Annotated in this window: 46 protein-coding genes (2 of these 46 only partly in view); 29 read left to right on the top strand and 17 right to left on the bottom strand. The window is 29.8% G+C overall.

Annotation, left to right across the window (positions count from 1 at the left end):
• Positions 1–663, bottom strand: partial view of a DUF4856 domain-containing protein gene (locus I0K12_RS03310; protein ID WP_196885462.1) — the 5' portion only. It extends 549 nt beyond the left edge of the window; only the first 663 of its 1,212 coding nucleotides appear in the window; it begins with the start codon at positions 661–663; its stop codon lies off the left edge, out of view.
• 186 nt (positions 664–849) lie between these two features.
• On the opposite strand from I0K12_RS03310, the gene I0K12_RS03315 reads away from it, so the two are divergent.
• Together I0K12_RS03315 and I0K12_RS03320 are read left to right on the top strand one after the other, a co-directional pair.
• Positions 850–2,385 carry a YifB family Mg chelatase-like AAA ATPase gene (locus I0K12_RS03315; RefSeq protein WP_196885463.1) on the top strand — a complete coding sequence of 512 codons (1,536 nt, stop codon included), beginning with the start codon at positions 850–852 and terminating at the stop codon, positions 2,383–2,385.
• Between the two features lie 195 nt (positions 2,386–2,580).
• Entirely contained in the window at positions 2,581–3,795 is a 1,215-nt protein-coding gene (locus tag I0K12_RS03320) for an aminotransferase class I/II-fold pyridoxal phosphate-dependent enzyme (RefSeq protein WP_196885464.1), read from the top strand.
• A 201-nt stretch (positions 3,796–3,996) separates the two neighbouring features.
• Here the strand turns inward: I0K12_RS03320 and lipB are convergent, their stop codons facing one another.
• Positions 3,997–4,695, bottom strand: coding sequence for a lipoyl(octanoyl) transferase LipB (gene lipB / locus I0K12_RS03325; RefSeq protein ID WP_196885465.1), 699 nt, complete (start codon positions 4,693–4,695; stop codon positions 3,997–3,999).
• Positions 4,696–4,833: 138 nt separating this feature from the next.
• On the opposite strand from lipB, the gene gldA reads away from it, so the two are divergent.
• Complete coding sequence (gldA, locus tag I0K12_RS03330; protein ID WP_196885466.1) at positions 4,834–5,727, top strand: gliding motility-associated ABC transporter ATP-binding subunit GldA; 894 nt, start codon at positions 4,834–4,836, stop codon at positions 5,725–5,727.
• Between the two features lie 294 nt (positions 5,728–6,021).
• On the top strand, positions 6,022–6,873 hold the full coding sequence (locus I0K12_RS03335) for an AraC family transcriptional regulator (RefSeq protein ID WP_196885467.1): 852 nt from the start codon (positions 6,022–6,024) through the stop codon (positions 6,871–6,873).
• On the opposite strand, the gene I0K12_RS03340 is transcribed toward I0K12_RS03335, so the two are convergent.
• Complete coding sequence (locus tag I0K12_RS03340) at positions 6,864–7,220, bottom strand: MmcQ/YjbR family DNA-binding protein (protein WP_196885468.1); 357 nt, start codon at positions 7,218–7,220, stop codon at positions 6,864–6,866. The two genes, I0K12_RS03335 and I0K12_RS03340, sit on opposite strands and share 10 nt — an antisense overlap.
• The gene (locus I0K12_RS03345; RefSeq protein ID WP_196885469.1) at positions 7,217–7,963 is read right to left on the bottom strand and encodes a cyclase family protein; all 747 of its coding nucleotides are present in this window, start codon (positions 7,961–7,963) and stop codon (positions 7,217–7,219) included. Before I0K12_RS03345 ends, I0K12_RS03340 begins: the two co-directional genes overlap by 4 nt.
• 446 nt (positions 7,964–8,409) lie before the next feature.
• On the opposite strand from I0K12_RS03345, the gene I0K12_RS03350 reads away from it, so the two are divergent.
• Entirely contained in the window at positions 8,410–9,486 is a 1,077-nt protein-coding gene (locus I0K12_RS03350) for a bifunctional 3-deoxy-7-phosphoheptulonate synthase/chorismate mutase type II (RefSeq protein WP_196885470.1), read from the top strand.
• A gap of 70 nt (positions 9,487–9,556) precedes the next feature.
• Here I0K12_RS03350 and I0K12_RS03355 read toward each other — a convergent pair whose 3' ends face one another.
• Together I0K12_RS03355 and nhaC are read right to left on the bottom strand one after the other, a co-directional pair.
• On the bottom strand, positions 9,557–11,482 hold the full coding sequence (locus I0K12_RS03355) for a T9SS type A sorting domain-containing protein (RefSeq protein WP_196885471.1): 1,926 nt from the start codon (positions 11,480–11,482) through the stop codon (positions 9,557–9,559).
• Positions 11,483–11,588: 106 nt separating this feature from the next.
• On the bottom strand, positions 11,589–13,070 hold the full coding sequence (gene nhaC / locus I0K12_RS03360) for a Na+/H+ antiporter NhaC (protein ID WP_196885472.1): 1,482 nt from the start codon (positions 13,068–13,070) through the stop codon (positions 11,589–11,591).
• A gap of 343 nt (positions 13,071–13,413) precedes the next feature.
• Between nhaC and I0K12_RS03365 the strand changes: the two genes are divergently transcribed.
• The 11 genes from I0K12_RS03365 to I0K12_RS03415 all read left to right on the top strand — a co-directional run bounded on the left by I0K12_RS03365 (position 13,414) and on the right by I0K12_RS03415 (position 25,966).
• Entirely contained in the window at positions 13,414–14,322 is a 909-nt protein-coding gene (locus tag I0K12_RS03365) for a pseudouridine synthase (RefSeq protein ID WP_196885473.1), read from the top strand.
• Between the two features lie 172 nt (positions 14,323–14,494).
• Positions 14,495–16,429, top strand: a complete 1,935-nt coding sequence (locus tag I0K12_RS03370; protein ID WP_196885474.1) for a putative porin — start codon at positions 14,495–14,497, stop codon at positions 16,427–16,429.
• A gap of 507 nt (positions 16,430–16,936) precedes the next feature.
• Positions 16,937–17,962: a Holliday junction branch migration DNA helicase RuvB gene (gene ruvB, locus I0K12_RS03375; protein WP_196885475.1), complete on the top strand. Its 1,026-nt coding sequence runs from the start codon at positions 16,937–16,939 to the stop codon at positions 17,960–17,962.
• 3 nt (positions 17,963–17,965) lie between these two features.
• Positions 17,966–19,693, top strand: a complete 1,728-nt coding sequence (locus I0K12_RS03380; protein WP_196885476.1) for a SulP family inorganic anion transporter — start codon at positions 17,966–17,968, stop codon at positions 19,691–19,693.
• A 101-nt stretch (positions 19,694–19,794) separates the two neighbouring features.
• Entirely contained in the window at positions 19,795–21,207 is a 1,413-nt protein-coding gene (locus I0K12_RS03385) for an MBL fold metallo-hydrolase (RefSeq protein ID WP_196885477.1), read from the top strand.
• Between the two features lie 27 nt (positions 21,208–21,234).
• Entirely contained in the window at positions 21,235–21,645 is a 411-nt protein-coding gene (locus I0K12_RS03390) for a rhodanese-like domain-containing protein (protein WP_196885478.1), read from the top strand.
• Between the two features lies 1 nt (position 21,646).
• Positions 21,647–21,916, top strand: a complete 270-nt coding sequence (locus I0K12_RS03395; RefSeq protein WP_196885479.1) for a heavy-metal-associated domain-containing protein — start codon at positions 21,647–21,649, stop codon at positions 21,914–21,916.
• 165 nt (positions 21,917–22,081) lie between these two features.
• Entirely contained in the window at positions 22,082–23,416 is a 1,335-nt protein-coding gene (locus tag I0K12_RS03400) for a cytochrome ubiquinol oxidase subunit I (protein ID WP_196885480.1), read from the top strand.
• Between the two features lie 126 nt (positions 23,417–23,542).
• The gene (gene cydB, locus I0K12_RS03405; RefSeq protein ID WP_196885481.1) at positions 23,543–24,619 is read left to right on the top strand and encodes a cytochrome d ubiquinol oxidase subunit II; all 1,077 of its coding nucleotides are present in this window, start codon (positions 23,543–23,545) and stop codon (positions 24,617–24,619) included.
• 150 nt (positions 24,620–24,769) lie between these two features.
• Positions 24,770–25,363, top strand: coding sequence for a LysE family translocator (locus I0K12_RS03410; RefSeq protein WP_196885482.1), 594 nt, complete (start codon positions 24,770–24,772; stop codon positions 25,361–25,363).
• Between the two features lie 3 nt (positions 25,364–25,366).
• On the top strand, positions 25,367–25,966 hold the full coding sequence (locus tag I0K12_RS03415; RefSeq protein ID WP_196885483.1) for a LysE family transporter: 600 nt from the start codon (positions 25,367–25,369) through the stop codon (positions 25,964–25,966).
• On the opposite strand, the gene I0K12_RS03420 is transcribed toward I0K12_RS03415, so the two are convergent.
• Entirely contained in the window at positions 25,963–27,069 is a 1,107-nt protein-coding gene (locus I0K12_RS03420; protein ID WP_196885484.1) for a DUF4407 domain-containing protein, read from the bottom strand. The two genes, I0K12_RS03415 and I0K12_RS03420, sit on opposite strands and share 4 nt — an antisense overlap.
• A 372-nt stretch (positions 27,070–27,441) precedes the next feature.
• Here I0K12_RS03420 and I0K12_RS03425 point away from each other — a divergent pair, with 372 nt between their 5' ends.
• The 4 genes from I0K12_RS03425 (at position 27,442) to I0K12_RS03440 (ending at position 34,084) form a co-directional block, all read left to right on the top strand.
• Positions 27,442–31,584 carry a T9SS type A sorting domain-containing protein gene (locus tag I0K12_RS03425; RefSeq protein ID WP_196885485.1) on the top strand — a complete coding sequence of 1,381 codons (4,143 nt, stop codon included), beginning with the start codon at positions 27,442–27,444 and terminating at the stop codon, positions 31,582–31,584.
• 2 nt (positions 31,585–31,586) lie between these two features.
• Positions 31,587–31,763, top strand: coding sequence for a hypothetical protein (locus I0K12_RS03430; RefSeq protein WP_196885486.1), 177 nt, complete (start codon positions 31,587–31,589; stop codon positions 31,761–31,763).
• 67 nt (positions 31,764–31,830) lie between these two features.
• The gene (locus I0K12_RS03435; protein WP_196885487.1) at positions 31,831–32,979 is read left to right on the top strand and encodes a hypothetical protein; all 1,149 of its coding nucleotides are present in this window, start codon (positions 31,831–31,833) and stop codon (positions 32,977–32,979) included.
• The gene (locus tag I0K12_RS03440) at positions 32,972–34,084 is read left to right on the top strand and encodes a nucleotidyltransferase family protein (RefSeq protein ID WP_196885488.1); all 1,113 of its coding nucleotides are present in this window, start codon (positions 32,972–32,974) and stop codon (positions 34,082–34,084) included. The genes I0K12_RS03435 and I0K12_RS03440 overlap by 8 nt, the downstream gene beginning before the upstream one ends.
• Here I0K12_RS03440 and I0K12_RS03445 read toward each other — a convergent pair whose 3' ends face one another.
• The 4 genes from I0K12_RS03445 to prmA all read right to left on the bottom strand — a co-directional run bounded on the left by I0K12_RS03445 (position 34,085) and on the right by prmA (position 36,325).
• Entirely contained in the window at positions 34,085–34,669 is a 585-nt protein-coding gene (locus I0K12_RS03445) for a hypothetical protein (RefSeq protein WP_196885489.1), read from the bottom strand. It abuts the gene before it with no gap.
• 155 nt (positions 34,670–34,824) lie between these two features.
• Complete coding sequence (locus tag I0K12_RS03450) at positions 34,825–35,100, bottom strand: hypothetical protein (protein ID WP_196885490.1); 276 nt, start codon at positions 35,098–35,100, stop codon at positions 34,825–34,827.
• Positions 35,101–35,181: 81 nt separating this feature from the next.
• The gene (locus I0K12_RS03455; protein WP_196885491.1) at positions 35,182–35,457 is read right to left on the bottom strand and encodes an ATP-dependent Clp protease adaptor ClpS; all 276 of its coding nucleotides are present in this window, start codon (positions 35,455–35,457) and stop codon (positions 35,182–35,184) included.
• Between the two features lie 34 nt (positions 35,458–35,491).
• The gene (prmA, locus tag I0K12_RS03460; protein ID WP_196885492.1) at positions 35,492–36,325 is read right to left on the bottom strand and encodes a 50S ribosomal protein L11 methyltransferase; all 834 of its coding nucleotides are present in this window, start codon (positions 36,323–36,325) and stop codon (positions 35,492–35,494) included.
• A gap of 162 nt (positions 36,326–36,487) precedes the next feature.
• On the opposite strand from prmA, the gene I0K12_RS03465 reads away from it, so the two are divergent.
• A complete protein-coding gene (locus I0K12_RS03465) occupies positions 36,488–37,201 on the top strand; it encodes a class I SAM-dependent methyltransferase (protein ID WP_196885493.1) in 714 nt (237 codons plus the stop codon).
• A gap of 429 nt (positions 37,202–37,630) precedes the next feature.
• Here I0K12_RS03465 and I0K12_RS22085 read toward each other — a convergent pair whose 3' ends face one another.
• Positions 37,631–37,762 carry a hypothetical protein gene (locus I0K12_RS22085; RefSeq protein ID WP_255552855.1) on the bottom strand — a complete coding sequence of 44 codons (132 nt, stop codon included), beginning with the start codon at positions 37,760–37,762 and terminating at the stop codon, positions 37,631–37,633.
• A gap of 72 nt (positions 37,763–37,834) precedes the next feature.
• Between I0K12_RS22085 and I0K12_RS03470 the strand changes: the two genes are divergently transcribed.
• Together I0K12_RS03470 and I0K12_RS03475 are read left to right on the top strand one after the other, a co-directional pair.
• Positions 37,835–38,914 (top strand): diphosphomevalonate/mevalonate 3,5-bisphosphate decarboxylase family protein, encoded by a 1,080-nt coding sequence (locus tag I0K12_RS03470; protein WP_196885494.1) that lies wholly within the window; start codon positions 37,835–37,837, stop codon positions 38,912–38,914.
• Between the two features lie 71 nt (positions 38,915–38,985).
• Positions 38,986–39,582 (top strand): thiamine phosphate synthase, encoded by a 597-nt coding sequence (locus I0K12_RS03475; protein WP_196885495.1) that lies wholly within the window; start codon positions 38,986–38,988, stop codon positions 39,580–39,582.
• Positions 39,583–39,643: 61 nt separating this feature from the next.
• On the opposite strand, the gene I0K12_RS03480 is transcribed toward I0K12_RS03475, so the two are convergent.
• Complete coding sequence (locus tag I0K12_RS03480) at positions 39,644–40,216, bottom strand: outer membrane beta-barrel protein (RefSeq protein ID WP_196885496.1); 573 nt, start codon at positions 40,214–40,216, stop codon at positions 39,644–39,646.
• A 322-nt stretch (positions 40,217–40,538) separates the two neighbouring features.
• Between I0K12_RS03480 and I0K12_RS03485 the strand changes: the two genes are divergently transcribed.
• The gene (locus tag I0K12_RS03485; RefSeq protein WP_196885497.1) at positions 40,539–41,558 is read left to right on the top strand and encodes a hypothetical protein; all 1,020 of its coding nucleotides are present in this window, start codon (positions 40,539–40,541) and stop codon (positions 41,556–41,558) included.
• 32 nt (positions 41,559–41,590) lie between these two features.
• On the opposite strand, the gene I0K12_RS03490 is transcribed toward I0K12_RS03485, so the two are convergent.
• Genes I0K12_RS03490 through ruvC form a run of 3 tightly spaced genes read right to left on the bottom strand, consistent with a single transcriptional unit; the run spans position 41,591 to position 43,940 of the window.
• Positions 41,591–42,193: a ribonuclease HII gene (locus I0K12_RS03490; protein WP_196885498.1), complete on the bottom strand. Its 603-nt coding sequence runs from the start codon at positions 42,191–42,193 to the stop codon at positions 41,591–41,593.
• Between the two features lie 11 nt (positions 42,194–42,204).
• The gene (gene hemW / locus I0K12_RS03495) at positions 42,205–43,332 is read right to left on the bottom strand and encodes a radical SAM family heme chaperone HemW (RefSeq protein WP_196885499.1); all 1,128 of its coding nucleotides are present in this window, start codon (positions 43,330–43,332) and stop codon (positions 42,205–42,207) included.
• A 53-nt stretch (positions 43,333–43,385) separates the two neighbouring features.
• Positions 43,386–43,940, bottom strand: a complete 555-nt coding sequence (gene ruvC / locus I0K12_RS03500) for a crossover junction endodeoxyribonuclease RuvC (protein WP_196885500.1) — start codon at positions 43,938–43,940, stop codon at positions 43,386–43,388.
• Positions 43,941–44,107: 167 nt separating this feature from the next.
• Between ruvC and I0K12_RS03505 the strand changes: the two genes are divergently transcribed.
• The 4 genes from I0K12_RS03505 (at position 44,108) to I0K12_RS03520 (ending at position 50,651) form a co-directional block, all read left to right on the top strand.
• On the top strand, positions 44,108–45,052 hold the full coding sequence (locus I0K12_RS03505; RefSeq protein WP_196885501.1) for a lysylphosphatidylglycerol synthase domain-containing protein: 945 nt from the start codon (positions 44,108–44,110) through the stop codon (positions 45,050–45,052).
• Positions 45,049–46,170: a glycosyltransferase family 2 protein gene (locus tag I0K12_RS03510; protein WP_196885502.1), complete on the top strand. Its 1,122-nt coding sequence runs from the start codon at positions 45,049–45,051 to the stop codon at positions 46,168–46,170. The genes I0K12_RS03505 and I0K12_RS03510 overlap by 4 nt, the downstream gene beginning before the upstream one ends.
• A 74-nt stretch (positions 46,171–46,244) precedes the next feature.
• Positions 46,245–46,859 (top strand): DUF1684 domain-containing protein, encoded by a 615-nt coding sequence (locus I0K12_RS03515; RefSeq protein WP_196885503.1) that lies wholly within the window; start codon positions 46,245–46,247, stop codon positions 46,857–46,859.
• Between the two features lie 204 nt (positions 46,860–47,063).
• Positions 47,064–50,651 carry a choice-of-anchor I family protein gene (locus tag I0K12_RS03520; RefSeq protein WP_196885504.1) on the top strand — a complete coding sequence of 1,196 codons (3,588 nt, stop codon included), beginning with the start codon at positions 47,064–47,066 and terminating at the stop codon, positions 50,649–50,651.
• Positions 50,652–50,855: 204 nt separating this feature from the next.
• On the opposite strand, the gene I0K12_RS03525 is transcribed toward I0K12_RS03520, so the two are convergent.
• Positions 50,856–54,125, bottom strand: a complete 3,270-nt coding sequence (locus tag I0K12_RS03525) for a hypothetical protein (RefSeq protein ID WP_196885505.1) — start codon at positions 54,123–54,125, stop codon at positions 50,856–50,858.
• 583 nt (positions 54,126–54,708) lie between these two features.
• Between I0K12_RS03525 and I0K12_RS21940 the strand changes: the two genes are divergently transcribed.
• On the top strand, positions 54,709–57,671 hold the 5' portion of the coding sequence (locus tag I0K12_RS21940) for a thrombospondin type 3 repeat-containing protein (RefSeq protein ID WP_231372691.1). It continues 1,543 nt past the right edge of the window; the window shows 2,963 of its 4,506 coding nt (coding positions 1–2,963); it begins with the start codon at positions 54,709–54,711; the stop codon falls past the right edge of the window.

The following is a 57,671-nucleotide window of genomic DNA, read 5'->3' on the forward strand; positions in this document are numbered from 1 at the left end:
CATTGTTGTATAAGTCTTTCCTTCTGCAACAGTTCCGTTATTGTTTTCCTCAACATTTGTTCCTGCATCTAAAACACCATCACTTAAATAGTTATTTAAAGCTTGGTCAGCCATTAAAGCTCCAATTAAAGATTTTCCAAATAATTGGTTAAACTCTAATCCATTTGCATTTACATAACGAGTACTAGTTCCGTCAGCAATTTGTCCTGCAGATCCAGCAGCAGCTAATTCATTCCAGTTAGGGAATACATCATCCACTTGCTTTGCAATCCACATATCAAACATTTCTTTGATAGCAGTTGCATCAGATTGGTTATTTGAAAAGAAATCAAAAGAAGCAGCTGTTTTACTTCTTACATTTTTACTTGAAGCATTTAAATCTGCATCAGAAAAATCATTACCTCCTTCTTCGTGTGCAAACATTCCGTCTAATTGCGCTTCTGTATAAGAGTTATCTTTTAATTTAGAGATAATCTCTTCTGCCATTGCAATTCTTGTAGTTTGTCCTCCAAAACTTACAGTTGAACTTCCTTCTCTTGTAAATTTATACGTTGCTGGTACCTCAATTCCTGTTGAAGGATTATCATTGTTATCGTCATCAGATGAACAAGATGCGAAAAATAATGTAGATAGTGCTACCGTAGATAATAAGATTTTTTTCATTATATAAGACTTTAAAAGAATTTTTAATTTTAGAATATTTCGGGACAAATATATAGACTAATTCTAAATTAAGGAAATTTATTTAGAATAAATTAAAATAATATGATTTTTATCAGACAACTGATTATCAGAGTCTTATTATGAAATTCGGAAAATTTTAGTACTTTTACAAGAAACCTTTGAAAAATGTTAACAAAAGTTTATGGAAGTGCCGTCTTCGGAATTGAAGCAACAACAATTACAGTAGAAGTAAATATTGCAAAAGGAATTGGCTATCATCTTGTTGGATTACCAGACAATGCTATTAAAGAAAGTAGTTATAGAATTACTGCTGCTTTGCAGAATAATGGTTATAAATTACCTGGAAAGAAAATCACCATAAATATGGCTCCTGCAGATCTTCGAAAAGAAGGTTCTGCTTATGATTTGACTTTGGCTATTGGAATTTTGGAAGCTTCTAACCAAATTGAAACTAAAAAAACTTCAGACTATATTATAATGGGAGAACTTTCTTTAGATGGAAGTTTACAACCTATTAAAGGAGCATTGCCAATTGCTATTAAAGCAAAAGAAGAAGGCTTTAAAGGATTTATTTTACCAAAACAAAATGCAGAAGAAGCTGCTGTTGTAGAAGGTTTAGACATTCTAGGTGCAGAAAACATTTTGGAAGTAATTCATTTTTTTGAAGAGAAAATAGAAATCGAACCTACTACTTTTAATATTGAAGAATCTATCGAGAATTGTTTGGAAAGTTTAGAAACAGATTTTTCGGATGTAAAAGGTCAAGAATCTATAAAACGTTGTATGGAAATTGCAGCAGCTGGTGGACATAATATCATATTAATAGGTCCTCCAGGTTCTGGAAAAACGATGTTAGCAAAAAGGCTTCCTTCTATTTTACCACCTATGACGATGAATGAAGCTTTGGAAACAACCAAAATTCATAGTGTTGTTGGAAAAACTTCAAATATAGGATTGATGAAAAATCGTCCTTTTAGAAATCCACATCATACTATTTCAGATGTTGCTCTTGTTGGTGGAGGACAATATCCGCAACCTGGAGAAATTTCACTTTCACATAATGGTGTTTTATTTTTAGATGAATTACCAGAATTTAAACGTTCTGTATTAGAAGTAATGCGCCAACCATTGGAAGATCGAGAAGTTACTATTTCTAGAGCGAAATTTACAATTACTTATCCAAGTAGTTTTATGTTAGTTGCGAGTATGAATCCAAGTCCAAGTGGATTTTTTAATGATGGAAATAGTAATATGACTTCTTCTCCTGCAGAAATGCAAAGATATTTGAGTAAAATTTCCGGTCCTTTATTAGATCGAATAGATATACATATAGAAGTAACACCTGTTCCTTTTGAAAAATTAGCAGATCAACGAAAAGGAGAACCGAGTTCTGAAATTCGAAAAAGAGTTATTAAATCTAGATCACTACAAACAGAAAGGTTTAATACTTATAAAAATATACACTATAATGCACAAATGAATACAAGATTGATTCGAAAGTTTTGTAAACTAAGCGATGAAAGTAGTAATCTACTTAAAAATGCAATGGAGAAATTGAATCTTTCTGCGAGAGCTTATGATAGAATTTTGAAAGTAAGCAGAACTATAGCAGATCTTGATAGCTCTTCAGAAATAAAATCTTCACATATTACAGAAGCAATCCAGTATAGAAGCTTAGATAGAGATGGATGGTTAGGATAATTATTGTGTTTATTTCAAAATTTTGAAAAGTCTTTATTTTAAAAGCAATTTTATTTTATTCAATATTTAAAGTATTAATCATAATTTTTTAGCTTATTAAAAAAATTATTCATAAAAATAATATTTTTACCTACCTAAACATGTAATATATTTGGAATTTTTATAAATTGCGTTAAAAATAAAAAAAGAGAATATATGAGTACTAAATCTGCAAATAGCATACAAGACTTACAGTTTTTTGGTGAATTTGGTGGAGTAAATCCATCTATTTCTGATTCAGCAACTTTTACTTTCATGGCTGCAAAAACAATGCAGGATACTTTTGAAGGTGAAACAGAAGGTTGTTATTTATATTCTCGTCACACAAGTCCAAGTAACTTATATCTTTCTCAAGCTTTAGCAGCAATGGAAGGTACAGAGTCTGCAAATGTTGCAAGTTCAGGAATGGGAGCTATTACTTCTACGATTATGCAACTTTGTAAAACTGGAGATCATATTGTTTCTAGTAGAACTATCTACGGAGGAACTTATGCATTCATGAAAAACTTTTTACCAAGATTAGATATTCAAACATCTTTTGTTGATATTACTGATTTAGAAAGTGTAGAAAATTCAATTAATGAAAATACAAAAGTAATCTATTGTGAAACTGTTAGTAATCCACTTTTAGAGATTGCTGATATTTCTGAGCTTTCCAAAATAGCAAAAAGACACAACTTACCTTTAGTAGTAGATAATACTTTCTCTCCTTTAATTGTAAATCCACAAGATCTTGGTGCAACTATAACAATTCATAGTTTAACAAAATTCATCAACGGAACAAATGATGCAGTTGGTGGAGTTGTTTGTGCTTCAAATGATTTTATCAATTCTTTAAAAGATGTAAATGATGGAGCAGCTATGTTATACGGACCTGTAATGGATAGTTTACGTGCTTCTAGTATTTTAAAAAATATGAGAACGCTTCCTATTCGTATCAAACAACACAGTAGAAATGCACTTTTCTTAGCTGAAAACTTTGAAAAAGATGGATTAAAAGTTGTTTATCCAGGATTGAAGAGTCATAAAGATCACGAATTATATAACTCTATGAGAAATGAAGAATTCGGATTTGGAGGATTACTTACAATCGATGTTGGGTCTTTAGAAAAAGCAAACCAATTAATGGAGCTAATGCAAGATAGAAACTTAGGATACTTAGCAGTAAGTTTAGGATTCTACAAAACATTATTTAGCGCTCCTGGTTCTAGTACATCATCGGAAATTCCAGAAGAAGAACAAAATAAAATGGGGTTATCAGATGGTATCATCCGTTTTTCAATCGGACTAGACCACGATATTGAAAGAACTTATAACGAAATGAAAAAATGCATGGAAGAACTGGAGATTCTTTCAGCAACCGTATGTTAGCAAGTAATTGTTAACTGTTTTATCTATCATGTTTTAAGAAATTGTCTAAGAAATTAGGCAATTTCTTTTTTTATAACTTTCCTAACCTGATACGTTTCAGATACTATTATTAAATTCTCAGTTTTAATTAATTCAAGACACTTTAAAATTAATTATAATGAAAACAAAGATACTTTTGAAAAAACAAAAATATTGAACGGTCTATTCAATGATTTCAGCTTCAAAAAGTGTTTTAAAGTGTATAAGTATTTTATTTTGAACTTCCTCCATCGGAATTTTCCTGTTTAATTCAGCCTCCATAGAAGTGACAGCTTTATCCTTAATACCACATGGCACGATATTATCAAAATATCCCAAGTTAGCATTCACGTTTAAAGCAAAACCATGCATCGTCACCCATCTACTACTTTTCACTCCCATGGCGCATATTTTTCTAGCAAAAGGTGTACCAACATCTAGCCAAACTCCGGTTTCTCCTTCACTTCTCTCACTCTTTATTCCGTATTCAGCTAATGTTAAGATAATTGCCTCTTCTAAAAATCTTAAATATTTATGGATATCTGTAAAAAAATTATCTAAATCCAATATTGGATATCCAACAATTTGTCCTGGTCCATGATATGTAATATCCCCTCCTCTATTAATTTTATAGAATTTAGCTCCTTTTTCTTCTAACTGTTTTTCAGATAAAAGAAGATTTGAGATATCACCGCTTTTCCCTAAAGTATATACATGTGGATGTTCCACGAAAAGTAAATAATTTGGAGTAGGATTATTTTCATCGTTTCTTCTGTTAGAAATTTTAGTATCTATAATTCCTTGAAACAACTCCGTTTGGTAATCCCATGTATCTTTATAATCTTTTTCTCCAAGATTTATATACTTTATTTGCTTATTCATTGTTTATACTTTAGAGTGAGCTTTATTGAAGCTTAAAATTGAGAGGTGCAAATTTCAGAAAAAAAAATAACATAACTGGAAGCTTTCTCACTTTAACATTAATTTATAAAATGTATTTTTGCTAAAAACACGAAAAATATGGCAATTGAAGTATCAAATCTTACAAAACAATATGGAACACAAACTGCATTAGATGCTATTAATTTTTCCATAGGAAAAGGAGAAATCGTTGGTTTTTTGGGTCCAAATGGAGCTGGAAAATCTACAACTATGAAAATTATTACTGGCTTTGTCAAAGCAACAGGTGGAAATGTTTCTGTTAATAATGTTTCTGTTACAGATGATATTTTAAATGTTCAAAAAAATATTGGATATCTTCCAGAACACAATCCATTGTATTTGGATATGTATGTGAAAGAATATTTAAGTTTTCATGCTAAAATTCATAAAATCAATAAAAATAGAGTTTCCGAAATCATAAAAGAAGTAGGTTTAACACCTGAAGCTCACAAAAAAATCAATCAACTTTCTAAAGGATATCGTCAAAGAGTTGGATTGGCAGCTGCTATGTTACATAATCCAGATATTTTAATTCTGGATGAACCAACTACAGGTTTAGATCCAAATCAGTTAATTGAAATTCGTGATTTGATTCGTAACTACGGTAAAAATAGAACCATTTTATTTTCTACGCACATTATGCAAGAAGTAGAGGCTGTTTGTGATCGTGTTATTATCATTAATAAAGGAAAAATTGTTTTGGATAAAAGCATGGAAGAGCTAAAAAAGAATCAAGACCAAAGAATCGAAGTGGAATTTGACTACCAAATTGAAAGAAAATTCTTACAAGATATTCCTAATTTAAAGTCTTTTGACAATATTTTTGATACAACTTGGGAGTTTATTTTTGATACTCAAGATGATATGCGATCGGAAATTTTTGACTTTGCACAGAAAAATGGATTGAAAATTTTAAAGATGAATACAAAAAATCAAAATCTAGAAAGTTTATTCACAGAATTGACAAACTAGTACATTTTTAACAAAAAAAGAGAGGTTGTAAATATTTACAACCTCTTATGAAAATCACTTTTACTAATTTTTATTTTTAAAAAGAATCCTACAACTTTTAATATAATTTAAAATATGACTTTCAATTTATAATTAATTTTATTTATTTCTTAACAATTAACTCTACAAATATAACTTATTATTTTAGTAAATCTACAATAAATAATTAACATATTTAAATACTATTTTAACCTTAACACTTGCATATCTACTTATTTTTAACAATTTTTGTAGAAACAATATAAATTATTATCTATGAAAATTATCCCCTTTAAAGTCTCCAAAGCTATAACGGAAACCATTGTAGTGCAGCGGGACTTCGGAAAACAATTCTACAACCATCTTCATCAACATTCTGAAATTCAATTAACATTAATATTAAACGGAGAGGGAACTTACATTATAGGCGATTCAATCGGTAATTTTAAACCTTTAGATTTTTTTGTTATTGGTGAAAAGCTTCCTCATGTTTTTAAAAATGATAATGTTGAAACTAAATGTGAAATGATTTCTATTTATTTTTCACCAGAATCTTTTGGAACTAACTTTTTTGAATTACCAGAAATGATTCATTTGACTCCTTTCTTCAATGATTCACTTAGAGGTATAAAAATGACAAATATCGATAAGTCTATCATTCGAAAGATTAAGCAAATTGAATTTTTAAACAATTTTCAAAAATTTATTTCTTTCCTAAATATTATTAGTGACTTGTCTGCTTATGAAGATAATAAAGAAATACTTTCATCTCTTATTGTAGATAAAAAATACTCGGAAGAAGAAGAGTTAAGAATGGATGAAATTATCCAGTTTGCTTTAAGAGAATTTCATCGAAATATCTTATTAGAAGAAGTAGCAAATATCGCAAATATGACCCCTAATGCCTTTTGCAGATATTTTAAACAACGAACAAACAAAACCTTTGTCAATTTTCTTACAGAACTCAGAATCGGAAATGCTTGTAAGCTTCTCTCCAAACGGAACGAGTTGAATATTATGGATATTTGCTATAAATCTGGTTTCAATAATTTAGCTAATTTTAATCGGAAATTTAAAGATATCAAAGGAATGACTCCTTCAAAATACAGACAAACACATTATAAATAGCCTAATTCTTGCTTTTCTTTTTTAGTCAACCCCAAGATTACAGAATCGTAAGAATGATCTATTAAATGCTTCAAAAACTCATTGGAAAGTTTCCCTTCAAAATCTATTGTATTCCAATGCTTTTTATTCATATGATAGCCTGAAGTTATCTCATCATAAGTTTCTCTATATTCTATAGCTTTTTCAGGATCACATTTTAAATTTACTTTCATCGGATATTCATCCAAAGTTGTTATCGCAAAAACTTTTCCTGCTACTTTAAAAACTAATGTTTTTTCGTCAAAAGGAAAACCCTCTGACACATTAGGTTTTCCAATACAATACTCTCTTAACGCTTCAATATTCATGATTTTATCTGGTATAAAATTGGTTTGCTTGGCGAAGCATCATTTTCAAACGATGCTATTTGTAAATTCATAAAAAACAAACCATCTTCTATCGCATCAGGAACATATACAAATTCTGTAATTGTAGCATCATATCTTCGCTCTCCTTCATAATTCCAAAAAGCCTTATGTGCTACCAACTTCCCTTCATCTCTCTCTTTATCTACAGATGGTAAGTCAATTAATAAATGCTTAATTTGTTTTTCTCTCAAAAACAAAGCAGCTTCTTCTGTTAGGTAAGCGGGGTTGGTATTCGAATATTGTTTACTTAATTTTTCATCTTCATTCGGAAGTGTTCTAATAATAATTGCATCTTTAAAATACCTCATCTTCTCTTCTATCAATTCTTTTGTAATCACCAAATCTTCTCCTATTTTTTCAGGATTTATCGTAATTAACTCTGCTAAAAAGTGAAATTCTTTTAAGTATTCGTTGATACTATGAAATTCTTCCGTAATATGTCCAATACACTCTGTATGTGTTCCGTGTGCATGTGGATTAAAATGGATATTAAAAAAATTTGTTGAAGATCCTTCTGTTACTTTTCCTACAAAATCTCCCATTACTACTGGCTCAATCTTCGGATGTGAGACATACCATGCATTCGGGTTTTTTTCATGACCAAAAATGGTTGTCGAAATATCGATTGGTTTTGCTAAGTCTACAGTGTATTCTACTTCATCAACATTGATTTTTATTTCCATACTCTTAAATATATAAAATTTTAACCTTAATTTTTTATCTTTTGGGTAAAACAACTTTAATTCGAAACCTTTTTATTCAAAAACATTTTAACCATTAATTAAATAAAATTCCTTTCTTTATAATTGTTTACTTCTCAGCCAAAAATAATCGCTTATTTAGACATTTCTACACTTATTTAAAGAAAAGTATCTAAAACATTAACAGAAGCTTATTTTTCAAAAAAACATGTTAAAAAAAAAATCTATTCTTGTAATTAATTAATTTATAATTAATTTTGCTACAAATTAAACAGTAATGACAAATAATAACACTTGGTGGAGCAACTCTAAATTTTATCTCAAAAGATAAGAGAGGCTATGCTATGGTGTATTATAAAATAAACTAAAGTCTCGATTTATCGGGACTTTTTTTGTATAATAGAATATCTAAACGTAAGTAAATTATAATGGAGAATACAGCAACTTTTAAAACATGGTTAGAGGATATGCAACTAGAACACCCTTTAGTGATTGCAGGTCCTTGTAGTGCTGAAACCGAAGAACAGGTATTAGAAACTGCACACCAATTAAAAAATACGGACACCAATGTTTTTAGAGCTGGAATTTGGAAACCTAGAACTAGACCTGGACAATTTGAAGGAGTTGGAGAAAAAGGTTTGAAATGGTTGCAAAAAGTTAAGGAAGAAACTGGGCTTTTGGTAACAACAGAAGTTGGTACTGCTGATCATGTAGAGAAAGCCTTACAACATGATATTGATATTTTATGGGTTGGAGCAAGAACTACAGTAAATCCTTTTGCAGTACAAGAAATTGCAGATGCGCTAAAAGGTGTTGATAAAACTGTTTTGGTTAAAAACCCTGTAAATCCAGATTTATCTCTATGGTTAGGAGCTGTAGAAAGAATCAAAAATGCTGGAATCAGTCAGCTTGGAGTAATTCATAGAGGATTTTCTACATATCAAAAAACAGAATATCGAAACAATCCAAAATGGCAGATTGCAATCGAGCTAAAGAAAGAATTTCCTGATTTGCCAATGATTTTAGATCCATCGCATATTTGTGGTCGTCGAGATACTATTTTCGATACTTGTCAAATGGCTTTAGATTTAAGATATGAAGGTTTAATGATCGAAACACACATCGATCCTGACAATGCTTGGAGTGATGCGATGCAGCAAATTACTCCTGAAAGATTATCAGAAATCACTAGAGATTTAAAAATCCGAATTGATAATACTAACGAAAAAGATTATCAACATAAGATCAAAGCTTTCAGAAAAGATTTGGATGTTTTAGATAAAAACCTTCTAGATTTATTGGCACACAGAATGGGTGTAGCTAGTAAAATTGGAAAATTAAAACATGAGAAAAACGTTGCAATTCTTCAGAGCGATCGTTGGGCACATGTTTTAGAAAAAATGATCATCAATGGAGAGAAGAATGGATTGAGTCAAGAATTTATAGAGAAAATTTTCAAAGCAATTCATATCGAATCTATCAGTGTACAACAAAAAAGTAAATAAATTATATAAAAAAAGGCTGTCAATAGACAGCCTTTTTTCGAATTATGAATTAAATCAAATACTTAATAAACTATTTTTTCAAAACTTTTTGGATAAATAAATTTCCTTTTTCATCCTTTACCTTTACGATATAAAACCCTTTTGAATAGTTTTCAAAACTTACTTTTCCATCCTTAGTATTCATTTCAGATTTTAATAAAGTCCCATTTAAATCATAAACAGAAATCTCTGAAATTTTATTTTTATGCTGAATATTAATACTATTTTCTGTTGGGTTTGGATATATTTTTACCATTTCTAAAACGTTTTGGTCTATTGATAATTCTCCATCTGTTTTAGCTTCTTTTGTTACAAATAAATCATCCAAAGCAACTCCTTCACCTTTCATTTCAATTTCAATCGTCACTCCTTCTTGGATAAAAGTATTTGGCAAAGCAACTTCTAAATCTGTCCAAGCGTCTTCCTCTGAAAACTCCGAAGTAATTTCATGAACTAAAGCATCTTTTTTAAACGTAACTTTAATTGCAGTTTCTCCCCAGTCTAAAGGAGAAGTCATAAAATAACGACATTGGAAAAACAATTCATCTACTCCTGATAAATCTACATTTTCTACTTTTACTTTCGTATCATAAATTCCTCCACAAGGTTCTTCTGTATTGATTCCTAAGAAAACAGAATCATTTTCATCGTTTTTAAAATCTAAACTTGTAGAATTAAAATAAGTTGTAGTTCCTACTGAAGCTTTTCCACATTCTAAATTTTCATTTGGAACTGCTGCATTATCATAAGAGTGCACAAAAGTTGTTAATGGGAAAGTTTCAAAATCTTCTTGGAATAAAATAGAATCGTCTGTTTCTTCCTCCTCTTCCTCCTCTTCTTCTTCAATTTCATCTACAATCGAAATATTGTCAATTGCTACTCCTTCTCCTCCTATTTTAATTTCAATCGTTACTCCTTCTTGAATTAAAGTATTTGGTAAAGCTAATTCTAAATCTGTCCAAGCGTCTTCTACTGTGAATTCTGAAGAAATTTCATGAACCAAAGCATCTTTTTTGAAAGTAACTGTCAAAATATTACTTCCCCAATCCAGAGGAGAAGTCATAAAATAGCGACATTGAAAATACAATTCATCTACTCCTGATAAGTCTACATTTTCTACTTTCACATCTGTATTATAATATCCTCCACAAGGTTCTTCTGTATTTACTCCTAAAAAAATAGAATTATTTTCTTCTGGTTTAAAATCTAAGTTTGTAGAATTAAAATAAGTTGCTGTTCCTACAGAAGCTTTTCCACAAGCCAATCCTTCGTTTGGAATTTCAGAATTATCATAAGAGTGCACAAAAGTTGTTAATGGAAATGTTTCAAAATCTTCCTGAAAAAGAACAGAATCATCAGTTTCTTCTTCCTCTTCTTCGACTGTAAGAATTTCATCTGCAATCGAAATATTATCAATCGCTACTCCTTCTCCTCCTATATTTATTTCAATAGAAACTCCTTCTTGAATAAAAGTATTTGGTAAAGCAAGCGCCACATCTGTCCAAGCATCTTCTACAGTAAATTCTGTAGAAATCTCATGAATCAAAGCATCTTTTTTAAGCGTAATTTTTAAAACATTACTTCCCCAATCTAAAGGAGAAGTCATAAAATAGCGACATTGAAAATATAATTCATCTACTCCAGATAAATCTACATTTTCTACTTTTACGTCTGTATTATAGTAACCTCCACAAGGCTCTTCTGCGTTTACTCCTAAGAAAACAGTATTATTTTCTTCTTCTTTAAAATTCATATTTGTCGAATTGAAAAAAGAAGCTGTTCCTACAGAAGTTTTACCACATTCTAAACTTTCGTTTGGAATTGCAGCATTATCATAAGAATGTACAAAAGTTGTTAGTGGATGTGACTCAAAATTTTCCTGAAAAAGGATGGTTTGTGCATTTATTCCTAGAGTAGCTACTAGGAAAAATGTAAAAAAAGATAGTTGTTTTTTCATTTTTATTGGGGTTTTGTAAAATGAAAACAACTCAAATAAAAAACACCCTACACTTTTTTTGAAAAAAATTTAGGGTGTTTTTATTAGTTTTATTTAATCTGTTGATTTAGAAATTACTATCCTCAATTCCTGAAGGCACCGTAGTTTTCTTGATTAATTTTTTAATTTTAATACCAAAAGCAGCAAAAACTAATGTCATTATCGGACTTAAATAATTAAAGAACGCAAATGGTAAATATGTCAATGTTGGTACTCCTAAAACTCCAGCTTGAAAAGCTCCACAAGTATTCCAAGGAATCAACACTGAAGTTACAGTTCCTGAATCTTCTAAAGTTCTACTTAAGTTTTCTGGTGCCAAATTCTTATCTTGATATGCTTTTGAAAACATTCTTCCTGGAACTACAATTGCTAAATATTGATCTGAAGCTGTAACGTTTAATAACACACAAGATCCAACTGTATTTGCAAATAATCCGAAAGTGCTTTTTGCAATACTTAAAAGTGCATTACTCAATCTTTCTAGAGCTCCAATTGCTTCCATAATTCCACCAAAAACCATTGCACAAAGAATTAACCAAATAGTTCCTAACATTCCTTGCATTCCTTTGGCGCTAAATAATTTCTCCGCATCAAACACTTCATTTCCAGAAGCGATATATGTTTTATCTACGATTGCATTCATGATACCTTTATAGATTGTTGAGAAAGAATAATCTCCTTCTACTCCAGCTATTTTTTGTACAATTTCTGGTTGAAAAAATGCTGCGAAAACTGCTGCTAATAAAGTTCCTGCTAAAAGCGCAACTAAAGGCGAGGCTTTTTTCAAAATCATTAAGATTACTGCAACTGGAACCAAAAATAACACTGGACTGATATAAAATGTATTTTCAATACTTTCCAATAAAGCTGTATGATCCATCATATTTCCAGACTCGTATGTAAATCCTAAAATGATGAAAACAATCAAAGTAATAATAATAGATGGAACTGTAGTAAATGCCATATATTTTATATGATCAAAAAGTGTAGCTCCTGCCATTGCTGGTGCTAAGTTTGTCGTATCTGAAAGTGGTGACATTTTATCTCCAAAATAGGCTCCTGAAATTACGGCTCCAGCTACCATTCCTTCTGGTAAACCAAGCGTTCTTCCAATTCCTACAAGTGCAATACCAATCGTTGCTGAAGTTGTCCAAGAACTTCCGGTTGCTAAAGAAATAATTGCAGTAATGATAACGGTTGCAGCTAAAAACCAAGTCGGATTTAAGATTTGTAAACCATAATAAACCATTGCTGGAATTACTCCACTAATCAGCCAAGTTCCCGCCAAAGCTCCTACCATCAAAAGAATCAAAATTGCTGAACTTGTAGATTTGATATTTTTGGAAACAAACTCCATCATTCTTTCATAGCTAAAACGGTTTTTAAAACCAACTCCTGCAGCTACGGCAGCTCCTAAAATTAAAGCAAATTGGTTTGGTCCTCCTGTCGCTCCATCTCCAAATATATATACATTAAACGCCAAGATCATCACCAAAATAAGTACAGGTAACAATGCCTCGAATATAGAAATCTGTTTATTGTTTGTCATTTTGTAGTTAAAATTTTTTTGAGAGGTGTAATTATACAGCTTTTTGCAAGAGTACACAAGTAAAAGAAGTTAAAGAAATAAGCGAGTTTTCTTCGTTTTTAACAGAAATATACTGTTAGATATAACACTTTTCATTAATTTAAGTTAAAAATAACACAAAAAACGTATTTATGTTTTTTAGCATTTTAATAAAAAAAACCTATTTAATTTTAACATATAGTAAAAACGGAAGTTCTAAAACTCTAAAAATTACCATTCTGAGATTTTATTTATAAAAATATTAGATATTTATATGGTTTATATTCAGAAGATTTAATGTAATTTTGCAAAAATTTTTTAAACAATGAATGCAAATAGAAACTCGTCGAGAGGACGACACAAAGCAGGAGGAAGAAATTCGAACGATTCAAGAAACTCAAATTCTCGTGGAAGAGGAGGAAATTTTGGTTCTAGAAATCAATCTGGAGGAAGAAAATTTTCTGGTAACAACGAAAGAAAATTTGAAAAAGATGTAAAAAAGACGGTTAAAATCGAAAAGAAAGATGATGGAATCCGTTTAAATAAATACATTTCAAATTCTGGAATTTGTTCTCGTCGTGATGCTGATAAATATATCAATGCTGGAAGTGCAACTGTAAACGGAAAAGTTATTACAGAAATGGGATATAAAGTAAAACCGACGGATGAAGTTCGTTTTGACGGAACTTTATTGAATCCTGAAACAAAACGTTATGTTTTGTTAAACAAGCCTAAGAATTACATCACAAACATGGAGGATGAAAAAGGTAGAAAAACTGTGATGGATTTGGTTAGAAATGCAGCAAAAGAGCGCATTTACCCAGTTGGAAGATTGGACAGAAACACTACAGGTCTTTTACTTTTCACAAATGATGGTGAAATGGCTAGAAAACTTACACATCCAAAACACAAAGTGCGTAAAATCTACCATGTTACTTTGGACAAAAAATTAGCTTTAAAAGATTTGGAAAAAATCGCAGCTGGTATTGATGTTGAAGGTAGAAAAGTACTTGTTGATGAAATTTCTTTCGTTGAAGGACAAAAGAAAAACGAAATTGGTCTAGAGATTCACTCTGGAAGAAATAAAATTGTTCGTAAGATTTTTGAACAATTAGGTTACACAGTAACGAAACTTGATCGTGTATCTTTTGCCGGACTTACGAAAAAAGACATCGCGAGAGGTAAATGGAGGCATTTATCACAACAAGAATTGAATTATTTAAAAATGATTTAATTCAAAAAATTTAAAGCAAATATCCTTTTATAAAGCCAATCCACATTATTCTGTAATGTGGATTTTTTTATTTATCTATTTAAACTTTCACTAAAAATTTATTTTGAAAACTTTAAAACTTGTTTTTCTACTTATATTCTAATTTCATTATTTTTGTGAGATAATTTAGATTATGAAAAAACACTTATTAATTATATTTTTTATTCTACTTTCAATGAAAGGATTTTCTCAATTTACAGGAGGAAACGATTTAAATAGTAGAAATGTTAAAGATAATGTACGAAAGGGAGAGCTTACGGTAGATTATAGCGGTAAAACTACTTTTAAGGATTATAAAATAATTTCTTATGCAAATGATACTACTTATATCGATACTACGCTTACCATTCAAAAAGAATATAAATTCAATCCAAGAAGAAAAGATAATTTCGAATTACTGCCATTTAACAATGTTGGACAAACATATACAAAGCTAGGTTATGATTTTCGTGATGAAGGATTATTTCCACAAATGGGAGCTACAGCAAAAACTTATGAATATTTCAATATAAAAGATATCCATTATTATTACGTTCCTACTCCTACTTCTGAATTGTTTTATAAATCAACTTTTACACAAGGGCAAGTACTAAATGCTTTTGTGACGATGAATACTTCAAGACAGTTCAATTTTTCGGTACAATATAACGGGCTGCGTTCTTTAGGAAAATATAGACACCAGTTAAGTAGTCATGGAAATTTCATTGCTACTTTTAATTATCATACTAAAAACAAAAAATATTACATTCGAGGACATTATACTTCTCAAGATTTTAGTAATGATGAAAATGGAGGTTTGACTGCAGAGTCATTAGCGAATTTCAAATCTGGAGATTCGGAGTTTAACAACAGAGAGCGTTTGGATGTAAATTATACAGATGCAAATAGTTTTTATATTGGAAAAAGATATTATTTCGATCAAAAATATAATTTCTTAAGAGTCAAAGATTCTGTTCCAAATCAAAATCAAATTAGTATCGGACATAGATTTGCTTATGAATCTAAACACTATGATTTCTCGCAAGAAAAAGCAAATGAAATTTATGGCGAATCTTTTAAAACTACTGTTTATAATAGACTTTCAAACAAAACATTTTTTAATCAAGCTTATTTAGATTTTGACTCTCCATATCTTTTAGGGGAATTAAAAGGAAAGATTGAATATTACACTTATAAACATCAATATGAAAGTCTTGTTTTTATTGATGATCAAAGAATTCCTTCACAAATTGACGGAAATTCTGTTTCTGCTGGAGCCGAATGGCATGCAAAAATCAAAAAATTTAATTTGAATGCTGATGTTACTCAAATTGTTTCTGGTGATTTAACAGGGCATCGATATTATGCAGATGCAAGTATTGGAGAAAAAGACAAATTCTTTTTCAAAGTTGGAGTTTCAGAAACATCAAAATCACCTAATTTCAATTTTATTTTAAATCAAAGTCCATATAAATCTTATAATTGGTACAATGATTTTAAAAATGAAATCTACAGAAATGCAAATGCTACTTTAGATACAAAATGGATCGATATTTCTGCAGATTATACTTCTATTGATAATTATGCATATTTCAATAGTGCAGAACAAACACAGGCAGCTCAACATTCAGGAACTGTAAATTATCTAAAACTAAAAGCCGAAAATACTTTTAAACTTGGGAAATTTGCATTGACAAATACTTTGATGTATCAAAAAGTTATCGATGGAGAATCTGTTTTCAGAGCACCTGAGTTCACAACAAGAAACTCATTATATTTTACAGATCATCTATTCAAAGGAGATCCTTTATTGTTAAAAACTGGGGTTACTTTTAAATATTTTACAGAATATTATGCTAATGCTTACAATCCTGTTTTAAATGAATTTTCTATTCAAAATTCGGACAAAATCGGAAATTTCCCAATTTTTGATTTATTCGTAAGTGGACAAATTAGAAGAACTAGAATTTACTTCATTTTAGAAAATTTCACTGCAAGTTTTACAGGAAGAGATTACTTCAATGCTCCAAACTACCCATATAGAGATTTAAGCTTTAGATTTGGATTAGTGTGGAATTTCTTTATCTAAAATTATAATTCTTCAAAAAAAGGAAAGTTTTACTGAAAATATAAAAAATTAAGAATCACATAATTTATTCATTATTTATGTGATTCTTTTTTTTATTACAAAATCTTTAAAATGTTAATTTTTTATTAATTATTCAATATTAAACTATTTTATTTATAAATAATAATTATTAAAAGTTAAAAACAAACACCTAATATAACCAACTGAAAAACAATCCCTCAAAATCTTTTGTATCAAATAAATTTCATCAAAATTTAATTCCATTTATTATTTCATCTGTTTTTAATTTTTATGGAAAAACAAATTATTTGAAAAACCTTTACTATCTTCACGACGCAAGTAGATTTTCTTGTAAAAAAATTAATACTTAAAACTTATTTTATGATTTTTTTTTACTTAAACGGGGAAAGTTAATTGCACATTGAAAAAGAGTATGGAGGTTGTTTGTCAACCTCTTTTTTTTCACTATAATTCTTAAAATATTCCTATTCTCACTATCTTTGCTCTATGAATGAGAATTTGAATCCGAATAAAGACCATTTTTCTAACGAAGAAATGGATGTCGAGAAAAAATTGAGACCTCTTTCGTTCAGTGATTTTACTGGACAAGAACAAGCTCTTGAAAACCTAAAAATTTTCGTACAAGCTGCAAATCTACGAGGTGAAGCATTAGATCATACTTTATTTCATGGACCTCCAGGACTAGGAAAAACTACATTGGCTAATATTTTAGCAAACGAACTTGGTGTTGGAATTAAAATTACTTCAGGTCCAGTTTTGGATAAACCAGGAGATTTAGCTGGTTTATTGACAAATTTAGATAGTCGTGATGTTTTATTTATTGATGAAATCCATCGATTGAGTCCTGTTGTAGAAGAATATTTATATTCTGCAATGGAAGATTTCAAGATTGACATCATGATTGAATCGGGACCAAATGCTCGTACAGTTCAAATCTTTTTAGAACCTTTTACTTTAGTTGGTGCCACTACTCGTTCAGGATTATTAACAGCACCGATGCGTGCTCGTTTTGGAATTAGTAGTAGACTTCAATATTATAGCACAGAACTTCTTGCAACAATTCTTCAAAGAAGTGCTATGATTTTAGATACAAAAATTTCATTAGAAGCAGCAATCGAAATTGCTGGAAGAAGTCGTGGAACACCTCGTATTGCAAATGCTTTACTTAGAAGAGTAAGAGATTTTGCACAAATTAAAGGAAATGGAGCAATCGATATTGAAATTGCAAAATTTGCCTTAGAAGCATTACATGTGGATGCACACGGATTAGACGAAATGGATAATCGAATTTTGACAACTGTAATTGAAAAATTTGGAGGAGGCCCTGTTGGAATTTCTACCATTGCAACTGCAGTTGGAGAAAGTGCAGAAACGATCGAAGAGGTTTACGAACCGTTTTTGATTCAAAAAGGATTTATTGTTAGAACACCAAGAGGAAGGGAGATTACGGCTGCTGCTTATAAGCATTTAGGAAAGACGAAGGAAGGAAGACAAGGTGAATTATTATTCTAAAAAATGAACTTTAAAAAATACATTCCAATTTTAGAATGGCTACCTAAATATTCCTTGGATATTTTCAAAGGAGATTTAACAGCTGGATTAACCGTAGGAATTATCATGATTCCTCAAGGAATTGCTTATGCTTTAATTGCAGGAATTCCACCAATTTATGGACTTTATACTGCTTTAGTACCACAATTAGTTTATGCAATTTTCGGATCTTCAAGACAAGTTTCTACAGGGCCTGTTGCGATGGATTCTTTAATTGTTGCTGCTGGAGTTTCTACAATTGCTGTTGTTGGAACAGAAAATTATCTCGCCATCACGATTTTAATCGCATTATTGACTGGAGCTGTTCAGTTTTTAATGGGAGTTTTCAAAATGGGATTCATTGTTAATTTCCTTTCCAAACCCGTGATTACTGGTTTTACTTCTGCTGCGGCTTTAATTATTGGTTTTAATCAGTTTAAAAATCTCTTGGGAATTGATGTACAAAGAAGTAATCAGTTTCATAAACTTACTTTTGATATTTGGACAGAATTAGATTCCATTAATTGGTATGCTTTTCTGATTGGAGGAATTGCTATTCTGATTATCAAATTTTTGAAAAAAGTAAATAAACGAATTCCGAGTGCAATTTTGGTTGTGATTATCGGAATTTTGATCATGAAATTCGGAGCTTCTTATTTTTCTACTGTAGAAATTGTAGGAGATATTCCGAAAGGATTGCCAACTTTTTCAGTTCCAGATTTGAAATTGGATATGTTAGGTGAATTACTTCCCATTGCTTTCACATTAGCAATGATTGGTTTTTTAGAAATGATTTCTATTGGAAAATCTTTGGAATGTAAACAAAATGAATATCGAATTTATCCGAATCAAGAATTAATCGCACTTGGACTTGGAAATATGTTAGGTTCATTATTTAATTCATATCCTTCTACAGCAAGTTTTTCTAGATCTGCTGTAAATCAAGAAATGGGAGCAAGAACAGGAGTTGCCGCATTAATTTCTGCTGGAGTTGTATTAATCACACTTCTTTTTCTGACACCTCTTTTTTATTATTTACCAAAAACTGTACTTGCTGCAATTATTATCGTAGCGGTTTTTAACTTAATTAAAGTAAGCGAGTTTAAACATCTTTGGAAAAGTGATAAAATTGATTTTGTCATGTTAATCGTAACATTTTTAATGACACTTTTTGTGGGAATTAAAGAAGGAATTGGAGTTGGAGTTACACTATCTTTATTAGTTGTAATTTATCGTTCTTCAAGGCCACATATGGCAATTTTAGGTCAAGTAGAAAACACGCAATTTTATCGAAATATTCATCGATTCAAAAACTTAAAAGTAGATCCTAGAATTCTAATTGTTCGATTTGATGCAGAATTATATTTTGCAAACACCACTTATTTCAAAGAGAAATTGAAGAAAATGGTAAGAGAAAAAGGAGATCAATTAGAAGTAATTATTCTAAATGCAGAAACAATTAGTGCTGTAGATAGTTCTGCAATTGAGATGCTTGGAGAAAGCGTAAAATTCTACGCTGCCAAAAATATCAAGCTATATTTTACAAATCTGAAAGGTCCTGTACGTGATGCTTTACACCGAAGTGGAATTTTGGATGTTATTGGTAAAGAGAACTGTTTTTTATCCATTCATAATGCTGTAGAATATTTTGGTAAAAAGAATTCAGATTACCATGAAAAATATGACATATATTTAAATCAATCAAATACTTAGCATATTTTTTATAGCTTAAAAAAATGACAAATATTAGTTTTTTAAAGAAAACAATCTCATAACTTTGTAAACAAACGCGTATCAATCAAAATTAAAATTACATGAAAGTTCAACAAATATTTACAGGATGCCTTGCTGAAATGGCATACTATATAGAATCGAATGGAGAAGCTGCTATTATCGATCCGTTAAGAGAGACGCAACCATATTTGGAAATGGCGGAGAAAGATGGAGCAAAAATTAAATATATCTTTTTAACGCATTTTCACGCAGACTTTGTTTCAGGACAAGTTGATTTAGCGAAGAAAACTGGTGCGACTATTGTTTTTGGGCCAAATGCGAATCCTAATTATGAAATTCACCAAGGAAAAGACAATGAAGAATTTTCTATTGGTAATGGAAAAATAAAATTATTACACACTCCAGGGCACACGATGGAATCATCATCTTATTTATTAATAGATGAAGAAGGAAAAACTCCATGTGTATTTACAGGAGATTGTTTATTTATCGGAGATGTAGGAAGACCTGATTTAGCTGTAAAATCTGATTTGACAGAAGCTGATTTGGCTGGTCATTTATATGATTCTTTAAGAAACAGAATTATGACACTTCCAGATGATATTATCGTTTATCCAAATCATGGAGCTGGTTCTGCTTGTGGAAAAAACATGAGTAAAGAAACTTTTGATACTTTAGGAAATCAAAAGAAAACAAACTACGCACTTCGTGAAGATATGTCAAAAGAGGAATTCGTGAAAGAAGTAACAGAAGGATTGACTACTCCACCACAATATTTCCCAAACAATGTAAAAATGAACAAGCAAGTAAATACAGAGTTTGACGAAATTGTAAACAAGGGAACTACACCTCTTTCTGCAGAAGAATTTGCAAAATTAGCAGAGCAAGAAGATGTTTTAGTTATCGACACTCGTTCTAAAAGTGCTTATGCTGAGCAAGGAACTGTTCCAGGTGCTTGGTATTTTGGAATTGATGGAGGTTTCGCTCCATGGATTGGTGCTTTGATTCAAGATATCGATCAAAAAATTATTTTCTTAGCAGAAGAAGGAAGAGAAAAAGAAGTTGTAACAAGACTTTCAAGAGTTGGTTATGATAATTCTTTAGGATATTTAAAAGGAGGATTACAAGCTTGGATTGATGCAGGATATGAAGTAGATAAAATTGGTTCTATTTCTGCGGAAGAATTCAAAGCAAATTTAGAGAATGAATCTATGGAAGTTCCTATGGATGTTAGAAAACCAAATGAATATAATTCAGAGCATATCATTGGTGTTTCTAGTTTCCCATTAGATTTTATTCATACAAATATTGATGATTTAGACAAACACAGAAATTATTTTGTTCACTGCCAAAGTGGATATCGTTCGTTGATTGCTTCTTCTATCATGAAATCTAAAGGATTTACGAATGTAACAGATGTTCGTGGAGGATTTAAAGCAATTAAAGAAAGTGGAGCGAAAACTTCGGATTTTGTTTGTCCATCAACTTTATAATTTTCAAAATTACTAATACTGACTAAGATGAAAGCCTTAAAATTTATTTGGATTTTTGTAATTAGTATTGCTCTTTTTAGCTGTAATTCTAATGGAACAAAAGACGAAAACGGTAATGTAATCATTACGGAAATCAGTCCGGAACAATTGAAAAAAGCTCAGGGTGAAAAAGCAGAAATTATAGATGTTCGTACACCTGAAGAATATAAAGAAGGACACGTAGCTGGAGCAAAAAACATCAATGTTTTTGATGCTAATTTTGTAAAAAAAATGGAAGCTTCTTATAAAAAAGATCAGCCAATTTATCTTTATTGTAAAGCTGGCTCTAGAAGTATGAAAGCTTCAAAAATGTTGAAGGAAGCTGGTTATACAAAAATCTATAATGTTGATGGAGGTTTTCTAGCTTGGAAGAGTAAAAATTACCAAATAGAAAAGTAAAATGACAGAATCAATAAAAATAAATAATTTAAAATGTGGTGGATGTGCCAATTCTATCACGAAGAAAATTAGCGAATTAGAAGGTGTTCAAAAAGTAGAAGTAAATGTAGAAACTTCAGAGGTTTCTGTAGATATTTCTAATGAAGATGTTCTAAATGCTGTAAAAGAGAAATTAGCACAAATCGGATATCCTGCAGAAGGAATGGATAATACTTTGATGCATAAAACAAAATCATTTGTGAGTTGTGCTGTTGGAAAAGTAAGCAGCTAATTTCCAGATAAATATTTTCAATTATAAAATACTATTACTTATCTTAGTGATAGTATTTTTTTATGCGCTTAATTTTGAATTGATTAAGTTTTTCTTTATCAATTTTCCTCTCTCATTTCTCTCTAAACGAAAGCCATAAAAACTTTTATTTAAAACTTTTTCGTTATGGAGGATATGCTTTTTTACGATCGTATGCAATTTGCTTTTACGATTACTTTCCATTATTTGTTTCCGCAGCTGACAATGGGTTTGTCGCTAATTATCGTGTTTTTTAAGGGGAAATATTTGTTGGCCAAAAAAGAAAATTACAATAAAGCAGCACATTTTTGGATGAAAATTTTCGCTTTGAATTTCGTGATAGGAGTAATCACCGGAATTCCGATGGAGTTTCAGTTTGGAACAAATTGGGCGAGATTTTCAGAATTGACAGGGAGTGTCATAGGGCAAACTTTGGCGATGGAAGGAATGTTTTCCTTCTTTTTGGAATCTTCTTTTCTTGGTTTATTTCTTTTTGGTGAAAAATTGCTCGGACAGAAATTACATTTTTTAACTGGATTTTTGGTTTTTCTAGGTTCTTGGTTGAGCGGTTGGTTTATCATTGCTACAAATGCTTGGATGCAACATCCGGTTGGCTATGAAATTTTGGAAAATGGAAAGTTTGTTTTGAATAATTTTTCTGCGCTTTTTACAAATCCTTGGCTGTTGCCGGCATATCTTCATAATCAAATGGCTTCTTTGGTAACTTCAGCTTTTGTGGTTGCTGGAATTGGTGCTTTTTATGTTTTGCAGAATAAAAATCATTCTTTGGGACGAATGTTTTTGAGAATGGGAGTTCAGTTTGGAATTGTTGCGACCATTTTGGTGGCAGTGCCTACTGGAGATTTGGTAGCGAAAAATGTGGTAAAATATCAACCTGTAACTTTTGCTGCAATGGAAGGACTTTTTGAGACGGAACAAAGTGCTTCTATTGTGTTGATTGGACAGCCAAATATGCAAGAGAAAAAGTTGGATAATGTGATTAAAGTTCCAGGAATTCTGAGTTTTTTGACTTATAAAAGTTTTGAAAAAGAAGTTATTGGTCTAAATGAGTTTGATGAAAAACTTTGGCCGACAAATGTTCCTGGTTTGTATTATGCTTATCATATTATGGTTGGTCTTGGAACTATTTTTATTCTAATTATGTTTCTTTCTTTTTTAAATCTTTGGAAGCGAAAATTACCAAATCGAAAATGGTTGCTTTGGATTTTGATTCTCGCAATGCCGTTTCCATATATCGCAAATACTGCAGGTTGGTACACAGCAGAATTAGGAAGACAACCTTGGTTGGTTTATAATCTGATGGAAACACAACACGGAACTTCACCGACAGTTTCTTCTGGAAATACACTTTTTACACTTCTTGGCTTTATTGGTCTTTATCTTTTGCTAGGAATGTTGTTTTTAGTTTTGGTTGGGAAAATTGTTTATAAAGAGATGAAAGAAAAGGAAATTAGTAATTAATCTATTGAATTTGTACAACACATTTCTAATTCTTTGACCTAATATTTTTTTTGAAGTGTGTTTCTCAATATCTATGTGGACACGAGTTACAAACTCGCGCCAGCAAAAAAATTAAATCGAATCATTATGGAGTTATTTTGGTACATTGTTTTGCTTAGTATGTTAGCTATTTATGTTGTTTTAGATGGTTATGATTTTGGTGTTGGAATTATTCATTTGTTTTTTGCAAAAAAGGAAAAAGACAAGAAAATATTAAAAAATGCAATTGGTCCTTTTTGGGATGCAAATGAAGTTTGGCTAATTGCTTCAGGAGGTGTTCTATTTTTTGCATTTCCGCTAGTTTATGCTTCTTCTTTCAGTGGATTTTATTTACCATTAATAATGATTCTTTGGCTGTTAATTTTTAGAGCAATTGGTTTAGAGTTTCGAGGACAATTAAATAATCAACTTTGGTTTAAAATATGGGATACTGCTTTTGGAGTTTCTAGTTTTTTATTGGCTTTGTTTTTTGGTTTAGCATTAGGAAATGTTGTTCGTGGTGTAAATTTAGGCGGTGTTGAAAATGGAATTGCGAAATATGATGAAAGTTATTTTTTCCTTCCGCTTTGGAATAGTTCTTTAAATCCACATGCCGAATCTCTTGGAATTATTGATTGGTTTACACTTTTACTTGGTTTGATTTCTCTTTTGATAATTACAATTCATGGAGCGAATTGGTTAATTTTTAAAACAAATTGTTCTTTTAAAGAAAAGCTTAAAAATTATATTCTTTATTGGAATTCTGGATTAGTTCTTTTGACAATTATTGGAATAATTACTTGGCATTATGTTCGAGAATTTCCTTTTGATAATTTCAATAAAAATCCGATTCTTTGGATTGTTCCTTTGATTAGTATTTTTAGTATGCTGATGCTTTTTAGAATTAAAAAATTTAAGAAAGAAAGTACAGGTTTTATTTACTCTTCTTTATTCATTATTGCTTCCTTTTTTTCTACTGCAATAGCAATGTTTCCAGATATTTTACCTTCTTCTAATAATATGCATGAACCTTTAACTGTTTATAATAGTGCAGCTCCGCATTATGGTTTGATGATTGGAAGTTATTGGTGGATTTTTGCAATTATTTTGGTGATGGTTTATGTTTTTGTTCAGTATAAAATTTTTAGAGGAAAACTGGATGGAATCAATTATGGAGAGCATTAGGTTGAACTTGATTTCGACTTCACTCAGTCACCAGTTAATTCAATTTTCATCGAATTATTAAAATATTTATAATATTTCAAACTAATTAATAATCAAAAAGATAATTCTTTAACTTTAAGAAAAGAGATCAACTTTAAACTTTGAAGAATTATGATAAAGGCTTTTATTTTTGCTTTTATGGTTTCTATTGTTGTTGGACCAACTGCGATTTTGATTATAAATTATGGTTTGAATGGCGGTGTAAAAAAAGCATTAAAAGGATGTATTGGTGTTTGGTTTGCAAATTTCACAATGACTTTTGCGGCTTATTCTATTAATTTGGTTTTTGAAGATTCTCTTACTTTTGACGAAGATATTTTAGATATTTCTAGCTCTATAATTCTAATTGTTTTTGGTTGTATGATTGCATACAAAGCGATAAAAACAAACATTTTAAGTTCAGATGTAAAATGCAAGAAAAGAACTATGAATCCTATTTTGGGAGCATATCTTTTGGCTGTGATCAATCCACTTAGTTTTGTTGCTTATATTTCTTTTGCTAAAGATTTAGATGTTATGTCTTACCAACAATCTTTTCAACTTGGTTTAGCTTCTTCTATTGCTGCATTAATTGCCATGACAGCTTATGCTGTTTTTAGTGGCCATTATCTTAGTAAAATTAAAAATCCTGCAATTTTAAAATTTATAAATATAGGAAGTGGAGTTCTAATTATTGGATTTGGAGTTTTTAATTATCTCTATTAAAGTATGGATATTTTAAAGGTTTTTATTTTTTCATTTTCTATTTCAATTATTATTGGTCCGATTGCAATTATTGTTATCAATAATGGATTGAAAGGAGGTTTGAAATCTGCTAGTATTGGAGCTTTTGGAGTTTTGATTGGAAGTTTTTTCTTAACTCTAATAGCTTTTTTTACAGATTTCTATTTGATGAATCCAATTTCATTAGAAAATAAATACATTAATATTTCGGCTTCAGTTGTTCTTATTTTATTTGGAATTTGGATAATCTACCAAGCTCTAACTACAAATATTTTAAAATCCGATCTAAAAAAAACAAAACCAAAACGAAGTCGCACCTTTTTAACTCCATTTTTATTAGCACTTTTAAATCCATTTAATTTTGTTGCTTTTCTTACTTTTTCAAGTAAAATAGAAATGAAAACTAAACCTAGTATTTTTCTATTAGCAATGGTTGCAGCTATCGCAAATTTTATCGCAATAGAATTTTATGCAATTTTAAGTGGTTTTTTGTTTAAATTAAAAAATCCTTGTATTCTGAAATATATCAATGTTGGAAGTGGTATTCTTCTAATTGTTTTTGGAATTTTAAACTTTTTCAATTAAATCTTAAAAATACTTCCTTGTTTATGTAAATAAGCTTCTGTTTGCGTTTTCTGAACTTCTATTTCTTTCTCAGTTTTATACTTAATTAAATTTTCATTTTTTCGAACATTTTCATGAACTACTTTATTGATATGATCCGCTGATTTTAGCATTTGATCTAATTTAGTTTCTTCTTGTTTTGCCCAATTTTTCACATGAGATTCTTCATTCTGAAAATGATAATCATAAATTCCTTTTGGAGTTAGAAATTTTGTGATAATTGGAGCGGTTTCAATGATAATAAAAAGTAACATAATGAAAAATTGAGGTAAAAAATCCAATTTCCCCATTGCTTTTATTCTTCTTAAAAGTCCATCTGAATTTTTCAAAACAACGAGAGCAGCGGCTTCTTTTTCAATTTGTAATTGCTTTAAATCTTTATTAGCTTCTTCTAATTCCAAGATCTTATCATGATTTGTTGTTTGAAGTAATTGAAGTTCATTAAAAGCAAAATCATGTTTTTCTCTTTTTTCTTTATAAACTGGACCTTTTCCAAGTTTTCTTGTTCCAGTTTTTCCTTCTGCTTCTGTAATATAAGTTGTATAAAGTGAATCTACCTCAGCTTTTTTTAGTGCAATTTCATCTTTTAGTAAATCAATTTTAGTATTATTAGCTTTAATATCTTCTGCAAACTGCTGCCCTATGACTTCTTTGGATTGTAATACTTTTTGATTTTCTTCCTCCTGTAAAACTTGATTTATTTCTTTCTCAAATAATTTTAATTCCAAAGGTTTCGCAATTACAACTGCTATGACGATTGCTAAAATAATTCTTGGCAAAATTTGCGTAAACTCTTTAAATTTAGAATTCTGTTTTTTTAAAGTTGAAACAATAAATCGATCTAAATTAAAAATCAACAATCCCCAAAGAAAACCAAAACCTATAGCTACATAAAGATTTTTAAAAACAGTAAAAAGAGCAAAACCTCCTGAAATACTTGCCATAATAGCAGTAAACAAGACTGTTCCACCAATTCCAAAGTATTTAATTTTCTCTGACTTCGGACATTTTTCTAGCAATTCTGTATCTACTCCAGAACACCACAAGAAGAATTTATTTAGCATAACATAGTAGTTTGTTATACAAAGTAACGAAAAATTTTAAGAAGTAGTATCTATAAGCGTTAGTTTTTAATTCAAGTTTTTCTTTTAGTACTTTTTATAAAGCAAAAATACAAAATCTATAAAAACATCTAAAAATGCGTTTTATTTACATTAATTATATTTTTTTAACGTATAAATAACGCAATATTCAAAATATCACTGGTAATCGTGATATTATTTTAACAAAAACAATATTATAAAATACTATATTTGAATGTATTAGAAAATACAATTTAAATTTCTTAATAATAAGTTAACATCTACTGATAATTTATAATTTTTATTTGCAAACTGTTAATTTTTAAAATTAACCATAATTAATTCAAAGACAATATGAAACAAAAATTACATTATCTATTATTTTTTTTCTTTCTAATATCTGTAAATTTAAAAGGATATTCTACAGAAAAAAATAATGTCAAAACAACTTCATTTTATACTGTAAATAGTGAAACCACAATTCATTATAATGGATTTCCTTCAGGTACTGGATCCATAACAAATGGTTGGACTAAAAGCTCAAAAGTATATAATGCAGATCCTGGATCTATAGGACAAGGAATTAGATTAGGTAAAAGTAGTACTACTGGATATATAATCTCTCCAACTCTTGATTGTTCTGCAAATGGTGGAAATTTTACAGTTAGGTTTGATGCTTTAAGATGGAGTAGCTCTGAAAATAGAATTATTATATCTCATGCTGCCGATGGAAGTAATTTTGATGACTCTATAACACAAGATTTAAATAGTATCTCTTGGGAAACTTTATCATTTGATTTCACAAATGGTACAGCAAATTCAAAAATTAAAATTGAAACTTTTAGTAGCTCTAAGGAACGTGCAAAAATTGATGAATTCTATGTAATTCAATCTGACCCAAATGCTCCAAACCTAACAATAAATGAAGATTTAATTGACTTTACATATTTTTTAGGGAATGGACCATCTGCTGAACAATCTTTTACTTTAACAGGTGCTAATATCACATCTGAAAATGTAAGTATCAGTTTAGAAAATTCTTCTGCTTTTGAAATTTCGACTACTTCAAATGGAACATTTTCTAATTCATTATCTATTGAGGAAAACATAATTAATGGTCAAACGATTACTATTTATGTAAGACTGAAAAGTAGTTTAACAGCAAACTCATTTAATGAAACATTAACAATAAACTATGAAGGAGGAAATAGTAAAACTATTACTTTAAATGGGGATGTAGAAGCTCCAAGTATTTCAGTTGATAATGATTATATCTCTGGTTATGATTTTGAATATACTTTTGGAAAAGGACCTTCAGAAGGGAAATATTTTGAAATAGATAATTTTAATATCTCAGAAAACATTACAGTAACAGGGTCAAATAGTTTTGAAGTTTCTCTTGATGGAACATCTTACTCTACTTCTGTTGAAATTTTAGCTAGTTCTGTAAATTCATCTACTACTGTAGATATATATGCTCGTCTAAAAGCTGGAATTGCTGTCGGTGATTATGATGAAAACCTTTCAATTAATTCCTCTGAACTTACCGAAAGTTTTGTGAATTTAAATGGAACTGTAAATACTCCAAGTATCAATTTAAATAAATATACTTTAGATGAATTTTCATATACTATCCAGCAAGGCCCTTCAGGTTCAAAATACTTTGAAATCAATAATTTTGATGTAAATGAAGATATTATTGTTACTGCTCCTGCTAACTTTGAAGTTTCTTTAGGAACTACAAATTTTACTGATCAAATTACGGTTGTATTAGCTGATGTTGTAAATGGTAAAGAAAGAGTTTATATTCGTCTAAAAGAAGGATTAACACAAGGAAACTATTCAGGAAATGTAATTTTAAACTCTTCAGAATTGGCAAATGTTTCGGTTAGTGTTACTGGAGTTGTAAATGCTCCTAGTATTTCTATAGATTCATCTAATCTTGATGCTTTATCATATGAAATTAATAATGGCCCTTCTGATTCAGAATATTTTGAAATCGAAAACATCAGTATTAATACAGATTTAACTGTTACTGCACCTACTAATTATGAAATTTCTTTTGATTCAAATACTAATTATACTAACATATTAATAATAGATACTTCTGAATCTTACAAAAAAGTTTATGTTAGATTAAAAGCTGGATTAGAAACTGGAAGTTATAATGAGACAATCTCTGTAAACTCATCAGAAATTTCAGAAGAAACGATTTCTTTATTAGGTTCTGTTAATTGTCCTGCTATTTCTACACCAAGTTCATTAAATACATCTGCTGTTGCTTCAAATAGTTTTACAGCAAACTGGGATTCTGTGAATGGGGCTGATGATTTCTCTTTAACAGTTACAAAAATAATTTCAGAAAATACAATTCTTGAAGAAGGGTTCCCTAATGGAGTTTCTCCATTTCCAGGTAACTGGTCAAAAAATTCTAGAATTTACACTACTACAAGTGGAAGTTCAGGTAAAGCTATTAGACTTGGGTCTGGTAGCGGATCTGGAATTATCACTTCACCAACAATTGATTGTTCTACAAACGGTGGTGTTTTCAAGGTAATTTTTGATGCGAAAGCATATGATGGAGATGAATTAAATATGGGTATTGCTCATGCAGCAGATGGAAGCAACTTTTCGGATGCAAAAATTATAGATGTTAATCTATCTTGGAATACAATTGAAGTTACTTTTACAGGAGGAACAGTGAATAGTAAAATTCAATTTGAAAGTCATCAAAGTGGAGGAAAAAGATTTTATTTAGATGAAATCAAAATTATCCAAGAAGAATCTGAAACAATTCATAATGACTTAAATATTGGGAACGTTACAACATATGAAGTAACAGGTTTAGATGCTGAAACTACTTACCAATATTATGTAAAAGCAAATACTTCATGTGGAGGAGGAACTACTTCTGAAGCTTCAAGTACAGTTACAGTTACTACTTTAGTGGATCCAACTTTTATTTGGACGACATCTGGAGATAATAAATGGAACAATGGAGCAAACTGGAATAAAGGAACAGTTCCTACAGAAAATGATGATGTTAAAATTCCTTTAGCAACTCTAATTGATCCAGTAATAGAAAACTCTGAATCATTCTCTTGTAATAATATTGAAATTGAAGATGGAATGAAAATTATTTTAAATTCGGATGCTTCTAATAGTGCTTCATTAATCATTAAAGGAAACATTACTGGAACTGGAAAAATCAAATATGAAAGACATATCAGCGCTACAGGATGGCATTATATTTCTTCACCTATTTCGGATTTAAATATTCTTGATTTAGTTACAAGTTCGACACCTATTTTAAATAAAGCTGTTGGATCAGATACTAAATATGCTTTTGGTCCTTATAATAATAATGCAGCTTCTTATAATCAGAAATGGGAATACTTTACAGCAGATGGAATTTCAGGTACTGAAATCATGGAAGCAGCAAAAGGTTATCAAATGAAATTAACTGCTGATGATAAAATTACTTTTGAAGGAAAACCAATGTCATCTGCTTCAATTAATGTAAATACAGGAAATTTAAACAACTGGAATTTCTTAGGAAATCCTTTTACTTCTGCTATTTCTGTTTCTACTTTCTTGTCTGAAAATGATTCAAAATTCTTTGATGGATTTAAAGCTTTATATCTATGGAATGGAGCTAATGGAGAATATGATATTGTAAACTTAGCTTCTAGTCAATCTACAATTGCTATCGGACAAGGATTTTTTATCAAAGTTTCTTCAACTAGTCCAGAAGTAATCAACTTTACAAATACTTTAAAAGTTCATGCAAATGACAACTTCTTAAGAACTTCGAATCAAGAAGAAATAACTCTAAAACTGATTCAAGATTCTAAAGAAAAAACAACAATTGTAAAATTTATCGAAGAAACAACAAATGGTTTTGATGATGGTTATGATGCTTTAACTTTTGAAGGATTAAATACAGAGTTTGGTATATATACTATGCTTCCTGAAGAAGGAAACACAGATACTTTAGGGCTACAGTGTTTACCTCCAAATGATTCTGAAACTATTGCAATTCCTGTAGGAATTATAGCAGAAACAAATACTACTTTCTCTATCAAATTAGATGCTGAAAATTTTGAATCTGGTAAATATATTTACCTTGAAGATACTTCATTAAATAAATTTGAATTGATGGAAGAGAATACAGAATACATTGTAATTCTTAACTCAGAAATCGAAAAAACAGAAAGATTTAAATTACATATTATGAATTCTACTTTAAATGTAGAAGATAATATCTTAAATAATATTTCTGTATATTTCGTTGATAATTCATTACAAGTTTCAGGAAATATAACTGAAAAAATGAATATTAATATTTATAACACAATCGGTCAAAAAATCACTGGAAAAACAATCCAAACTGAAAGTAGAATTGATTTACCTTCAAACACATCTGAAGGAATCTACATTATTCAATTAGAAGGAGAAAAATCTAGTAAAACAATCAAATTATTTTTAAACAAATAATAATGTCAAAAAAGAATATAAAATCAACAGAAAACGAAATCTCAAGAAAAGAGGCTTTAAAGAAAATTGGAAATTTTGGAAAATTTGCAGCTCTTACTGCTATTGGTGGAGCAATCTTATTAAATCCTAAAAAAGCACAAGCAACTAGTGACCCAGGTGGAGCTGGTGAAGATTTTTAAAATAAATTTTTAATTTGAAAAAATCCTCTAAATTAATTTTTAGAGGATTTTTACTATTTTGCCCTCAATGAAAACTACTCCAAAGAATACAGAATTAATCTTCACAGAAATTGATAATCAAATTTTAGTTTGGTTTCAAAACTCGAATCGTTATGTCATTTTAGAAAAAAATGTTTTTAAAGTAATTCATAAAATTAAAAAGCAAATTTCAAAAGAAGCTATTATTTTATGGATTTCTGAGACTTTTACTGTTGAAAAATTGGATGCTAAAGAAATATTAAAACATTGTACTGATTTACTTCAAGAGATTGAAAGGAAAGAAGCTTCTGATATTGAAAAAAAAGAAATAATTCCTTCTTTAGAAAGTCAAACATTCTACAGTGAAAAACAGTATAAGATCAATGATAATTTCTTTAAAATTCAATATGATTCAGAAAAATCTGAAAATCTGATTCACTCAAAATTAGAACATTTAAATACTGAAAAAAATAAGAAAATCGATTACCATCATTTTCAAATCATTCAACACCAGAATCGAGTTTATTTATTTGAAAACAAACATTTAATTGACTCATGGAAAAATGGCGATTATCATTATTTTCACGGGAAACTCTCGATGCTAATTATCAATCAAATTCATCATAAAAAAGAATCTGATTGGTTAGGTATTTTTCATGCTTCTGCAATTTCTGATGGTGAAAATTCTATGCTATTCATGGGAGATTCAGGAAATGGAAAAAGTACACTTTCTGCACTTCTAATGACAGAAAAACTTTATTCGTTTGCAGATGATTTTGTTCCAATTCTTAGAGAAAATCTTCACGTTTATAATTTTCCTGTAGGAATTTCTATCAAAGAAAAAAGCATTCCTGTTTTAGAAAACTTCTTTCCAAAATTAGCTACTAAAAAAGCATTTTATATCAATTCTAAAAAAACGGTTCGTTATCAAGAGCCTTCTATTTTAACTTCAAAAAATTATCCTTGCAAAGCTTTTGTTTTTGTAAAATATGATGCTAATATCGAAGAGAATACTTTGGAAGAAATGTCTAAAATTGAAGCTTTTCAAAAAATAGTTCCAGAATCTTGGTTGTATGATTCTGAAGAAAATGCTGAAGTATTTCTAGATTTTTTTAAAAACACACCTTGTTATAATTTAGTATATTCGGATAATTCTAAAATGATTTCTATCGTAAAAAATTTGTTTCAAAATGCGTAATTACGAAGCTTTAAAATTTATCAGTCTTTGTTTAAGTTTAAAATTTGAAAAGAAAAATATTTCAAGAGTTAAAGAGAAATTACAATCTCTTGAATGGGAAAAGATTATTTGTATTAGTGACGCTCATTATGTTTTTCCGAATTTATATATTCAACTTAAAAATACGAATTTATTAGATCTTGTTCCTGATGATTTGGTTGCATATATGGAGTTTTTGACCGAAAAAAACAGAGAAAGAAATCAGACTATTTTAGCTCAAATTGAACGAATCACGAAAACTTTAAACCAAGAAAATATTATTCCGATTTTCACCAAAGGAACTTCTTATTTAGTAGATAATTTATATGAAGATTTAGGCGAAAGAATTATTGGAGACATCGATTTTTTATTACCTGAAAAAGATATTGAGAAAGCTGCTAAACTTTTATCTGATTTTGGCTATAAAGAACTTTATGATGAAAAAACGGATTTAAGCTTTCATCCTGAAGATCATCGTCATTTGCCTAGATTGATTCATAATGATGAGATTGCAGCAATAGAAATTCATCGAGAAATGTTGGTAGAAAATCATGCGAAGAATTTTAATTATGAAACTATAAAAGATTCGCTAAAAGAAATAAACTTTAGAGGAAATAAACTTTTTGTTCTTTCTACAGAAAATCAATTAATTTTAAATGGATGCTCTTTACAATTAAACGATTCTGGTTATTCTTCTGGAAGGATTATTCTCAGAAATTTATATGATGCTTTACTTCTTTCAGAAAAAGTAAATTCATTAGAAACTATAGAAAAACATCCGAAATTATTTAAGTATTTGAATTGTTATTTAGCTTTGACTAAAAATATTTTCTATGATATTTCTATAATTCGTTATAAAAAAAATATAGCATCAAGATTTTATGTTTCAAGATGCTTATTGTTCTTTAAAAATCGAAAACTGACTTTAGTAAAAAATAATTTAGAAATATTCTTTAAGATTATTCATAATTCTGTTTTACACCTTACTTGTCCGAAGCTAAGAGCAAAACTAATTCAAAAATTAACCAGTAAAGAATGGCGAAAAAAGAAAGTGATTATGCTGAAAAATTCTAGTACACGAATCTAATTATTCAAATTTTAGATTTACATATAAAACTCCTTTGTCTCCGAAATAATCTGTTTCACGAATCCAATCGATGTGATCTAAATGCATCACAATTGTTTTGTCTTTTATAGAAAATCTATTCTCTGCTCCTTCATTTGATTTATAAAAATCGAAAACATTTTTACCTGATGAATTAGAAGTTTCTCCATAATAAACATAATCTGGCAATGGATTATCATCATATGGATATTTCAAAGCATTTCCAATCAAAACTTTTGGAGTAATGAAATCTGTATTATCAAGAGTAATCAGAATTTCTCCTCCATTTTCCATATTTTCTCCCCAAGCATCCAGCGTTTGTGCCAAAAGTCCTTTGACTTTATAAGTAGCTATCAAGGTATCTTTTGTTTGATTATTTATGGTATAATCATACAATTCAAATTCTAAATTTGTAGGATAAGTTGGCAAAGAGCTATTTTGCAATCTTAAAGTTTCATTTCCGGTTGGTTTCCCAACAAAATCGTGTGGTCTAAAGACATTTTTCTTATCATCACAAGACACAAATAGAAAACAAAAGCCAACTAATAACATCATCATTCTTTTCATAATCACAGACTTTTTAATATTTAACTAATAACAATCATATCATAAAGATATTATATATAATTGATTACTTCAACTTACTGTATCGAATAATTTGTTAAAAATCAAGATTTTATGTGTTAAAATTTAATTTTTTATTAACAACAATTGCTTTGAGTTTAATCTACATCTAAAATATTTTGTAAATATTCTCTGTGTTCTTTTTCTCCTTTAAGAAATGGTGAAACTAAAAGTTTTGTTTCCTCTGGTGCTTTTTTCCCTATTACGTTAGATTTTGGATAGCTTGCATAAAATAGTTTGTAGTTTTCCTCTACTCTTTCGAAAATTAAAAAATGATTTCCTCCAATTCTTACATAAGAAATTTCTCCTTCAAAAGTATTCGAGGCATCTTTCATAAAATCGCTAAATCCGTAGTATAATAATAGTGTTTCCATGGTCTAAATTTTGGCAAAATTAAAAAAACCTTTGCGATAAGTTCACAAAGGTTTTCATTTATATTTTCGAAAAGTTTTTGTTTAAACTATTTCTGCTGATAATCCAAGAGTTAACAACATAGAACAACGAGGCTCTAAGTCTTTATATTCTCCTGTTTTCACAGTACATTTTCCTTTATAATGTACTAACATAGCACATTGTTCTGCTTGTTCCCAAGTATGATCACAAACACTTACAAGAGATTCTATTACATGATCAAATGTATTGACATCATCGTTAAATAATACAATCTCATGATCTTTTACAACTTGTTCTAAAACAGATACGTCCTCTTGTGTTTTTTCTATTGTACTCATTCTTTTTTCTTTTTGACGCTGCAAATTTACGAAATTATTTTGTATACTTTAAAGAAACCCAATTATTTAACTCTAAAGTCTTGTCTAATTTCAGTCCTAAACTTGAAGCTTTTTCATCCATAATTGGAATATCTTCTGTATAGAATCCGCTCAATAGTAAAACTCCTCCTTCGTTTAAACAATTATTATAAGTTTCGATATCGTTTAAAAGAATATTTCTGTTAATGTTCGCAATAATCAAATCATATGATTTCCCATCTAAAAGCGAAGCTTCTCCTTCGTAAACAGAAATATGCTTACAATTATTTCTGTCTACATTTTCAACTGAATTTACAAAACACCAATTATCAATATCAATCGCATCAATTGGTTGTGCTCCTTTCATTTCGGCAAAAATTGCTAAAATTCCTGTTCCACATCCCATATCCAAAACTTTTTTGTTTTCTAAATCTAAATCGATTAATTGCTGAATCATCAAATTTGTTGTTTGGTGATGTCCTGTTCCAAAACTCATTTTTGGTTCAATAACAATATCGTATTTCAAATTTGGATTTTCATGAAATGGCGCACGAATACTTACTAAATCTGCAACCTGAATTGGCTCGAAATTTTTCTCCCATTCTTCATTCCAGTTTACTTGCTCAATTTCTTTTACTTCATATGAAATTGTAAACATTTCAGAATTTAAAATCGAGATTTCTTCTAAAATATTTTCATTCCACTCTCTCTTTTGAATATAAGCTTTGAATCCTTCTTCGTTTTCTACAAAACTCTCAAAACCTACCATTCCAAGTTCAGCAATCAAAATTTCATTTCCAGGAATTATCGGGTTTACTTTAAAATCGTATTCTATATAAATTTCGTTCATCGGTCTTAATTTTATATCACTCCAAGAGCAACATTTTGTTCCAGTTAAATTAGTCTTTTTACTATTTTATTGATATTAAATATATGTTATAAAAGACTTTGCAATATTAGTGTTTTTATTGCTATTAGTATTTCGTAAATTCGCATTTTTAATCCAATTTTTATGTCAAAAGATCCATTTGGAAAAGCTGTTTTAGATTTTCAGAGCAATAACGAACCAAAAAACATCATTACGCATTCTTCACTTGCTGGCGAAGATGAAATTCCTGTTGATTATCTTTTTAGAAATTACAAGGAAATGCCTTCTATAGAGCAAAAAGCTTTGGATTTGTCTAAAGGAAAAATCTTAGATGTTGGTTGTGGAGCTGGAAGTCATGCGCTTTACCTTCAGAATAAAGGGAAAAATGTAACGGCAATCGATATTTCGGAAGGTGCTGTAGAAGTTTGTAAACTTCGTGGTATCGAAAATGCTTCTGTTGAAAATATTTGGGATTATTCTGGTGAAAAATTTGATACAATTCTGATTTTAATGAATGGAACCGGAATTTGTGGAAAACTAAATAAATTGGATGCTTTTCTGAAACATTTAAAATCGCTTCTGAAACCTAATGGACAAATTCTGATTGATTCTTCGGATATTATCTACATGTTTGAAGATGAAAATGGCGAATATTGGATTGATGCTTCACAAGGTTATTATGGTGAAGTTGTTTTTTCTATGGAATATAAAGATCAAAAATCAGATGAATTTAATTGGTTATATGTAGACTTTAATACTTTTCAGAATTGTGCGAACTACAACGGTTTTCTTTGTGAATTGATTGAAGAAGGTGAGCATTATGATTATTTGGCGAGATTAACTGTTTTGGAGGATTAATGTGTGTGAAGTGAAGAACTTCATCCTTCCTTGATATATGTCGTCCTTTCAGGACTTTTAATTTTTATTTGAAAACCTAGCGCACTTTTGTAAAGTGTGTCCATTATTTTTAATATTTCTGTGGACACGAGTTACAAACTCGCGCCAGCAATCGATTTCTGTATGAGAATAGAAGGACTTCACCCTTCCTTAATATATGTCGTCCTTTCAGGACTTTTGGATTTTTGTCTTTTGCGAAAGGGATTGTAGTGGATAGCTTTTCTTTTTTGCAAAAATTAGTTTTTTCTTTGAAAACGGAGGCGACCTTAGAAGCCCACGTATTTCTTAGAAAAACTTTTTTGGAAAAAGAAAACTAGGAACGAAAAGCCCGACCTTTTTCTGCGTTTTTTGGAAACGAAGAAAAATGGTTTCGCCCTAAAAATAATAAAACTATTTTTCTTCCTCTTTCTTTTCTTCCTTCTTCCCTACTCTGTTTGCATTTACTTTTGCTTCGATGTTCACACGTTTTTTCTTTGGTATGTTTGCTTCTTTTTGTTTTTGAATTAAATTTTTGATCGACATTTTTCAAACTTTTAAAATTCTTTACAAAGGTAGTGAAGTTTATCTTTAATATATTTGTACAAAACTTAAGATATGACGGAATTTATACCAAACGCTATTGATAAAGTAGAAATAAACGAAGGAAATGTAACGTGGAGAACGCCAAGTAATATTGCTTTGGTGAAATATTGGGGAAAAGAAGGAGTGCAGATTCCGAAAAATCCTTCGATTAGTTTTACGCTTCATAATTGTGCTACGATTACTACTTTGGAATATCAGAAAAAAGAGACTGCTTCTGATGCTTTTGAGTTTGAATTTTATTTTGAAGGAAAAATCAAAGATAGTTTTAAACCAAAAATCGAAAGTTTTTTTAAGAGAATCGAAGAGTTTTGTCCATATTTGAAAGCATACAAATTTGTGATTAAAAGCGAAAATACTTTCCCACATAGTAGCGGAATTGCTTCTTCTGCAAGTGGAATGGGAGCTTTGGCAATGTGTGTGATGCATTTGGAAAAAGAGATTTATCCTGAAATTTCGGAGGATTATTTTTATAAAAAAGCTTCTTTCTTGGCAAGGTTAGGTTCTGGAAGTGCTTCTAGAAGTATCAAAGGAAAATTGGTTGTTTGGGGAGAAAGTGATGCTATTCCTGAAAGTTCGAATTTATACGGAATTCCTTTCCCATTTGAGGTTCATGATAATTTTAAAGAATATTGTGATACGATTCTTTTGGTGGATAAAGGGCAAAAGCAAGTGAGTAGCACGGTTGGACATAATTTAATGATTGATCATCCGTATGCGGAAAGAAGATTTCAGCAAGCGAACGAAAACTTGGCAAAAATCTCTGAAATTCTTCAAAATGGAGATTTAAAATCTTTTATTAAATTGGTAGAAGAAGAGGCTTTGGCACTACATGCTATGATGCTTACAAGTACACCTACTTTTATTTTGATGAAGCCAAATACGCTAGAAATTATCAATAGAATTTGGAATTATAGAAATGAAACGGATTCGTCTATTTGTTTTACTTTGGATGCTGGAGCAAATGTGCATGTTTTATATCCGAAATCTGAAGAAGCTTCTGTACAAGCTTTTATTCAGAATGAATTGGCTGCCTTTTGTGAAAAAGAACAATACATTCATGATTTTGTAGGAAATGGTTCTGAGAAATTATAATTTTAGATAAAGAATATTAAAAATAAAAGGAATTAGATATCTACTAATTCCTTTTTTTAATTTTAAAAATTATGTTTGTCGTAATAGCTACTGAAAAAAATAACGCAAAAGAAATTGATATTATTATACAGCTTTTTGAATTGGGCTTGGAAACTTTCCATCTACGAAAGCCTAATTTCACTAAAGAAATGCTGATTTCTTATCTAAATAAAGTTCCTGAAAAATATCATAAACACATTGTAATCGACTCACATATAGAACTTCTTGAAGATTTTCATCTTAAAGGTTTTCATCTTAAAGAATCAAACAGATTAAAGCTTGGAAATGACTTGAAAAATATTCGAAAAAAACTCTTTGATAAGCAACAAACGTTGAGTTCTTCTTTTCATTCTTTAGAAGCTATTGAAAATAATAATATCGAATTTGATTATGTTTTTCTGAGTCCTGTTTTTCATTCTATTTCTAAAGAAAATTATGCTGGAAAAGGTTTTGATGTAAATCACTTGAAACAAAAAACACTTGCTCTTGGCGGGATTAAGCAAGAAAATATTGCAAAAACGAAAGAATTAGGTTTTCAAGGAATTGCAGTTTTGGGTGCTATTTGGGAAAGTGAAGATCCTATTTTGGAGTTTCAGAGATTGAAAGAAGTTTATGATGGTTGTTTTTGAAATAAAAAAAGGGAAACAATTAAATTGCCTCCCTCTATATTTTTTATAATTCTTTTCTAAATTATAGATCTAATGGAATTCTTAATCCAGCATTAACTGAGAAAGAAAATGGGAAAGTAACTTCTGATTCTTCTCTACTATTATAAGTTTTAGCAGGGATAAGTCCTTTTGCATCTAAGAAAACATATCCAAAACCGATATTCTTTTCTGCTCCAATTCCTAAGTTTATTGTAATTCCACTAGTACTATCTTCTTCTACTTCATATCCAACAGCATCTTCTGAAGCTTCAATATTACCAACTATGATTCCTGCTCCAATAATTGGATATAAACCAAAATCAGCTTCATAATCTCCAACAACATAGTATTTTGCTTCTAAAAACAAATTTAAATAAGAAACTTTGTCTTTATTTTCTAATTCACTAGGTAAGAAATAACTTACTCCTCCCGTAAATGCCATTTTTTCTGATTTTGCGTATTCTCCTTTAATACCAATACCAATATTTGATGTTTTTACATCTCCTAAAACATTTAGATAAGAAACTTGACCTCCAAGACTAACTTGAGAATGCATTTTTGATGTAGAAAATGCGATAAACATTAATAAAAATAAAAGTTTAGTAATTTTTTTCATTTTTAAATTTTTTAGTTTTAATTAAATTGTCTTTTTCAAAAAAAACAACTGTCAGACCTATGCTCCGGATACATAAAACTATGGCTATTTTTTTGGCAAATGTAAATATTTTATCTTAAAATCCTAATAGTTTTTACATTTTATACGTTTTTTTGTTAATTAATTTAAATATCTTTCAATTAAATCTGATTTTAAAATAAAGAATATCAGATAAATAACAATATCATTAAAGTATCTGATTTTCAAAAAACATTCTATGATTTATATATATTTTTTATAAAAATGGCTGGTATTAATTAAAACATTATTTTTACTCAAAAAAATGAAAAAGTATCTTAAGTCTATAATTTTATTGGGAATTTTAATCTTCATTATATCTTGCCAAGAAAAAACAAATTTCAGCCAAAAAGAAATTAAATATAAAAATTTAGACAACTCTTCTGTACAACATTTTAGCTTAGAAAAACAAAAAGATACTATTGATTTTATTGTTGTAGATAGCATATTGACAAAAAAGAAACCTGTTTTACTTTACCTTCAAGGTAGTTTACCAAGACCTTTATTTATTAATTTTAAAGATTATGGTAATTGGTTTTTTGGTGGAGGAATTTCAAATTTTGATTTAGAAAAAATTCAAAAAGAATATCACTTAGTGATTATTTCTATGCCAAAAACTCCTGTTCTTGTTGAAGAAGAAAATCTGAATAACCAATATTCTTATGTTCCAAATCCCGAAAATAAAAATAAACTTTCTGAAGCTTATTTAAAAAATGATTATCTAGAAAATTATGTAAATAGAGCAAATTCAGTCTTGAAGTTTTTAGAAAAACAAGATTGGGTAGATTCTTCTAAACTTGTAGTTGTCGGGCATTCGCAAGGAACAAAAGTTGGAACTAAATTGGCTTTAAAAAATAATAAAATCACACATCTTGGTTTGCTTTCTCCAAATCCTTTTGGAAGAGAAGATCAATTTATTCGAGAATATAGAAAACAAGCTGAAAATGGAGAAATATCTTGGAAAAAAGCGGATGAAGAAATCAAGAAGATTTACGAAATAAGTCAAAATCCTGAATTAAAAAATCGACTTTCTTTCACTCAAAATTATCTGAATGATTGGTTAGAATTAAATATCCCAATTTATATTGCTTATGGAACAAATGATATAACCTCTGATTTATGTGATATTGTTCCGCTTTTCTTCTATCAAAAAGGAAAAGAAAATTTAACCCTAAAAAGGCATTTAGAATTAGATCATAGTTTCATGAAATTTGAGAATCCAAAAGAGCCAGAACAGCATATGAAAGAAGTTATTAATGATTTTATTGATTGGACTTTAAAATAAAAATTCCCTCTCATGAGGGAATTCTATCTATTTTATAATTCTAATTTCAACTGCTCTGGTAAAAGCTTGAAAGATTTTCTGTGGTATTTACAAGAACCATTTTCTTGAATTGCTTGACGGTGTTCTTTCGTAGGATATCCTTTGTTTTTTTTCCAATTATAAGCAGGAAATTCCTCATGGATTTTCTCCATATATTCATCACGATAGGTTTTTGCCAAAACCGAAGCCGCTGCAATACTTTTATATTTCGCATCTCCTTTTACAATCGTTTCGTGTGGAATTTCTTTATAATCTCTAAACTTATTTCCATCTACGATAATAAAATCTGGCTCCATCTCCATTTTTTCTATTGCACGATGCATTCCTGTAATCGAAGCTTGTAAAATATTGATTTCGTCAATTTCTTTTGGGTAAATAAAAGAAACTCCATAAGCCAAAGCTTCTTTCTCAATAATCGGACGAAGTTTTTGTCTTTGTTTTTCCGTTAATTTCTTTGAATCATTTAATAATTCATGTGAAAAATCATCTGGTAAAATTACTGCTGCAGCAACCACAGGTCCAGACAAACATCCTCTTCCTGCTTCGTCAGTTCCTACTTCGTATTTATGTTTTGTATGTTTAGATTTTAATGTCATTTTGGTTTTGTTTAAACATAAAAAAGATCACTAGCAATTCCGTCTGCTAGAAATTTTCCTTTTTCCGTGATGAATAGAAAATTATCTTTCAATTCTAAAGTTCCTTGTTTCAAAAATGGTTTGATTTCTTTTTCTAAAAATTTTCGCATTTCTAAACCAAAATCATTTTCAATTTTTTCCAAAGAAACTCCAAAAATTGTTCGCAATCCTGTCATCACATATTCATTATAACAATCTATTTTCGAAAGTTCTTCAATTTCTAATGGAAGCTTTTTTTCTTCAATTTCTTTCATATAAAGCATGTTATTCGCAAGATTCCAAGCTCTATTTTTTCCATCAAAAGAATGTGCTGAAGGCCCAACTCCTAAATATTTTTTCCCTTGCCAATAAGAAGTATTATGTTTTGAAAAGAAATCTGGTTTTCCAAAATTCGAAATCTCATAATGTACAAAACCATTTTTCTTTGTTTCTTTTACCAAAATCTGAAAATGTTTGAAAGCCAAATTTTCATCCAAAGGTTTTACTCTTCCTTTTTTGATAAAAGAATCCAATACCGTTTTTTCCTCAACTGTCAAAGCATAACTAGAAATATGTGGAATATTCAAATCAAAAGCAATTTCAAGATTCTTTCGCCATTTTGCTTCCTCCATATTCGGAACTCCATAAATCAGATCAATCGTGATATTTTCAAAACCAACTTTCTGTGCTTCTTCAATACATTTTCTAGCTTCTATAGCAGAATGCGCACGATTCATAAATTGTAAATCTTCCTCAAAAAAAGATTGAATTCCAATGCTCAATCGATTGATTGGAGTTTTAGATAAATCCATTAATTTCTCTGTAGACAAATCATCTGGATTTGCTTCTAAAGTAATTTCAGGATTTTCAACTACAGAAAAATTCGTATAAATTGTATTTAAAATCTGTTTAATTTCTGCAATAGAAAGCAAAGAAGGCGTTCCTCCACCAAAATAAATGGTTTCGATTGTTTCCTTTTCTAAAGTCTCTTTTCGTAGCTCAATTTCTGCACAAATTGCATTCACCATTCGCTCCTTATATTTCAAAGAAGTCGAAAAATGAAAATCGCAATAATAACAAGCTTGCTTACAAAAAGGGATATGTATATAAATTCCTGCCAATGTTTTTTTGATTTTATACTCCCCTACTTTTCAAGGAGGGGTTGGGGGTGGTTTTATTTCTTTACACGTTTTTCGTTTTGCTTTACAAAAGCTCCCCAACCTGAATAGCTTTTTCCTGTAACGGTTTTTCCTGTATTATAATAATGACAAACTGCTGCTGCTAAACCATCCGTAGCATCCAGATTTTTTGGAAGTTCTTTAATTTTCAGCATACTTTGCAACATTTTTGCTACTTGCTCTTTACTCGCATTACCATTTCCTGTTACTGCCATTTTAATTTTCTTCGGAAGATATTCTGTAATTGGAATTTCTCTCGACAATCCAGCTGCCATCGCAACTCCTTGCGCTCTTCCAAGCTTCAACATCGATTGTACGTTTTTTCCAAAAAATGGTGCTTCAATCGCTATTTCATCTGGATTATAAGTATCTATCAACTGAATGGTTCTTTCAAAAATCAATTTCAGTTTGATATAAGGATCCGTATATTTCTGCAAAAGTAATTCGTTTAATTGTAAAAGTTCCATTTTTTTACCAACAACTTTTATCAATCCAAATCCCATAATCGTTGTTCCTGGGTCAATTCCTAATATGATTCTTTCTTTTGTCAATGTTTATTTAATTTTTTTCAAATATTACATCTTAATTAATAATCAGAATGTTTAAAAATTCCCCTCTTGAGAGGGGTTAGGGGTGTGTAAAAACACATCCATCATCCTTTTCAAGAAGAAAAATATTTTTTGCTAATCTAATTCTAATATTTTTTCTTTGCGCAAACATGAAGAATACACTCCGAAAATATCGCAAAACTATCACTAATCTTTTAAAGTTAGTGTTTATTTTTGGTGCGATTCTTTTTATTGTTCGAAAAATAGGAGAAAATGAAAATTCAATTTCTTTTTTAGAACGAATTTTTGAAAAAACAGATATTTCTATTCTTTTATTTTTTTCCTTACTCCAAATCACAATGTCAGGTGGAAACTGGTTTTTTGAGTTTAAAAAATGGAAATTCTTAACGAAAAACATTCGAGAAATTTCTTTTTTTGAAAGCATAAAACAAAGTTTGGCTTCACTTACAATTTCAATTATTACACCAAATAGAATTGGAGAATATGGAGCAAAAGCACTTTTTTATGAGAAAGAAAATCAGAAACAGATTTTGTATTTAAATTTTTTAGGAAATTTTTCTCAATTGGTCATTACTTCCATTTTTGGTTTTTTTGGTTTAGTTTTTCTTTGGAGAAATTTTCCAGAGTTTTTTGAAATTTTTAATGCAACAATAATTGGAATTCTACTTTGTTTTTTGATTTTAATTATTGGAGTTTTAGTTTGGAAAAAAGATAAGATTCCAGCTTTTTTAAATTCTAAGAAATTTTATCAAACTTGCGGATTTGCATTCGTTCGTTATTTATTTTTTTCGCATCAATTTTATTTCTTTCTACAATTTTTTCAAGTAGAAATTAATTATTTCGATGCGATGCTTTCGATTTCTTCCATGTATTTAATTTCTTCTGTAATTCCTTCCATTGCAATTTTCGATTGGGCTTTAAAAGGTTCTATTGCAGTGTTAATTTTTACACTTTTTGAAGTGAATTCTCTAGTAATCATCACGGTTTCTTTTATGATGTGGTTTTTAAATTTTGCCATTCCAACTTTAATTGGTTGTATTTTTGTGTTTTCGATGCCGACAAAATTTCAATTTAAACCAAAAATAAATTCATGATTTATCTAAGTTTTTTCTTTCTGATTTTATATCTAGGAATCATTGGTTCATTTATTTTCGGTTTTTTTCGTTTGAAAAATTTTAAAGAAAAAGCAAAACCAAAAACTAGATTTTCGATTATTATTCCTTTTCGAAATGAAGCAGAAAATTTACCTGAGCTTTTAAAAAGTATTTCTAAAATAAATTATGATTTTTCAAAATTTGAAGTCTTTTTGATCAATGACGAATCATCAGATTCTTCTGAAAAAATAGTTCAAGATTTTATTCAAAAAAAATCAGAATTAAATCTTTTTCTTCTTCAAAATAATCGAAAAACAAATTCTCCCAAAAAAGATGCAATCCAGACTGCTATGGAGAAAACAAATTTCGAATGGATTGTCACTACAGATGCAGATTGTATCGTTTCTAAAAATTGGCTGGAAAGTTTTAATGCTTTTATTTTAGAAAAAAAAGTAAAAATGATAGCTGCTCCCGTTACTTATTTAAATTGTAAATCATTACATCAAAAATTTCAATTATTAGATTTTTTGAGTTTGATTGGAAGTACAATTGGAAGTTTTGGAATCGGAAAAGCTTTTATGTGCAATGGAGCAAATCTTTGTTATGAAAAAAAGAGTTTTTTAGCTCTAAATGGTTTTGAAGGAAATTCGCATTTAGCAAGTGGAGATGATGTTTTTTTAATGGAAAAATTCTTAAAAAAATATCCAGAAAAAGTACATTTTTTAAAAACTAAAGATGCAATTGTAAAAACATTTCCTCAAAAAACAATTTCAGATTTAATACAACAAAGAATTCGCTGGGCATCAAAGACAAGTTCTTATTCTAATTCTTTTGGAAAATTTGTTGGAATCATCGTTTTTGGCTTAAATTTCTTATTGGTTTTAGATTTAATTTTATGCTTTTTAAACATTATTACATTAGAAAACCTAGCAATTATATTCGGTTTTAAATTTCTTTTTGATTTTATAATTCTTTGGCAAACAACTTCTTTTTTCCAGCAAAAAAAAATCATGATGCATATCATTTGGATGAGCTTGATTTATCCGTTTTTTTGTACTTATGTTGCTTTTCTTTCTTTTCAAAAAAAATATTCTTGGAAAGGAAGAGCGCTAAGATGAATCTTTTATAAAAAACTTAAAAGTTACGTCAAAAATAAATTTGTAATTTTAGTAAAAACCAAAATCCAGAAAATATGAGAAAGCTTATTATGTGTTTAATTGCAATATCATTTCTTTTTTCTTGTAATACAGAAGAACCACATGGTGATTCTTATTTCAAAAAAATGAAAAAATATCGATATAGAATGAATGTGTCATTTTCGGATAAAACTACTTCTCCATTAAAACCAGAAGATTTAAGAGATTTTAAAACCTTAGATTTTTTTCCAATAGACTCCAATTATCGAGTAAAAGCGGAATTTAAAAGAGTGAAGAATGCTCCTTTTATGGAAATGGAAACGAATACCAATAGCAAAGTACTTTATAAAGTTTATGGAACTGCAACTTTTGAATTGGATGGAAAAAAACATACTTTGAACCTATATCAAAATCAAAAAATGGATTTTACGGGCGAGTTTAACGATCGATTATTCATTCCTTTTCATGATACTACAAATGGAAAAGAAACTTATGAAGGTGGAAGATATATGGAGGTTGATGTTCCAAATAAGAAAACATTAATTATAGATTTTAATAAAGCTTTTAATCCATACTGTGTTTACAATGACAAATATGTTTGTCCTGTAGTACCTCCAGTAAATACTTTGGACATTCCTATTGACGCTGGAGTGAAAAACTTTAAGAAATAATTGAAAATAAATACATTAAATAGAAACAGTAAGCAGCTTTGTTTACTGTTTTTTTACGTTCAAAACTTTTAATTAAAATACTCTTAACTCCTGATTTTCATTTAGTTTACGATGATTTAATATTTAGTTAACATTCTGTAATTCAAAAAGTTACAATACATCTGTAATATTGTTCACGAATAAAAAAATTCTAAAAGTTTATTTATGAACAAAAATTACCTATTAATAATTGCTATTTTTTTAACAGCATTTATATCGCAAGCCCAAACAGCTGTAATTACATCTTATATGGATTCTCCTTGTCCTAGCCAAGATGGAAGAGTTGTTGAAATATACGTGAATGGAACTGTTGATTTCGCTGGATGGAATTTACAACGTCAATCAAACGGAGATGGATATAATTCAAATATTAATTTATCCAATTTAGGAACAATTACAGATGCTTTTGCATACATCACAAATGATGCTGCAACTATTACAAGTGAATTTGGAATTTCTACGAATGTTCTTGAAAACGGAAACATTTCTAGTAATGGAGATGACGCTTTTCAGATTGTAGATAATAACGATACTGTAATTGACAGATTCGGAGAAGATGGTGTTGACGGAACTGGGACTGCTTGGGAGCATGTGGATACTTATTATAAAAGAAATAATAATGTAGCTCCAAACTATGGAAATTTTGATGTTACAAACTGGACTTTTGGAGAATTAGGATTGTTAGTAGGAACTGGACTTTGTAATGGTGGAGAAGCTTATAGTAATACTTTTTCATTAGCAACTTATTCTTATACGCCTCCTGTTTCTGCAACATTATCTGTTTCTGCGCCAACAGCAGATCAGGTTTTTGATCCTTCTACTTCATCTATTGAAATTTCTTTCAACACAGAAAACTTTACTTTTTCTACAGATGAAAATACAGAAGACGGAGATGGATATTTAGTTTATTCTTCAAATGGATTTTCAAATAATATTAACCATTTCTCTACAGATGCTATTCTTTTAACAGAATTAACTCCTGGAACTTATACTTATTCTTTAAAATTAGTAAACAACGAAGGAGAAACAATTGACGGAACGGAAATGACTATTAGTTTCTCAATTGATACTGTTACAGAAGTTGCTTCTTTAACAGCATTAAGAGCTGATTTTGATGCAAACGGTGCTGGAACTTATTATGAAATTACTGGTCAAGTTGTTGTTTCAAACACAAACGGATATCAAGGAAGAAAATGGGTGCAAGATACAGAAGGAACTATTTCTGGAATCTTAATCAAAGATACTTCGGATGCAATTGAAACTACATTTAACACTGGAGATATTTTTACAAACATCAAAGGATATACGGTTGAAGAAAATGGTGTTTTAAAATTAATTCCTTTTGATGATGATGCTATTACTTTAGTTTCTTCAGATAACGAAATTACAGTTCAAACAATTTCTGTAGAAGAATTTACTACAAATGGAAATGACTATGAGTCGGAGTTAATCAAAATTGAAGGAATCAATTTTGAAGATGCTGACGGTACAGCAGTTTACACAAATGGAACAAATTATACAGTAACAGACGGAACAAATACGACAACTTTAAGAACAGATTTCTACGATATGGATTATATCGGAGAAGTAATTCCAAGTTTAGATGTAAATGTTATTGGAATTGCTGCTGAATACAACGGAAACTATCAATTTACTCCAAGAAACAATGAAGATATCGAAGTGATTTCTACAAATGTTTCTTTTGAAGAAACTGTAATTTCTATCTCAGAAGCAGATGCAAGTGTGGTGGTAAAATTAATATTAGAAGAAGCAACTACAGCACAGTCTACAGTAGATGTTTCTCTATATTTATCAAATAACGATGCTTTTGCTTTTACAACACAAACAATCACTTTTGAAGAAGGAGAATCTGAAAAAGAATTTTCAATTGAAATTCCTCAAAACACAGAGAAAAATATAGATTATTTTGTAGCGCTTCAATTAGAAAATACTTCTAATGTAGAACTAGGAGAAGAAACAATGACTACAATTTATGTTTCTGACGACGAAATGCACATCGAAGAAGATGCTCCTGATACTTTAGGAATGACTTTCCAAACTAGCTTTGGAGAACTAGGTGGAGCGGAGATTTTGGCTCACGATCCTGTTACTGAAAAATTATTTGTTACCAATAGTGAAGACAATACTTTACAAGTTTTAGATTTCTCTGATCCTTCAAATATCACTTATGATTCTACAGTTTCTCTTAACGAATTTGGAGCTTCTGTAACAAGTGTTACGGTTTATGAAAATTTAGTTGCTGTTTCTGTAAAAAGTGAAGATTATTCAAATGGAAAAGTTGTTTTCTTAAACACAAATGGAGAAGTTTTAGCTAATGTTGAAGTTGGAGTTTTACCAGATATGTTGACTTTCACACCAAACGGAACTTCTATCATTGTTGCAAACGAAGGAGAGCCAAATGATGATTATACAGTAGATCCTGAAGGAAGTATTTCTATCATCACACTTCCAGAAAATATTGCAGAAATTACAACTTCTGATGTTACAACTTTAGATTTTAATGCTTTCGATTCTCAATTAGAAGATTTACAAGCAAACGATGTTCGTATTTTTGGATTAAATGCTACAGTTTCACAAGATTTAGAGCCAGAATACATTACTATTTCTGAAGATTCTTCTACTGCTTGGGTAGTTTTACAGGAAAATAACGCATATGCTACTGTAGATTTAACTTCAAACACAATCACAAGTATCAAGTCTTTCGGATATAAAGATTTTTCTTTAGAAAAAAATGCTTTTGATGCTTCCAATGATATTGATTTTATCTTCATGTCAACTTGGAATGTAAAAGGTATGTATCAGCCTGATGGAATTGCAAACTTTGAGAAAGACGGCGTAAAATATATCGTTACTGCAAACGAGGGAGATGGAAGAGATTATGATGGATATAGTGAAGAAAACAGAGTAAAAGATTTAAATTTAGATGAAACTGCTTTTCCAAATGCAGATTTTATCCAAGAAAAAAGAAACTTAGGAAGATTAAAGATTACAACTTCTCTTGGAGATACAGATAATGATGGAGATTATGATGAGCTTTATGCTTATGGAGCTCGTTCTTTCTCAATTTTTAATGCTGAAACTGGAGAATTAGTTTATGATAGTGCAGACATGATGGAAAGAATCATCAAAGAGCACGAAGTTTTTGGAGAAATGTTTAACACTACAAATAGTGACGATAAATTCAAAAACAGATCGGATGATAAAGGACCTGAACCAGAAGGAGTAATCGTGAAAGAAATTGATGAGAAATTCTATGCTTTTGTAGGTTTAGAAAGAGTTGGAGGAATCATGGTTTTTGATATTACAAACCCAACTGCACCAGTTTTTGAAACTTATGTAAACAACAGAACTTTTGATGAAGTTGAAAATGATGATTTAGGACCAGAAGGATTAATTTATGTAGATCCTAATGATAATGGATTAGAAAAAGGATTAATCGTAGTAGCAAACGAAGTAAGTGCTACTGTAAGTGTTTATTCTTTAGAAAATGTAGATGCAACTATTGGAATTGAAGATTTTTCAAAAAATGAAACAATTACTTTATACCCAAATCCTTCCAATAATTCTTTTGTTTTCTTAAGTAAACCTTCTTCTTTTGAAGTGTTTGATACTTTAGGAAGAAAAGTTTTAGAAGGGAAAAATGCTTCGAAAATCAATACGAAATCATTAACAAAAGGAACTTACATCGTGAAGTTCGAAAAAGGAACTAGTACAAAATTAGTTGTAAACTAGTTTGATTCTATATATCCCTATAATTGAAAAGCGAGGTTTTTAGCCTCGCTTTTTTTGTTTTTTATTAAAAGTTTCCTGGTTTAAAATCTTAAGAGAAAATTTTGTTTAATCTAAAACACACCCCTAGCCCCTCTCAAAAGGGGAACTTGATATCTTGTAGATTTTAATACAAAATAAATTGTAATAATAGTTTATTTTTTATGATTAAAAATTAGCTCTCAACTGTACAGTTCCAGTATGAATTGCTTTATTTTCTTCACTTTTTCTTCCTAAATAATTAATGTTTAAATCTAAATAACTTGTCAGTTTTTTCTGAATGATTGCTCCCCAAGTAAAGTTTTTTCCAGGTTGTAATCCTTCCAAAATTTGATAAGCAACAGGTGTATTTATATTTCCGTCATAAGTATTCAGAATATAATTGAAATTTCCTTGAATAGCATATTTTGAAGCTTTAGAAAAAGCAAAAGTAAAACCTAAATTTTGTTGTTGAAGCTTTTCTTTTTCACCAATTTGATTGTTTTTGTCTTGATATTCATAAGAAAAATCTAGATGTGAATTTCTATTTAAAACATAAGAAATCATTGGTTTTACATTTTCTGTTTTGATTAAATAATCTCTATTTGAGAAATTTCTAGAATGGTTTTCATTTTCTGACATTGTTCCAAGAATATCCAAAACCCAAAACTTCGTCAATGCATGCTGAAACTGTAATTGATGTTGTGTTATCGTACTTTGTACATCATCAATAGAAAGGAAAATTTTATTTTCAGATTTAATAAAATTATAAGTAGTCGAATAATTTCTTTGCCCTCTGTGGAAAAACAAACTATTTCGGAAACTGAAATTTAAACCGAGTAAATCTTCTTCTTCAATTGCAAACGGATTAAAATGAAACTCTTCGCCTTCTCTTTCTTTTTTATTATCAATCAACACAAAAGATTGGTTATGAAAATGCGATAAAAACTTTTTAATTCCTTTTTCTTGACGCCATTGTGTGAAATTAAATTGAAGAGATTGGCTAAATTTTACCTGATTTGTTTTTGTGTATCGTAAAGAAGGAAGCGTCACTCGCAGATAGGTTGCCTGATCTGGAAATTGCGCAATTTCAAACTCATTCAATTCTTTAATTCCATTTCCGTTATAATCAATCCAAGTATAAAAACCTTGCCCTGGTTCCACTTCCACATAAGTAAATTCCTGCTCTGGCAACGTACCTGAAAGTGTTTCATAAACTGTGTTACTCGTAATTAATTGTTTCCAAAAAACTTGACGATAACTCAATCTAGAATTAAAAGATTGTTCATTTTCGATAAACTCATTTTGTACCTTTCGATAATTTGCAAAAAGTTTCAAATTGGACGTATTTGTATTTACCAATTGTGATTTTAAAAAATACGTATTTGCATTTTGAGTTCTTTGTAATTTATGTTGGTGTAAACTGTCCGTAACTCGGTTTCTATACCCAATTTCTGCAAAAATTTTTAAAGAATCTCCAATACCAAAAGAAGCTTCATATTCTACAAATTTTTGACTTAAATTCGTTAAAAGCTTTGATTCTTTATCTGTTTCTTCATTATTTTCTGTGCTAAACTTTGCACCAATCCATTTATTTTTTAAATCATAAGTAGAATTACTATAAAAACGTAAAAAAGTACTTTCTACAGTAGAATTATCGGTTGTCAAATAACTTCCGTTTGAAAACAATTTCCATCTATTAGCATCAATTTTTCCAAGAATAGATTGTTTATTTCCTTTATAATCCGAACCAAAATTTAAAAACTCCGATTTGAACTGAAATTTATTTTTTTCATTATAAAAATCTAAAACTCCAGAGACCATTTGCTGCTTTCCTTGAATCGTTGGAATGTTCCAATCTCTATTAAATTCTACACTTTGAAAACGTTCGACAGTTTTAAAATTCTCCGAAATATGTTGAAATTTTCCTACAACATCCAATTTGTACTTTTTCGAAAAAATATTTTGTTTCACATTAAAATCTCCAGCATAACCACGATCTAGGTTTTTATCCAAATCTGAAAATAAATTTTGATCATTATTACTAAAAGTAAGCTCCGTCTGAATATCTGTTTTTTCAGTAGGTTGTACAAAACTTTGTACACCAAAAATCTGTAATTTCGTTGGAGCAATCAAACGAACCACAGGAGCATAATCTCCTTGATTTTCTCCAACATATTCGTAGATTTTTCCAATCCCTATAGTAGATTCGATTTCATAACTTCCTTGATTTTCTCCTATAAAAGTAAAAGTCACACGATACAATTCATCATCAGGGTTATCTGAAAACTCGAAAACCTCATCAGAACCAACCAGTACTTTTTTATACAAAATTTTATTCTCAGAATATGCTTCAGGAACCGCAGAAGGTGCAAAAACTTCAGAAGTATTATTTCCTGCATTGGCTAAAATTTCTTTTTGTTCGTCAGTTAAATTTTGTTGTAAAGGCTGATTTTTCGCATCTGCTTCATGATAAAAATAAGTTTGAATCGAAAAGTCTTTTCTTTTGTGTCCAACTTTATTGTAAGAAGCAAAACGCGTATAATTTCTGTCAGAATATTGATATTCTGCGGTAATTCGCATCGAAGAAGTTACTGGGAAAGTTGCTGTAAAAGTTAGTTCTGCCGTGTTGTAATCGATTACATAATCATTGTTTTCTCCACGTTTTAGCAAACGACCATTCACATAAATTTTTTCACTTCCTGCAACAATAATTAAATTCGTTTCATTGAAATTTCCAGCTAATTTATAAGGTCCTTGATTTCCTTCAATTCCATCAAATTTATAGGAAGAAAACTGTCCTTTTACCAAAGCTCCAGAAGCCAAGAAATCCGTTTCACTTCGATCTCCTTTAATAATTCCATCTACAGAAATTCCAGAAACCCTTTTGGAGAAATTCAAAAACTTACTTTCTCTGTTTTGTAAATCCACATCTCCTGCTTTGATTTTCCAAGTATCCGTAAAAAGCTCAATAAAAACACGATCAAATTCATTTACCTGTTGCGTGTAACCATTTTCTTGCAAAGGAATGTTACTATCCGAAATGGAAGCTCGAAGTGTCAATTTATCGGATAATTTTCCAGAAATCTGTAAATCTAAATTAGAATTTACTACCGCATCTTGATTATTTCCAACCGTAATTCCTCTAGAAATACTTCCGTTCGTATTTAAACCATCAAAAGGTTGAAAGGTATTTTTCAATTTTCTAGGTTTTAAAACATATCTCTGGGTTTCTTGAAAACTAGAATTTGTAATGTATTTTTTATCAAATTTTGCATACTTTTTAGTAAGAAACCTAGGATATTCCTTATAAACTACTTTGATGTCCTTCGGAATGGAGTCTGTTGTAAATGTTAAAGTTGCTGTCTTAAAATCAATTTGATAAAGAGAAGAATCTATTTTTTTTCCTTGTTCGTTTAAAACTTCAAAATACACTGGATTAATACTCGTAGAATCCACTTGTATCTTCTTTTGTTTTAAAGAAAATGACTTGGTAGTGTATTGTTTTAAAGTATCAATTTGGGCAAAGGAAATTTGGCAAACGAATAAGAAAAATATGTAGAAAAAATACTTCATTGATGCAATAACGAAGAGTTTGGTTTTTTAGTTTGTTTTTTAACGATTTGAAATGAAAAAATTTTCTCTACAATGTAGAAATATTAAATGGCTGTAAAAATAGAAAAAAGGAGAAGAAGAAATGTTTAAAAAAATTAGAATTGAAAAAACATTTCCCAAACATTATCACATTGAAATAGAGCTATTTTTAAGTTTAAATATTAAAAAATTGTTAATATTTTAAATTTAACGTTGCAAAATATGTTAATAATTATGTATTTAATTCAAAAAATTAAAATAAACCAATCTTCATATTATAGATAAATAATAAGAATGAAAAATCAGAATAAAACATTTTAAACAATTAAAATATAGATCTATAAATTAAAATATGTAATTAATTCAAGAATCAAAAAGAGGTTAATATCCACATAATGAGTTGAATATTGTAATTGTAAATTGGTGCAAAACTAAATTTACTATAAAAATGAAGAAAAATTACTCGTTTTTCATCTTATTATGTTTCAGTTTTCTAAGTTTATTTTCTCGACCTATCGAAGAGAAAAGCTTCAAAGAAAATAATGAAATAAATAAAAATGAAGAACACACTGAAAAAAAATCGGATGAAGGGGTATCATCCTATTTTGAAAACACTTGTTCAACGGAAAGTCTTGATGGTTTAAGTTTAGCTTTACCAGCTTACCAGACTAAAGAATCAGTTATTACTTTTACTGAAGATTTACAAATTACAGATGTAAATGTAACTGTAAATATTCAACATACATGGAATAGCGATCTTGAGTTTAAACTTGTTGGTCCGGACGGAACTGAAGTTGATTTATCTAGTTATAACGGAGGAAGTAGTGATCATTATACAAACACTGTTTTCGATGATTCTGCAGCTACAAGTGTCACTACAGGTACAGGTCCTTTCACAGGATCATTCCAACCTGAAGGTTCTCTTGCTAGTTTTAATGGAAAATTCTCTTTAGGAGATTGGAAATTAGTTTTTTACGACAACCTGAGTAGTTTTGATGGAACTCTTAATTCATGGTCTTTAGAGATTTGTGGTGAAAACGATGTTGATGCAGATACTATTTTAAACATTGATGATAACTGTAAAGATACAGCAAATACAGATCAAACAGATGCTGATTCTGATGGTGTTGGAGATGCTTGTGACAACTGTATTGATTTTGCAAACGCAGATCAATTGGATACAGATGGAGATGGAATTGGAGATGCATGTGATACGGATGATGATGAAGATGGAATTGTGGATTCAGAAGATAACTGTCCTACAGTTGCAAATGCAGATCAAGCAGATAATGATGGTGATGGAATTGGAGATGCTTGTGATGAAGATGATGATAATGATGGAGTTTTAGATGTAAATGATAACTGTCCATTAGTAGCAAATGTTGATCAAGCTGATAATGATGGAGATGGTATCGGAGATATTTGTGACGAAGATGATGATAATGATACTATTTTAGATGAAGAGGATAACTGTCAGTTTACTGCAAATACAGACCAAGCAGATATGAATTCGAATGGAATTGGAGATGTTTGTGATGATATAGATGAAGATGGAATATTTGATTCAGAAGATAACTGTCCATTAACTGCAAATACAGACCAAGCAGATAATGATGGAGATGGTATGGGAGATATCTGTGATGAAGATGATGATAATGATACTATTTTAGATGAAGAGGATAACTGTCCGTTTACTGCAAATACAGATCAAGCAGATATGAATTCGAATGGTATTGGAGATACTTGTGACGATATGGATGAAGATGGAGTTTTTGACTCTGAAGATAACTGTCCTGAAACAGCTAATCCTGATCAATTAGATACAGACGGAGATGGAATCGGAAATGCTTGTGAAGAGGATGATGATAATGATGGAGTTTTAGATGTAGATGATAACTGTCCATTAGTAGCAAATGCAGATCAAGCAGATAATGATGAAGATGGAATCGGTGATGTTTGTGATGAGGATGATGATAATGATACTATTTTAGATACAGATGATAATTGTCCATTTGTAGCAAACGTAGACCAAGTAGATAATGATGGTGATGGTATGGGAGATATTTGTGATGAGGATGATGATAATGATACTATTTTAGATGAAGATGATAACTGTCCATTTATAGCAAATACAGATCAAGCAGATATGGATTCAAATGGTATTGGAGATGTTTGTGATGATATAGATGAAGATGGAGTTAATGACTCTGAAGATAATTGTCCAATGATTGCAAATGAAGACCAATTAGATACTGATAATGATGGTATGGGTAATATTTGTGATGAAGATGATGATAATGACGGAATTTTGGATGAAGATGACGAATGTCCTCTTGTTTATAATTTTGCTATAGATGAAGCTCCTGTTGTTTTATCAAGTCCAATCAATCATGCGGATGCTTTAGCTGGATCTATAGATTTTTCATGGGAAGCTCTTACTGTTGCAGAAGAATACATTTTTGAAATTGCTACAGATGAAGAATTTACTTCGATTCTTGAAACAGCTACAATTTCAGAAGCAAATTATACAGTAGCAGATCTTTTAGTAAATACATATTATTGGAGAATAAAAGCTAAAAATTCTTGTTCAGAGTCACTTTTCTCTGAAGCTTGGAAACTAAATATCAAAGATTCTTCTTGTTCAACAACTGATTCGGGAGACATCTCAGTAATATTTGGTGCTAATCCTATTACAAATGAAACTGTAATTAACATTGATGAAAACGTTGTAATTACAGATATTAATGTAACTGTAAATATTACACACGCATGGAATGGAGATATAAGTATAAAATTAGTTTCTCCAGAAGGAACTGAAGTTGATTTATCTTCAGGAAATGGAGGAAGTTCTTCTAATTATGTTAATACAGTATTTGATGATGAAGCTTCTACTTCAATTTATTCTGGTTCAGGTCCTTTTACAGGAGAATATACACCTGAAGGTTCTTTAGCAAATTTTAACGGTCAATATTCAATAGGAGAATGGAAAATTGTTGCTCAAGATCTAGTTCCAAGTGTAGATGATGGAGAGTTAACATCATGGTCTATTGAGATATGTGGTGTTGAAGTATCAGATGCTGATATGGATGATATTCCTGATACTACTGACAACTGTATTGATGTTGCAAATGCAGATCAATTAGATACAGATGGAGATGGTATGGGAGATATTTGTGATGAAGATGATGATAATGATGGAATTTTAGATATGGATGATAACTGTCCATTAACTGTTAACGAAGACCAAGCAGATAATGACGGAGATGGTATAGGAGATATTTGTGATGAAGACGATGATAATGACGGAATTTTAGATACGGAAGATAACTGTCCATTTACAGCTAACGAAGATCAACTAGATACGGACGAAGATGGAATGGGAGATGTTTGTGATGAAGATGATGATAATGA

This window comes from Aureivirga sp. CE67, assembly GCF_015767245.1.
Classification (GTDB): Bacteria; Bacteroidota; Bacteroidia; order Flavobacteriales; family Flavobacteriaceae; genus Aureivirga.

What these genes read in the sequence shown, in the direction of transcription:
- I0K12_RS03315 (WP_196885463.1), top strand. Translation starts at nt 850, where the DNA reads ATGTTAACAAAAGTTTATGGAAGTGCCGTCTTCGGAATTGAAGCAACA.
- I0K12_RS03320 (WP_196885464.1), top strand. Translation starts at nt 2,581, where the DNA reads ATGAGTACTAAATCTGCAAATAGCATACAAGACTTACAGTTTTTTGGT.
- lipB (WP_196885465.1), bottom strand. Translation starts at nt 4,695, where the DNA reads ATGAATAAGCAAATAAAGTATATAAATCTTGGAGAAAAAGATTATAAA.
- gldA (WP_196885466.1), top strand. Translation starts at nt 4,834, where the DNA reads ATGGCAATTGAAGTATCAAATCTTACAAAACAATATGGAACACAAACT.
- I0K12_RS03335 (WP_196885467.1), top strand. Translation starts at nt 6,022, where the DNA reads ATGAAAATTATCCCCTTTAAAGTCTCCAAAGCTATAACGGAAACCATT.
- I0K12_RS03340 (WP_196885468.1), bottom strand. Translation starts at nt 7,220, where the DNA reads ATGAATATTGAAGCGTTAAGAGAGTATTGTATTGGAAAACCTAATGTG.
- I0K12_RS03345 (WP_196885469.1), bottom strand. Translation starts at nt 7,963, where the DNA reads ATGGAAATAAAAATCAATGTTGATGAAGTAGAATACACTGTAGACTTA.
- I0K12_RS03350 (WP_196885470.1), top strand. Translation starts at nt 8,410, where the DNA reads ATGGAGAATACAGCAACTTTTAAAACATGGTTAGAGGATATGCAACTA.
- I0K12_RS03355 (WP_196885471.1), bottom strand. Translation starts at nt 11,482, where the DNA reads ATGAAAAAACAACTATCTTTTTTTACATTTTTCCTAGTAGCTACTCTA.
- nhaC (WP_196885472.1), bottom strand. Translation starts at nt 13,070, where the DNA reads ATGACAAACAATAAACAGATTTCTATATTCGAGGCATTGTTACCTGTA.
- I0K12_RS03365 (WP_196885473.1), top strand. Translation starts at nt 13,414, where the DNA reads ATGAATGCAAATAGAAACTCGTCGAGAGGACGACACAAAGCAGGAGGA.
- I0K12_RS03370 (WP_196885474.1), top strand. Translation starts at nt 14,495, where the DNA reads ATGAAAAAACACTTATTAATTATATTTTTTATTCTACTTTCAATGAAA.
- ruvB (WP_196885475.1), top strand. Translation starts at nt 16,937, where the DNA reads ATGAATGAGAATTTGAATCCGAATAAAGACCATTTTTCTAACGAAGAA.
- I0K12_RS03380 (WP_196885476.1), top strand. Translation starts at nt 17,966, where the DNA reads ATGAACTTTAAAAAATACATTCCAATTTTAGAATGGCTACCTAAATAT.
- I0K12_RS03385 (WP_196885477.1), top strand. Translation starts at nt 19,795, where the DNA reads ATGAAAGTTCAACAAATATTTACAGGATGCCTTGCTGAAATGGCATAC.
- I0K12_RS03390 (WP_196885478.1), top strand. Translation starts at nt 21,235, where the DNA reads ATGAAAGCCTTAAAATTTATTTGGATTTTTGTAATTAGTATTGCTCTT.
- I0K12_RS03395 (WP_196885479.1), top strand. Translation starts at nt 21,647, where the DNA reads ATGACAGAATCAATAAAAATAAATAATTTAAAATGTGGTGGATGTGCC.
- I0K12_RS03400 (WP_196885480.1), top strand. Translation starts at nt 22,082, where the DNA reads ATGGAGGATATGCTTTTTTACGATCGTATGCAATTTGCTTTTACGATT.
- cydB (WP_196885481.1), top strand. Translation starts at nt 23,543, where the DNA reads ATGGAGTTATTTTGGTACATTGTTTTGCTTAGTATGTTAGCTATTTAT.
- I0K12_RS03410 (WP_196885482.1), top strand. Translation starts at nt 24,770, where the DNA reads ATGATAAAGGCTTTTATTTTTGCTTTTATGGTTTCTATTGTTGTTGGA.
- I0K12_RS03415 (WP_196885483.1), top strand. Translation starts at nt 25,367, where the DNA reads ATGGATATTTTAAAGGTTTTTATTTTTTCATTTTCTATTTCAATTATT.
- I0K12_RS03420 (WP_196885484.1), bottom strand. Translation starts at nt 27,069, where the DNA reads ATGCTAAATAAATTCTTCTTGTGGTGTTCTGGAGTAGATACAGAATTG.
- I0K12_RS03425 (WP_196885485.1), top strand. Translation starts at nt 27,442, where the DNA reads ATGAAACAAAAATTACATTATCTATTATTTTTTTTCTTTCTAATATCT.
- I0K12_RS03430 (WP_196885486.1), top strand. Translation starts at nt 31,587, where the DNA reads ATGTCAAAAAAGAATATAAAATCAACAGAAAACGAAATCTCAAGAAAA.
- I0K12_RS03435 (WP_196885487.1), top strand. Translation starts at nt 31,831, where the DNA reads ATGAAAACTACTCCAAAGAATACAGAATTAATCTTCACAGAAATTGAT.
- I0K12_RS03440 (WP_196885488.1), top strand. Translation starts at nt 32,972, where the DNA reads ATGCGTAATTACGAAGCTTTAAAATTTATCAGTCTTTGTTTAAGTTTA.
- I0K12_RS03445 (WP_196885489.1), bottom strand. Translation starts at nt 34,669, where the DNA reads ATGAAAAGAATGATGATGTTATTAGTTGGCTTTTGTTTTCTATTTGTG.
- I0K12_RS03450 (WP_196885490.1), bottom strand. Translation starts at nt 35,100, where the DNA reads ATGGAAACACTATTATTATACTACGGATTTAGCGATTTTATGAAAGAT.
- I0K12_RS03455 (WP_196885491.1), bottom strand. Translation starts at nt 35,457, where the DNA reads ATGAGTACAATAGAAAAAACACAAGAGGACGTATCTGTTTTAGAACAA.
- prmA (WP_196885492.1), bottom strand. Translation starts at nt 36,325, where the DNA reads ATGAACGAAATTTATATAGAATACGATTTTAAAGTAAACCCGATAATT.
- I0K12_RS03465 (WP_196885493.1), top strand. Translation starts at nt 36,488, where the DNA reads ATGTCAAAAGATCCATTTGGAAAAGCTGTTTTAGATTTTCAGAGCAAT.
- I0K12_RS22085 (WP_255552855.1), bottom strand. Translation starts at nt 37,762, where the DNA reads ATGTCGATCAAAAATTTAATTCAAAAACAAAAAGAAGCAAACATACCA.
- I0K12_RS03470 (WP_196885494.1), top strand. Translation starts at nt 37,835, where the DNA reads ATGACGGAATTTATACCAAACGCTATTGATAAAGTAGAAATAAACGAA.
- I0K12_RS03475 (WP_196885495.1), top strand. Translation starts at nt 38,986, where the DNA reads ATGTTTGTCGTAATAGCTACTGAAAAAAATAACGCAAAAGAAATTGAT.
- I0K12_RS03480 (WP_196885496.1), bottom strand. Translation starts at nt 40,216, where the DNA reads ATGAAAAAAATTACTAAACTTTTATTTTTATTAATGTTTATCGCATTT.
- I0K12_RS03485 (WP_196885497.1), top strand. Translation starts at nt 40,539, where the DNA reads ATGAAAAAGTATCTTAAGTCTATAATTTTATTGGGAATTTTAATCTTC.
- I0K12_RS03490 (WP_196885498.1), bottom strand. Translation starts at nt 42,193, where the DNA reads ATGACATTAAAATCTAAACATACAAAACATAAATACGAAGTAGGAACT.
- I0K12_RS03505 (WP_196885501.1), top strand. Translation starts at nt 44,108, where the DNA reads ATGAAGAATACACTCCGAAAATATCGCAAAACTATCACTAATCTTTTA.
- I0K12_RS03510 (WP_196885502.1), top strand. Translation starts at nt 45,049, where the DNA reads ATGATTTATCTAAGTTTTTTCTTTCTGATTTTATATCTAGGAATCATT.
- I0K12_RS03515 (WP_196885503.1), top strand. Translation starts at nt 46,245, where the DNA reads ATGAGAAAGCTTATTATGTGTTTAATTGCAATATCATTTCTTTTTTCT.
- I0K12_RS03520 (WP_196885504.1), top strand. Translation starts at nt 47,064, where the DNA reads ATGAACAAAAATTACCTATTAATAATTGCTATTTTTTTAACAGCATTT.